A 49,024-nucleotide genomic window follows, 5' to 3' on the forward strand; every position below is an offset into this window, starting at 1 on the left:
GTTCAGCTGGACCGCGTCGTGACGGCCGCCGGCTTCGGCCTGACACGAAGGTCCGCCCCGGCGTGCGAGGCGCCGTGCCGCGGTCGCGCCCACGGTGCTGGCGCTCGGCACGGTCAGTCTGATCACCGACGTCTCGTCGGAGATGGTCACGGCCGTGCTGCCCCTGTACCTGGTGGCGGGCCTCGGCCTGTCCCCGCTGGGCTTCGGCCTCCTCGACGGGATCTACAACGGGTTCTCGGCGCTGGTACGGCTGGTCGGCGGCCACCTCGCCGACCGCGGCGGGGGCCGCCACAAGTGGGTGGCGGGCGCCGGGTACGCCCTCTCGGCGGTCTGCAAACCCCTCCTGCTGGTCGCCCACACCCTCACCCCCATCGGCCTGATCCTGGCCGCCGACCGCACCGGCAAGGGCCTGCGCACCGCCCCGCGCGACGCGCTGATCTCCCTGTCGAGCACGCCCACGTCACGCGGCCGCGCCTTCGGCGTCCACCGCGCGATGGACACAGCGGGCGCCCTCCTCGGCCCCCTCGTGGCCTTCCTCCTCCTGCGAGCCACGGTCGACGGCTACGACGCGGTGTTCATGGTGAGCTTCTGCGTGGCGGCGGTGGGGGTGCTGGTGCTGGTGCTGTTTGTGCCGGGGGGCGGCCGGGGGGCGGGCACGAAGCGCGCGGTCGGGGCGCCCGCGGGCGACGACGCGGAGGCCGCCACGGCCCACGCGGCCGTGGCCCCCGCAGGAGACGCGAAGCCCGCTACGGCCCACGCGGTCGGGGCCTCCGCAGGAGACGCGAAGGCCGCCACGGCCGACGCTGCCGACGCCCCCGCAGGAGACGCGAAGCCCGCCACGGCCCACGCGGCCGGGGCCCCCACAGACGACGCGAAGCCCGCCACGGGCGGAGTCCCATCGTCTTCCGGGGACGCCGGCGCCCGCCCTACCCTCCGCGCCGCCCTCGCTCTCCTGCACCGCCCCGACCTCCGTCGCCTCACCCTCTGCGCCCTGCTCCTCGGCCTCGCCACGGTCAGCGACTCGTTCGTCTACCTCCTGCTCCAGCGGCGCCTCGGCGTACCGGACCGCTGGTTCCCGCTGCTGCCGCTCGGTACGGCCGCCGCGTTCCTGCTCCTGGCCGTCCCCCTCGGGCGGCTCGCGGACCGGATCGGACGCTGGCGCATCTTCCTCGCGGGCCACGGGGCCCTGCTCCTCGCGTACGGGCTGCTGCTGACCTCCTGGCACGGGACGGCACTGCCGTACGCCGTCCTGGTCCTGCACGGCAGTTTCTACGCGGCGACCGACGGCGTGCTGATGGCCGCGGCGTCGGACAGCGTGCCCGAGGAGCTGCGCTCGTCCGGTCTCGCGCTCGTCCAGACGGGTCAGTCGCTCGCCCGGTTCGTCTGCTCGCTCGGTTTCGGCGCGGCCTGGACGGCGTGGGGCGACCGTACGGCGCTCACCGCGTCGGCCGTGGCGCTCGCCGGCTGCGCGCTGTTCTCGCTCAGTCTCCGCCCGACCCCTCGAGAAGGCCTCGCATGACCCTGCGGACCCGCGTCCTGGTACTGATCTGCGCCCTCGTCGTCCTGGCGGGCATCGCAACGGCCGCCGTCCTGCACGCCTCGGCCCGCGCCGACCGCCGTGACCGGGCCCAGCCGGGCGGCCCTTCCGTGACGTCGGGCCGGGTCACCCTGGCCGACGAGGGCCGCATGATCTTCCGCAACATGGCATGGGGCCCGCACCGCGACGAGCTGACCACGGTCCCGGCGTCCGACCCGTCGGGCCCGCGTACGGCGTCCAAGGTCAAGTGCCTGCGCTTCTATGCGGCTTCGGGCACCGGAGTGTGCCTCCAGGCGGTGCACGGGGCGGTCCAGGACACGTACCGGGCGGTCATCCTCGACACGCACCTGCACGAACGGGCCCGCTACGACGTTCCCGGCATCCCGTCCCGCGCCCGCGTCTCCCCCAGCGGCCGCTACGCCGCCTGGACGGCGTTCGTGGGCGGCGACTCGTACGCCGGTACGAACTTCTCGACCCGCGCGGCGATCGTGGACACCCGAACGGGGAGACTGACCCCGTCCCTGGAGGCGTACCGCGTGATGAAGGACGGCAGGACGTACCACGCGGCGGACCTGAACTTCTGGGGCGTCACCTTCGCGAGCGACGACCGCACCTTCTACGCGACGATGGCGACGAAGGGCACGACCTACCTGGTCCGCGGCGATCTGCGCACCCGCACGGTCACCACCCTCCGCACGAACGTCGAATGCCCCTCCCTCTCCCCCGACGGCAGCCGCATCGCCTTCAAGAAGCGCGTCAAGGGCCTCCCCAAGGACGCCCCCTGGCACCTGTACGTCCTCGACCTGCGCACGATGCGCGAAACCCCGCTCGCGGAAGGGCGCAGCGTCGACGACCAGGCGGTCTGGCGCGACGACCACACCCTGGTCTACGCCCTCCCCGGCGACTACGGAGCCGACCTCTACACCCTCCCGTCCGACGGCACGGGAAAGCCGCGGCGCATCAGCACCGCGGCTGTCTCTCCCGCCTACGTCGGTTAGAGCACCGGCAGGTTCTTCCGCAGCTCGAAGGCGGTGACCTCGCTGCGGTACTCCTCCCACTCCGACTTCTTGTTGCGCAGGAAGAAGTCGAAGACGTGCTCGCCCAGGGTCTCGGCGACGAGTTCGCTGCGCTGCATGAGGGCCAGGGCCTCGCCCAGGTTCTGGGGGAGGGGCTCGATGCCCATGGCGCGGCGTTCGGCGTCGGAGAGGGCCCAGACGTCGTCGTCTGCGCCGGGCGGGAGCTCGTAACCCTCTTCGATGCCCTTCAGGCCGGCGGCGAGGAGAAGGGCGTAGGCCAGGTACGGGTTCGCGCCCGAGTCGATGGAGCGGACCTCGACGCGCGCCGAGCCGGTCTTGCCGGGCTTGTACATCGGGACGCGGACCAGGGCGGAGCGGTTGTTGTGGCCCCAGCAGATGTAGGAGGGGGCCTCGCCGCCGGCGCCCGCCGTGCGCTCCGAGCCGCCCCAGATGCGCTTGTAGGAGTTGACCCACTGGTTGGTGACGGCCGAGATCTCCGCCGCGTGCTTCAGCAGGCCCGCGATGAAGGAGCGGCCGACCTTGGAGAGCTGGTACTCCGAGCCGGACTCGTAGAAGGCGTTGCGGTCGCCCTCGAAGAGCGAGAGGTGGGTGTGCATGCCCGAGCCCGGGTGCTCGGAGAACGGCTTCGGCATGAAGGTCGCCTGGACGCCCTGCTCCAGCGCCACCTGCTTCATGACCAGGCGGAACGTCATGATGTTGTCCGCCGTGGAGAGGGCGTCGGCGTAGCGCAGGTCGATCTCCTGCTGGCCGGGGGCGCCCTCGTGGTGGGAGAACTCGACCGAGATGCCCATCGACTCCAGCATGGTGATCGCCTGGCGGCGGAAGTCCATGCCGACGTTCTGCGGGGTGTGGTCGAAGTAGCCGGAGTTGTCGGCGGGGGTGGGACGCGTGCCGTCCAGCGGGCGGTCCTTCAGCAGGAAGAACTCGATCTCGGGGTGGGTGTAGAAGGTGAAGCCCAGGTCGGAGGTCCTCGTGAGGGTGCGCTTGAGGACATAGCGCGGGTCCGCGAAGGACGGGGAGCCGTCCGGCATCAGGATGTCGCAGAACATCCGGGCGGTGCCGGGGGCCTCCGCGCGCCAGGGAAGGACCTGGAACGTCGACGGATCCGGCTTGGCGATCATGTCGGACTCGTACACGCGGGCGAAGCCCTCGATGGCCGAGCCGTCGAAGCCGATGCCCTCGTCGAAGGCCTGTTCCAGTTCGGCCGGGGCCACGGCCACCGACTTGAGGAAGCCGAGCACGTCCGTGAACCACAGGCGTACGAACCGGATGTCCCGCTCCTCCAGTGTCCGGAGCACGAACTCCTGCTGCTTGTCCATCTTCCGCTTCCACCCATCCTTGCTGGTCAGGCCGCCTGCTCCCACGCCTCGGGGACGATCGGGGCACCTGAGCATCCCACCACAACACCATTTCGTGCGCGTTGCGGACCTTGATCCGCCGAGCGACCTCGGCCTGAACGCCTCGCGTACGGCAGGTGTCCTGCTCTGGAGCCCATCTTGCCTGCTCGGCCGCCCATGTGTAATGGCCGGGTTTTCCTGTGCCCCGCCCGTATACCCCGCCCCCGTTCCCACTACCATCAGCGGACCCGACCGTCCCATCCCCATAAGGACACGCCATGGGTTCCGCCAAGAACACCAGCAACGCCTCGCGCAAGGCGCGCATAGAGGAGATGCGCCGCGCCGAGCAGTCCCGCGAGCGTCGCAACCGGATACTCACGATCGCCGCGAGCGTGGTCGTCGTCGCAGGTCTCGTCGTCGGCGGCGTCGTCCTCGTGAAGGCGCAGTCCGACAAGAAGGACACCGCGAGCGACTCGAAGTCGTCGTCGGGGCACTTCGTCACGGGCACGGACGGCGTGAAGACCTGGAAGGGCACGCTGTCGCGCAACCACGTCACCAAGACCGTGACGTACCCGATGGAGCCCCCGGTCGGCGGTGACCACAACCAGGTGTGGATGAACTGCAACGGCGACGTCTACACCAAGGCGCTCAACAACATGAACGCCGTGCACTCCCTGGAGCACGGCGCGGTCTGGGTGACGTACAACAGCAAGGCCTCCGACGCCGATGTGAAGGCTCTCGCGGCGAAGGTCAAGAAGACCCCGTACACGCTGATGAGCCCCGTCGAGGACCAGAAGGACCCGATCATGCTCAGCGCCTGGGGCAAGCAGCGCACGGTGACGAGCGCGACCGACCCGAACGTCGACAAGTTCTTCGCGGCGTACGTCCAGGGCAAGCAGACGCCCGAGCCGGGCGCCGCGTGCACCAACGGTCTGTCCCAGTGAGGCACGTCGGCTGGATCGCGGGGGCCGCGGCGGCCGCGCTCGTCGCGGCCGGGGCGATCACGTACGCGGTCGCGGACGGCGACGGCTCCGGGACGAAGGCGCCGGCCGCCGACTCCGCGGACGCGGGCTTCGCGCGCGACATGGCGGTCCACCACCAGCAGGCCGTCGAGATGTCGTACATCGTGCGCGACCGCACCAAGGACGTGGACGTACGGCGGCTCGCGTACGACATCGCGCAGACGCAGGCCAACCAGCGCGGCATGCTGCTGGGCTGGCTCGACCTCTGGGAGCTGCCGAAGGTCTCCTCGGACGCGCCGATGACCTGGATGGGCATGGGTGACATGGCCTCCGCCGAGGACGGCTCGCTGATGCCCGGCATGGCGACCAACACCGAGATGAAGAAGCTGAACACGCTGAGCGGCAAGCAGGCCGAGGTCTTCTATCTGCAGTTGATGACCGACCACCACAAGGGCGGCATTCACATGGCCGAGGGCTGCGTGGAGAAGTGCGAGGTCGGCGTGGAGAAGAAGCTCGCGCAGGGCATGGTCGACGCCCAGCAGTCGGAGATCAAGCTGATGGCCGACATGCTCGAGGAGCGGGGCGCGAAGGTGCGCCACTAGCTCAGGACGGGGGGACGGGTCCCCCCGCCCGATCGTCAACTCCGCCAGTCCGTCCCGCACTTCAGCGTGGCATCGGTCGGCACCAGGCGTTCCACGGAACCCGGGCGGCCGTCGGTGACGGCGAGTTGGGCCTGGTCCAGGTAGCCGATGAAGAGCTGTGTATGGGCGGGCATGGCGTCGGGGTCGTAGACGAAGACCACGGTGTCGTCGTCCCGCCTCTCCCGCTGCACGACTTGTTCGACCCCGACCCCTGTCCCGTGCTTGTCCACCGAGGTGTGGTCGTCCGGCCCCTTGCAGAAGACTCCGCTCTTCACGAGGACGGGGAACCCGGCGTCGCGCAGGGCCTTCTCCAGCCCCGCGGGATCCTTGAAGTACTGCTCCTTGGTCCAGGTCACCGCGACCGTGCCGTCCGGCCGTTTGGCGACGGTGAACGCGACGGGCTCGGCACTCCCGCCCGCCGGCGGCGCCGTCGACTGGTGGCCGTATCCCGGCACGCCGAGCGCGAGGCCCGCGGCCGCCGCGGCGCCCACGGCCGCCACGGCGACTCGCCTGCGCCGCCGTCGGACCGCGCTGCCCTCGGCCACGATCCGCTCGACGGGCACCGGCATGGTGACGTCGTCGAGGGATCCCCTCAGAGCGTCCAGTACGTCCCTGTCGTCGTCGATTCCGTTCATGATCCTGCCTCCGGTCGGTCGAGGGTGACGAGGTGGCCGCGCAGTGTCCCGACGGCGCGCGCGAGATGAGCGGTGACGGTTCCCGGGGCGATCCCGAGCGTCTTCGCGGTGGAGGCGGTGTCGAGGTCGAGGAAGACCCGCAGGGCGATCACTTCCCGCTGACGCAGGGGCAGTTGACGCAGGACGGCCAACAGCGCGGGGTCGAGATCCGACGCGGCGGCCTCGGCGTCCTGACGGTCGTGGTCGCCGAGCGCGACCTCGTACCGGCGCCGACGCCACCACGAGATACGGGTGTTGAGCGCCGTACGGACGATCCACGCGCGCGGGGCGGGATGCCGCCGCACCCGGGGCCAGGCCGCCCAGGCCCGGGCGAACGCCTCGGCGACGAGATCCTCGGCCAGCTGCCGGTCGGCCACCGCGGCGAGGACCGCCCGCAGGCAGACGTCCCGGCCACCGCGGTAGAACTCTTCGAACTCCAGCTGCTTCACACCCCCAATACGCCACGGGGTCTCGATGCGCTTACAGAAGACGGGGCCCTCTTTACAGAGTCCGATCCGGAGGAGAGGGAAAACCCTCGATTGTAGGCAAGGGTGCCGTCCAAACCACCCCAAATGACCGCCAATCGCGGCCACTTGGCGTTTCCTTGGCCTTTTCATTCCCCTGGCATGAACGAGTCATCGAAAGAGTGGCCCCCATCGTGTGATCCATTCCCCGTGCCCTGGTACGGCGCGGAGACCTACGCGGTTCACCGAACGACCACTACATGCGACGAACCGCATCGCAGGGGGTTCTATGAGATCCAATCGCGCCACAGCGCGCGCCGGGGTGAGCATGGCAGCGACACTGCCGCTGCTTGCCGGCGCGCTGGCGCTCGGCATACCCGCGGCCCATGCCGCGGACGGCCCGAGCCGGGACACCCTCGTGGGCACCAAGCCCGCGTGGGCCACGGCCAAGGCGGACAAGGGAGCGACGTCCGACAGCTCCCAGGTCTCGGCCCGGGTCTACTTCGCCGGCCGGGACGCCACCGGTCTGGCCGCGTACGCCAAGGCCGTGTCCGACCCGGACTCGGCCTCGTACGGCAAGTACCTGAGCGCCAAGCAGACGCAGAATCGCTTCGGCGCCACGAAGGCCCAGGTCGCGGCGGTGACCTCGTGGCTGAAGTCGGCGGGCCTGAAGGTCACCGGCAGCACGCAGCACTACGTCTCCGTCACCGGTGACGTGGCCGCCGCCGAGAAGGCGTTCGGCACCCAGCTGCACAACTACGTCAAGGGCAACAAGACGTACCGGGCGCCGGCGAAGACGGCCTCCGCGCCGGCCGCCCTGAACGGCGCCGTCCTGACCGTCACCGGTCTGGACAACGCCCCGCACAAGGCGACGCACGCCGAGCAACTGCCGCCTCCGGACGCGGTGTTCAAGAACTCCGGGCCGTTCTCCTCGTACTACGGCTCTGACATCGCGAGCACCCTGCCGGACGCGTACGGCTCGAAGATCCCGTACGCGGTCAAGGGGTACACCGGCAAGCAGCTGCGCGCCGCGTACGGCGCGGGCACGCGCACCGGCAAGAACGTACGGGTCGCCATCACCGACGCGTACGCCTCGCCGACCATCGCCTACGACGCCGCCACCTACGCGGCGAAGCACGGTGACGCGGCCTACGGCAGCAGCCAGCTGCGTCAGGTGCTGCCGAAGAACTACACGAAGACCACCGAGTGCGGGGCCGCCGGCTGGTACGGCGAGGAGACCCTCGACGTCGAGGCCGTGCACGCGGTCGCGCCGGACGCGAGCATCACCTACGTGGGTGCCGCCTCCTGCTACGACGACGATCTGCTCGACTCGCTGAACAAGATCGTCGACGGGCACCTGGCCGACATCGTCTCCAACTCGTGGGGCGACATCGAGGCCAACCAGACGCCCGACCTCGCGGCCGCCTACGACCAGGTCTTCCAGTTCGGCGCGGTCGAGGGCATCGGCTTCTACTTCTCCTCCGGCGACAACGGCGACGAGGTCGCCAACACCGGTACGAAGCAGGTCGACACCCCGGCCAACTCGGCGTGGGTGACGGCGGTCGGCGGTACCTCCCTCGCTGTCGGCAAGGGCGACAAGTACCTGTGGGAGACCGGCTGGGGCACCGAGAAGGCGCTGCTGTCGAGCGACGGCAAGAGCTGGACCAACTTCCCCGGAGCGTTCACCTCGGGTGCGGGCGGTGGCACCAGCAAGACCGTGGCGGAGCCCTTCTACCAGAAGGGTGTCGTTCCGGACACGCTGGCCAAGGCGAACAACGCCGCAGGTAACCGGGTCGTCCCGGACATCTCGGCGATCGCCGACCCCAACACCGGTTTCAAGGTCGGGCAGACGCAGACCTTCCCGGACGGGACGGAGCAGTACAGCGAGTACCGGATCGGCGGCACCTCGCTGGCCGCGCCGGTGATCGCGGCCGTCCAGGCGCTCGCGCAGGAGGCGCGCGGCGGTAAGGCGATCGGTTTCGCCAACCCGTCGATCTACGCCAAGTACGGCTCGAAGGCGTACCACGACGTCACGGACAACCCCACGGGGTCCGGGCTCGCCGTGGCCCGTATCGACTTCGCGAACGGCTTCGACGCGGCTGACGGTGTCACCACCTCCGTCCGCAGCCTCGGCAAGGACAGCTCCCTGCAGGCCGTGAAGGGCTACGACGACGTCACCGGCGTGGGCTCGCCCGCGGCGGGTTACGTCGAGTCGTACAGCCGCCACTGACGGATCATCTCGGTGGGTACGCCCGCTCTCCCTGTTGGCTGGGGGGGCGGGCGTACGTGCGTCCGGGCGCTTTCTAGCCCGTCGTGGGGGTCCCCCCGCTCGAGCGAAGCCGAGAGTGGGGGAGGGTAGGGGCGCAGGGGGCGAGAAAACCCCCGGCGTCAGGCGTGTTCGCGCCAGCGGTTGGTGATGGGGAGGCGGCGGTCCTTGCCGAAGCCCTTCGCGGAGATCTTGGTGCCCGGCGGGTACTGGCGCCGCTTGTACTCGGCGGTGTCGACCATGCGGAGCGTCTTCACGACCAGCTCCCGGTCGAACCCGGCCGCGACGATGGAGTCGGCCCCCTCGTCCCGGTCGACGTACCGCTCGAGAATCGCGTCCAGGACGGGATAGTCCGGGAGGGAATCCGTGTCGACCTGGTCCGGCCGCAACTCCGCGCTCGGCGGCTTGCTGATCGAGTTCTCGGGAATCGGCGGCACCTGCCCCCGCTCCGCCGCCGCCCGGTTGCGCCACCGCGCCAGCCGGAAGATGGACGACTTGTACACGTCCTTGATCGGCCCGTACGCGCCCACCGAGTCGCCGTACAGCGTCGAGTACCCCACGGCCAGCTCCGACTTGTTGCCGGGCGCGAGCACGATGTGCCCCTCCTGGTTGGAGATGGCCATCAGCGTCGTACCCCGCAGCCGGGACTGGAGGTTCTCCTCGGCCAGCCCCGTCAGCCCCAGCGACGACATATACGCGTCGAACATCGGCTCGATCGGCACGGTCCGGAAGTTCAGCCCGGTCCGCCGCGCCAACTCCGCCGCGTCGCCCCGGGAATGCTCGGAGGAGTACTTCGACGGCATCGAGACGCCATACACGTTCTGCGCGCCGAGCGCGTCGCACGCGATGGCGGCCACCAGGGCCGAGTCGATCCCGCCCGACAGTCCGATCAGCACGGACCGGAAACCGTTCTTCGCCGCGTACGCCCGCAGTCCGACGACCAGCGCCGAGTACACCTCTTCGTCGTCGTCGAGCCGCTCGGCGTACCCCCCGGCGAGCTCCGCCTCGTACCCGGCGAGGGGCTCCTCGGAGATGACCAGCCGCTCGATGCGCAGCCCGTCGTCGACGACACCTGTCACCGGCTCGGCGGCCCCGGCCGGAAGATCCAGGTCCAGTACGACGCATCCCTCCGCGAACTGCGGCGCCCGCGCGACCACTTCACCGTTGTGGTCCACGACGATCGAGTCCCCGTCGAAGACCAGCTCGTCCTGCCCGCCGATCATGGCGAGGTAGGCGGTGGTGCAGCCCGCCTCCTGAGCTCGCTTGCGGACCAGTTCGAGCCGGGTGTCGTCCTTGTTGCGCTCGTACGGGGAGGCGTTGACGGAGATCAGCAGCCCGGCCCCGGCGGAGCGCGCGGCCGGTACCCGCCCGCCGTCCTGCCAGAGGTCCTCGCAGATGGCGAGGGCGACATCGACGCCGTGCACCCGCAGGACCGGCATGGTGTCGCCGGGCACGAAGTAGCGGAACTCGTCGAACACGCCGTAGTTGGGGAGGTGGTGCTTGGCGAAGCTCAGCGCCACCCGGCCGCCGTGCAGTACGGCGGCGGCGTTCTGCGGGGAGCCGGCCGGCTGACCGTACTTCGGCTGCGCGGTCTCGGACCGGTCGAGATACCCGACGATCACCGGCAGCTCCCCGAAACCCTCGTCGGCGAGCCGGGCGGCCAGCGAGCGGAGCGCCGCGCGGGAGGCCTCGACGAAGGACGGCCGCAGGGCGAGGTCCTCGACGGGATACCCGGTCAGCACCATCTCGGGGAACGCCACCAGATGCGCTCCCTGCTCGGCGGAGTGCCGGGTCCAACGGACGATCGCCTCGGCGTTGCCGGCGAGATCGCCGACGGTCGAGTCGATCTGATTCAGGGCGAGGCGTAGTTGAGGCACGGGCCCAGTGTAATCGTCAGAGCGACACAATGGGCTGTGGCCCAGCCCACGTACGGCCGCCCCGACGCGGCGCTGAGCACCAGCCGAGCTTCGCCCCCGCCACCCATGCCGGTCCCGTACCTGGGGGCTCCGGTATCGCGCTTCGCGCTCGTCCTCAAACTCCCCCACTCTCGGCTTCGCTCGAGCGGGGGGACCCCCACGACGGGCCGAAACCAACCCCCGCCCGGGGGAAGGGGGTAGGGGCGGCGGGGGCGAGAAACCTCGGCGGCCCCCGGCGTCATCAGTGGCGCACGTGCTCCGCGTGCGGAGGAACGTGCGTGGCGACGAGCCGGCCCGACGCCCCCGCGAGGGCGCCCGCACGGCGGCGGTCGACCGCGTATGCGACTGCGGCCACACCGAGGCCGAGGACGGCGAGCGCAGCCCCGGCAACCGCCGGCGACGTCGCCCCGAAGCCGGCCGCCAGGGCGAGCCCCCCGATCCATGCCCCACCCGCGTTCGCGAGGTTGAACGCCGCCTGATTGGCGGACGACGCGAGCGACGGTGCGGCGGAGGCCTTCTCCATGACCATCAGCTGCAGCGGAGACCCGGTGATGAACGCGGCCACGCCGAGGAGCGTGACCGCGACGGCCGCGCCCCACTGGGCGGTCATGAGCACGGGGAAGAGCGCCAGCACCACGACCAGGGACACCAGCCCGCCGAAGAGCGTCCCGCGCAGGGAGTGGTCGGCGAGCCGGCCCCCCACCAGGTTGCCCGCCGTGGCGCCGACCCCGAAGAGGGCCAGCAGCAAGGTCACGCTGCCATCGGCGTACCCGGCGGAGTCCGTGAGCATCGGCGTGATGTAGCTGTACGCGGAGAAGAGTGCCCCGAAGCCCGCCACCGTTGTCCCAAGGGCCAGCCAGACGGGAAGGGAGCGAAGGGCGGCGAGCTCGCCGCGCAGTCCGCCGGCGGGGGCGTGCGCGCCATCACGCGGGATCAGGAGCGCGAGCGAGGCGATGGCGGCCACGCCGATCGCGCTCACGCCGAGGAACGTGGCACGCCAGCCGAGGTGCTGCCCCATGAGCGTGGCGACCGGCACACCCGCGATGTTCGCGACCGTGAGGCCGAGGAACATCAGGGAGACGGAGCGGGCCTTGCGTTCGGGCGTGACCAGGCCGGTGGCGACGACGGCGCCCACGCCGAAGAAGGCGCCGTGCGGCAGGCCGCTGAGGAAGCGGGCGGCCAGCAACCAGTGGTAGTCGGGGGCGAATGCGGACAGCGCGTTGCCCGCCACGAAGAGACCCATCAGGGCGATCAGGACCTTGCGGCGGGACATCCGGGCGGTGGCCGCGGCGAGCAGCGGGGCGCCGATGACGACGCCGAGCGCGTACGCGGAGACCAGGTGTCCGGCGGCGGGGATGGAGATGTGCAGGTCCTTCGCGACATCGGGCAGCAGGCCCATCATCACGAACTCGGTGGTACCGATGCCGAAGGCGCCCACGGCGAGGGCGAGCAGGGCCAGGGGCATGAGGGGCCTTTCAAAGGGAGCGGTGTTCGTACATCTTAAGTTCAAGTACGGAACAAAGCCTCCCAGGCCCAGTATTCCAGCAGGTTAAGAAACAGTTGCGGCGAGCCGGACGCTGGCTGCGATCGGGAGGTGATCACTGCCGGTCTCGGGCAGGGTCCACGAGGTCACCGGCTCGATGCCCTTGACCATGATCTGGTCGATCCGGGCCATCGGGAACGACGCGGGCCAGCTGAACCCGAAGCCGCTGCCCGCCGCGCCCTGCGTGGAGCGCATCTGCGCGGTGACGGCGTTGAGCGCGCGGTCGTTCATCGTGCCGTTGAGGTCGCCGAGCAGCACGACCCTCTTCAGGGACTCGTCGGCGATCGCCTCGCCCAGCGCGTCGGCGCTCTTGTCGCGCTGCCGTGCGGTGAACCCGGCCTCCAGCTTCACCCGCACCGAGGGCAGGTGGGCGACGTACACGGCGACCTGCCCGGCGGGCGCGGTCACCGTCGCCCGCATCGCGCGCGTCCAGCCCAGCTTGATGTCCACGGGCCGGGCGTCGCTCAGCGGATACTTGCTCCACAGTCCGACGGTGCCCTGCACCGAGTGGTACCTGTACGTCGAGGCGAGCGCCTGCTCGTACACCGGAACCGCCGAGGCCGTCAGCTCCTCCAGGGCCAGTACGTCGGCGCCGGAGGCGGCCACGTCGCGGGCGGTGCCGGACGGGTCCGGGTTGTCGGCGTTGACGTTGTGCGTGGCGACGGTGAGGTCGCCGCCGCCGCCGGTCTTGTCGGTGAGCAGCCCGCCGAAGAGGTTCAGCCAGACGATCGTGGGCAGCAGCACGGCGATCAGGGCGGTCGCGGACTTCCGTACGAAGGCCAGGGCCAGCAGGACCGGGACGAACACGCCGAGCCACGGCAGGAAGGTCTCGGTGAGGCTGCCGAGGTTGCCGATCCGGTTGGGGATCCGCGCGTGCAGCAGCATCACCAGGGCGAGCATCACCGCGAACGCGCCGAGGATCAGCCCGCGGCGCCAGATGCCTCGGTCGCCGCGCCAGCTGTCGAGCAGGCGCCGAAGCCGGGACCCTCTGCGGTCGGGCCCCTGGCCGCCGCTGCCCGTCTCCATCATATACGCCTGCGCCATACCGTCGCCTCACAACCTGCCGTGCGCACCGTCTGTCCCTCGGCTACGACCCTAGGGGATGATCGGTGTCGTTCCTGCCGCCCCATGACGGCCGTACGGGCAAGAGGACGCACAACTTCCTGTTCGGAGTTCCGAATAGCGGTGTCCCATGCGGCCTCTGTGACGAAACGCGCACATTCGCGCCGCCCGGACGGTATGTGAACTACGGCTTGGGCGGCTGCAATCCCTGCAGCAGCGTGTCGACTATCCGCGTCGCGAGGTCCTCGTCGAGTTCGGCGTCGGGGCGCATGACGGAGCGTACGAGCATGGGGCCGACGAAGATGTCGTTGAGCAACTCGATGTCGACATCCTCGCGGAGCTCACCGTTCAGCTGCCCACGGCGCAGGACTTCGTGCCCCATCCGGCGCCGGGGGTCTATCACGGTCGCGTGGTACGCGGCCCAGATCTTGGGGCTGCTCTTCATCTGGGCGTAGACGTTGTGCAGGATGGCCGACGAGCGGGTGACCAGGCCGCGTTGGCGCAGCGACTCCAGGAGGACGACGAGGTCGTCGCGCATCGAGGTGCCGGGGAGTTCCGGGTCGGCGGGCTCGGCGGCGCGCAGGACGTCGACGAAGAGTTCCTCCTTGCCGCTCCAGCGGCGGTAGATGGTCGCCTTGCCGACGCCGGCGGTGCGGGCGACCCGCTCGATGGAGACCTCCGTGAGGGGTACGCCGTCTTCCAGGAGTTTCATCACGCCCTCGATGATCGAGCGCTCCACGGCCTCGCTTCGGGGGCGTCCCCTGACGGGGCCCTCGTGCCTGACCCGGCGGTGCGCGAGGCTCACGTGTCCACTCCGTTCCTTGGTTGCGCTGGGTGATTCTCCCTGGTGTACGGCGATGGCGGGCACCCGATGCCGGGTGCCCACGGTCCCGTAACGCCCCGTCAGTGGTCCGCCGACACCAACTCCGCTTCCTCCTTGCCCCGGTGCTCCTCGGGCGTCCGGCCCGGCAGGAACAGGGCCACGATCACCGCGCCGATGACCGCGACGCCCGCGCCGCACAGGGCGGTGACGTGCATGGCGTGCAGGAAGGCGTCATTGGCGGGGGCGACGAGGGCCTTGCCCTGGGGGCCGAGCTTGGCGGCGACGCCGAGGGTGGCCTCGATGGACTCGCCGGCGGTGTGCCGCAGGCCGGCCGGGACGAGGTCGAGCTTGCCCTCGATGCCGTTGCGGTAGGCCGTGGAGAGGACGGAGCCGAGGACGGCGATGCCGAGGGCGCCGCCGACCTGGCGGAAGGTGTTGCTGAGCGCGGACGCGGAGCCGGCCTTCTCGCGCGGCAGGGCCTGCATTATCACGACACTGGTCGGGGTCATGATGTGCGCCATGCCGGTGCCCATGAGGAAGAAGATGACCTCGAGGAGCCAGATCGGTGTGTCCGACCCCAGCGTGGCGAACGCGGCCAGCATCGCGGCGATGATCAGCAGCCCCGCCGTGCAGGTGGCCCTGTTGCCGAAGCGGTCGACGACGAGCCGGGCGCGCGGCGCGAAGATGATCTGCGCGGCGGCGAGCGGCAGCATCAACAGGCCGGTCTGCAGCGGCGAGTAACCCCGCACGCTCTGGGTGTAGAAGACGGAGAAGAAGGTCACGCCCATCAGCGCGAAGAAGACCAGCGCGATGGCGGAGATCGCGGCCGAGAAGACCTTGTTCTTGAAGTACGTGACGTCGATGGACGGGTGGTCGCTGCGCTTCTCGAACACGACGAAGCCGACGAGTACGGCGAGTCCGGCGCCGATGGTCGCCAGTACCTGCGGGTCGGTGAAGTCGGCGAGCTGGCCGCCCTTGATGATGCCGTAGACGAGCAGGACGAGCCCGATGACGGAAAGGACGACGCCGACCGGGTCGAGGCGGCCGGGGTTCGGGTCGCGGGAGTCGGGGACCAGCCAGAACATCAGGACGAGCGCGAGCAGCACGATCGGCACGTTGATCAGGAAGACCGAGCCCCACCAGAAGTGGTCGAGCAGGACACCGCCGGTGATCGGGCCGATCGCGATGGCGAGGCCGACGCCGCCGGCCCAGATGCCGATGGCCTTGGGCTGCTCGTCGCGCTCGAAGACGTTCATCAGGACGGCGAGCGTGGCGGGCATCACGAAGGCGGCGCCGAAGCCCATCAGCGCGCGGAAGACGATGAGCTGGACCGGCGAGCCGGACTCGGCGGCCAGCGCGGACCCGATGCCGAACACGGCGAGACCGGCGAGCAGCACCTTCTTGCGGCCGAGCCGGTCGCCGAGGAGGCCCGCGGTGAAGAGCAGTCCGGCGAAGACGAGCGTGTAGGCGTTGATGGCCCACTCCAGCTCGCCCTGGGTGGCGCCGAGTCCGGTCGGCGCGGGGGTCGAGATCGTCTTGATCGCGACGTTCAGGATGGAGTTGTCGAGCACCACGATCAGCAGGCTGAGCATGAGCACGCCGAGGATCGCCCAGCGGCGCCGGTGCACCGCCTCGGGCACGCCTCGGTCGACAGGAGGAGCGGAAGTCGTCATGACGGCCACCCTAGCGAAATTCGATACGGTACCGTCTCGTATCGGAAAGGCTTTACGCAGAACTTACGAAGAGACCTGGGCGCGGGGGCGAGAACGCCGGTCACACGGCGGGGAGACGCACGTTGCCCGCGGCCCGGTCTAGCCGAGCGTGGCACGAGGTGCCACCATGGAGGGGATCCGGGGACGCCGTCAGGGCGCCTCGAGATGACAGAAGGAGCCGTTGCGATGACGCAGCTTTCGGCTGCCCAGAAGAAGCCCGCGGAGGGTGGGCTCAAGACCACCGACAGCAGCAAGGCGCTGTACGGAGGCAAGAGCACCCGCCGTATCACGGTGCGCGACATCTCCGCCGCCAAGGAGCGCGGCGAGAAGTGGCCCATGCTCACCGCGTACGACGCGATGACCGCGTCCGTCTTCGACGAGGCCGGCATCCCGGTCATGCTCGTCGGCGACTCGGCGGGCAACTGCCACCTGGGCTACGAGACGACCGTGCCCGTCACCATGGACGAGATGACCATGCTGTCCGCCGCGGTCGTACGGGGCACCTCGCGCGCCCTGATCGTCGGCGACCTGCCCTTCGGCTCCTACCAGGAGGGCCCCGTCCAGGCGCTGCGCTCGGCGACCCGCCTCGTCAAGGAGGCCGGGGTCGGCGCGGTGAAACTGGAGGGCGGCGAGCGCTCGCACCGCCAGATCGAACTGCTCGTGGAGTCCGGTATCCCGGTCATGGCGCACATCGGCCTGACCCCGCAGTCCGTGAACTCCATGGGATACCGCGTCCAGGGCCGTGGCGAGGAAGCCGCGCAGCAGCTGCTGCGGGACGCCAAGGCGGTCCAGGACGCCGGCGCGTTCGCCGTGGTCCTCGAGCTGGTCCCGTCGGAACTCGCGGCCGAGGTCACGCGTTCCCTGCACATCCCGACGGTCGGCATCGGCGCGGGTCCCGAGACGGACGCGCAGGTCCTGGTGTGGACCGACATGCTCGGCCTGACCGGCGGCAAGATGCCGAAGTTCGTCAAGAAGTACGCCGACCTGCGCCAGGTCATGGGCAACGCGGCGAAGGCGTTCGCCGAGGACGTGGTCAGCGGAACGTTCCCGCTGGAGGAGCACTCGGTCCACTGAGGGGCTGACGCCCACTGAGCCACTGCGGCACCAAGGCAACCCGCCGATCTTCCCCCGTCGGCGGGTTGCCGTTTTTCTCAACGCGCTCACCGACGAGGCCGGGCGGTTCCTGCCGCGCGAGGAACTGGCGGCCCGCGTGGGCGCCGTGCTCGACGAGAGCGCCTCGCCCGTCGTCCTGTACTGCGGCGCGGCATCGCCGCGGCGGGCGCCGCCCTGGCGCTCACGCCGCTGGGCCGCGAGGACGTCACGCTGTACGACGGCTCCCTGGAGGAGTGGTCGGCCGACCCGGCGCTGCCCCTCGTACGGCACGGTTGACCTGCGAGGACACCGCGCTGTCGGGGGCGTACGGGAGGCTGTCGGTGAGGTGTCGGCGGCTGTAGGCGACCTGTAGGCGGTTTGTCGGTGGCGGCTGGCACCTTGATGGCCATGACGCGAATCGACAAGAACCCCCGACAAGCCGCTGCCGGCCGCAGCGCCGTCACCGTACGGGGGCTGGTCAAGCACTACGGCGAGACCAAGGCGCTGGACGGCGTGGACCTGGACGTGCACGAGGGCACCGTCCTCGGTGTGCTGGGTCCCAACGGCGCCGGCAAGACCACCCTCGTCCGCTGCCTGTCCACCCTCGTCACCCCCGACGCCGGCCACGCCACGGTCGCCGGTTACGACGTGCTGACGCAGCCCCGTCAGCTGCGCCGCGTGATAGGCCTGACGGGCCAGTACGCCTCGGTCGACGAGAAGCTCCCCGGCTGGGAGAACCTGTACATGATCGGGCGGCTGCTCGATCTGCCCCGCAAGGACGCCCGCCGGCGTGCCGACGAACTCCTCGAGCGTTTCTCGCTCACCGAGGCGGCCAAGCGCCCGGCGTCCACGTACTCCGGCGGTATGCGCCGCCGTCTCGACCTCGCCGCCTCCATGATCGGGCAGCCGGCCGTCCTGTACCTGGACGAGCCGACGACGGGCCTCGACCCGCGCACCCGCAACGAGGTGTGGCACGAGGTCAAGCGCATGGTCGCCGACGGCGCGACCGTGCTGCTCACCACCCAGTACATGGAGGAGGCCGAGCAGCTGGCCTCCGAGCTGACGGTCATCGACCGCGGCAAGGTCATCGCGAGCGGCCGGATCGACGAGCTGAAGGCGAAGGTCGGCGGCCGTACGCTGCGGATCCGCCCGGTGGACCCGCTGGAACTGCGCCCGCTGGCCGCCATGTTCGACGAACTGGGCCTCACCGGCCTCGCCACGACGACCGTGGACACCGAGACCGGCAGTGTGCTGGTCCCGGTCCTCAGCGACGAGCAGCTCACCGCCGTGGTCGGCGCGGTCACCGCGCGCGGCATCACGATCGGCTCCATCTCCACCGAACTGCCCAGTCTGGACGAGGTGTTCCTCTCCCTCACCGGCCACAAGGCCAGTGCCCCGCAGGACGAAACCCCCGCCCGCGCCTACGAGGAGGTCTCCGCATGAGTTCCGCCGTTGTCGATGCCCCGCTCGCCGCCCACGGCGACTCCCGTATCTCGCCCCGCGCGCACGCCCGCCACATCGGCGCCCTCGTCCGCCGCAACCTGCTGTGGATCCGCCAGGACCCGGAGTCGATGTTCGACGCCGTCCTGATGCCCGTGGTCTTCACCCTGCTGTTCGTGTACGTCTTCGGCGGTTCCATCGGGCAGTCGCTGGGCGGCGGTCAGCACCAGTATGTGCAGTACGTGGTGCCCGGTCTGATGGCGATGATGGGCATGAACATCGCCACGGCGGTCGGCACCGGCTTCAACCAGGACTTCCAGACCGGTGTGATGGACCGCTTCCGCACCCTTCCGATCGGCCAGGGCTCCGTGCTCTTCGCCAAGATCGTGGTGGAGCTGATGCGGATGCTCGTCGCGACGACGATCCTCATGGTCGTCGGCGTGCTGGTCGGCTTCGACATCGAGAACTGGCCGGGCCTGTTCGCGGCCGTGGGACTCGCCACCCTCTTCGGCTCGGCCCTGATGTGGATCTTCCTGGTCCTCGGTGTGACGATGAAGAACGCCCAGTCGGTGCAGGCGATGGGCTTCCTGGTGCTGATGCCCCTGCAGTTCGGTTCGTCGATCTTCTCGCCGCCCCGGACCATGCCCGGCTGGTTGCAGAACTTCACCGACTACAACCCGCTGTCCTCGCTGGCCGACACCGCGCGCGGTCTGATGGTGGGCGGTCCGGTCGCGCACGATCTGTGGGTGACCCTGGCCTGGACGGCGCTGCTCACGGTGGTGATGGCGCCGATCGCGATCCACAAGTTCCGCACCAAGAACTGACGTTCGCTACGGGAACTGCCCCCGGTCCGCGTCACATGAGGGCGGCGGCCTCCTCCATGGAGAGCCCGCCGCCCTCGGCGTACGCCGCCTCGTAGGCGGCGTCGTCGAGTACGGCTCGTACCCCCGCCTCGGCCCGGGAGCGCACCTCGTCCTCCATCGGGCCCATGAAGTGGCCCGGCGGCTGCAAGTGGTCGGCGGCGCCCAGGAGTCGGGCGGCGTCACGGATCCGCCCCCCGCCGTCCAGGCCGGTGAGCGCGATGGCGGCGGTGGTCAGATGCGCGGAGATCATATGCGGCGCGATCATCTGGGCCAGCGGGTCCAGGGATCGCGCCATCGCCTGCCGTGCCTTGTCCAGGGCGCTCGCATGCCGCCCCTCGACCGCGTCCAGCCAGGCCTCCACGCCGAGCATGAACCCGTCGAAGACCACGAAGGTGCTGGCCGCGAACTCCTCACGCAGCAGGCGCATCTGCTCGCGCGCCTCCGTGAGCCGGTCGGTGCGGCCGTACCACATCGCGAGGAAGAGCCGGGCCGCGGGCAGCGCCTCGGTCTGGGCGCCGTGGCCCTCCTCCAGGACCTCGCGCAACATCCGCTCACCCCGCTCCGGCTGCCCCATCTCGAGGTAGATGCCGCCGAGCCGGATCCTGAGCACCGCCGTCTGGGCGCGGGCACCCAGCCGCTCGGCATACGTGGCCGCCTCCAAGTAGTCCGCGGCCGCCGCCTCGTACTCGCCCTTGCGCTCATGGGCCTCGCCGCGCGCCGAGAGCGCCTCGGCGGCGCCCCAGCCGTCTCCGATCCGGCCGAAGATCTCCAACGCCTCGTCGGCGTCGCAGGTCGCGTCGCCCGCCATGTCGGCCCGGTTGGCGCGGATGTTGGCGCGCATCTGGAGGGCGACGGCGAGTTCCCACTCGAGGCCGAGTTCGCGGCAGGTCCTGACCGTCACGTCGACGACCGTGCGCATCCGGTCGATGTCACCGGTGAGCAGGACTGCGTAGAACCAGAGGTAGCCGGGGCAGCGGCAGGTCTGCGGGAGGCCGGGCCGGTAGGCCTCGCTGATGGCGCGCAGCTTCTCCTGGGCGTCGGGGGTCTGCCACAAGTTCAAGTCCATGTCCATACAGGAGAGATGGACGAGGTGCACACCGCGACGGGCCTCTTCGAGGACGTCCGGGCGCATCGGCGGCGGCGCGGCCGTGCAGCTCTCGTAGAGCGGGGCGACCGGGCTCGCGGCCGGCGCGAAGGGGTCGGGGCCGAGGGCCATGACCTCCCGGGACCAGGTGCGGGCGTCGACGCGCTGGTCGCGGATCTGCCAGTACCAGCACAGCGAGAGCACCAGGCAGATCGCCTCCTGCTCGTCGCGCGCGGCGACGGCGCGCCGCAGTGCGGTGCGCAGATTCTCGTACTCGGTTTCGAGGAGCGCGATCGCGGCGACCTGACCGGGGCCGCGCAGTGCCGGGTCGGTGGTGCGGGCGAGTTCGCGGTAGTACGTGAGATGGGCGCGCTCGGCGATCGTCCGGTCGCCGGACTCGTCGAGACGCTCACCGGCGTACTCGGCGACGGTCTCCAGCAGCCGGTAGCGCATGCCCCCTTCGCCGGAAGGGGCGGCGACGACCAGGGATTTGTCGACGAGCGAGCCGAGGGCTTCCAGCGCGGCGGCCCCGCAGACGGCCTCCGCCGCGGCGAGGTCGCAGCCGCCCGCGAAGACGGACAGCCGCCGCAGTACGTCCCGTTCGTCCTCGTCGAGCAGGTCCCAGGACCAGTCGACGACGGCGCGCAGGGTCTGCTGCCGGGGCAGGACGGTACGGCTGCCCGAGGTGAGCAGCCGGAAACGGTCGTCCAGCCGGTCGGCGATCTGCCGGGGAGTGAGCAACCGCAGTCGGGCGGCGGCGAGTTCGATGGCGAGCGGCAGCCCGTCGAGGCGCCTGCAGATCTCCGCGGCCGCCGCAGCAGTCTCGCCGTCGGCGTCGATCCGGAAACCCGGCCGGGCGGCGGCCCCACGGTCGGCGAGCAGCCGCAGCGCGACGGGCTCGGGCAGCGGCTCCACCGGGCGCAGCAACTCCCCCGGTACGCCCAGGGGTTCGCGGCTGGTGGCGAGGACCGTCAGCCCCGGGCAGCGCTCCAGCAGTTCCTCGACCAGGTGCGCGGCGGCGGCCACGACGTGCTCGCAGTTGTCGAGGACGAGCAGCATGCGACGCTTGGCGCAGTGCTCGGCGAGCCGGGTGACGGGGTCGTCGTGCCGGTCGGCCACGGCCCGCATCTCCTCGGCGCCGGCGCCGCGCAGTACGGTCTCGCGGGCGCCGACCGCGGTCAGCACGGCCTCCGGCACCGCCTCCGGATCGTCCACCGGCGCGAGCTCGGCCAGCCACACCCCGTCCCGTGCCGCGGCCCCCACGGCCTCCGCCGCCTCCTGCGACAGCCGCGTCTTCCCGGCCCCACCGGGCCCGAGCAACGTCACGAGCCGCGCCCCCGCCAGATCCCCCCGGATGGCCTCGATGTCGGCCTCCCGGCCCACGAAGGAGGTGAGGCGGGCGCGCAGGTTGCCGGGGGGTGCGGGGCGGGCCGGGGCAAGGAGCGCGGAGCCGAGGGCGTGGGAGGAGTCACCTCGGGAGGAGGTTCGGGCGTCAGGCTCCGCGACAGCGGCAACCTCCGGGGCGGCGCGATGCGCGGCGGTGTTCCCGACGCGCGCCGCGTACGGTCCTGGGCGATGCCCGGTGTGTCCCGCGGCGGTGGCCGGGTCGCCGGACTGGGCACCGTCCAGTCCCCCGCCCCGCCTCCCGGGCCCCACACCGTGCGCCGTCCCGGCAGCGGCCGACGTGCCCGCTCCCGTGGGGGCGAGCAACTCGGCGTACAGCGACCGGAGTTCGGGGCCGGGGTCCGAGCCCAGGCGGTGGGCGAGGAGTTCGCGTACGGACTCGTAGGCGGCGAGCGCCTCGGCGGGGCGGCCCGCGGCGCGCAGGGCGCGCAGGCGGAGGGCGTGGAGGGGCTCGTCCAGCGGGTGGAGGTCGCACAGGGCGGTGAGTTCGGGCAGGGTCTGTTCGGCGTGGCCGAGGGCGACAGTCGCGGTGAGGCGGGCCCGGCGCACGTCGAGGCGCCGGGTCTCCCAGCGGGCCGACTCGGCGGTGCGGTCGGGGAGGTCGGCGAGGGCCGGCCCGTGCCACAGGGCGAGCGCGTCGTCCAGGACGGCGGCCGCCTTCGCCAGGTCGCCGTCGGCGAGCGCCCGCGTGCCCTCCCCCGCGAGCCGCTCGAAACGGTGCAGGTCGACGTCGTCGGCCACCGCCGCCAGCCGGTAACCACCGGCCGGCGACTCCACCGCGTCCGGTCCGAGCGCCCTGCGCAGCCGCCCGACCAGCGCCTGCAGCGCGCCGGGCGCGTCGGCGGGCGGGTCGCCGTCCCACACCTCGTCGACCAGGACGGCCGCGGGCACGGTCCGTCCGGGCCGCAGCGCGAGCACGGTCAGCAGGGCACGCAGCCGCGCCCCGCCGACCGGGACGGGCGTGCCGTCGGGGCTAAGTGCCTGGGTGGTGCCGAGAATGCGGTAGCGCACGGGGTCCATTGTCTCTGGTGGTGTCAGGGGCGGGGGTCCGGTACATCCAGTTCGGCCAGGACCCCGGACCGCCCCCGGTCGAACCACTTCGGGCTGCTCTCCACGGGCTCCAGCGACCGCGCCGCGGGCACCGGTAGGAGACTGCGCGAGCCCGGGGCGGTCTCGGCGAACTCCTGGCGCACCAGGCGGATCGCACGGACCCTGCCCGTGGTCTCGGGCCACCCGCCGCTGTGCCGTTCGACGGCGAGCACTCCGACCATCCGGATTCCCCGTCCGTCTTCCACGCCGGACCGGTCGGCGGGAGCACCGCCCAGCGCGGCCGTCAGCCCGTCCTCCGCCCGCAGGGTCCTGACCGCGCCGCCGTTCTCGTCACGCACCGATGCGACGGGCCCCGAAAGCCTGCTCAGCTCGTCGTGCCGGCCGCCGCCGAGCACATCGTCCGAGTCCATGAGCAGCAGCGGCCAGCTCACCTCGTCGCCGACCGAGAACGGCGTACCGCAGCACTCCATCTGCCAGTCCGCGTAGAACACCCACCATCGCCCCATACCCCCACCCTTCCCGGAACCAATGCCCGATCGCGAGACGTTTTCCGCATGAGCCCGGTACGGTCGGGCAGGCCCGCGCACGTACGTACCAGTCCAGCCAGTCCAGGGAGCCCCATGACCACCGCCGCGTCCCGCCGCAGCGACCGGAGGATCAGTCCCGTCTTCGTCGGGATCGTGGCCGTCATGGCGGTGACCGGCTGGGCGACCTGGACCGGCTTCGCCGAGCAGCCCGGCGTCGCCGTGTTCGTCTTCGTGACGGCCGCGTGGATCGTCTCCCTCTGTCTGCACGAGTACGCGCACGCCCGTACCGCTCTGCACAGCGGCGACATCTCGATCGGCGCGAAGGGCTATCTGACGCTGAACCCGCTGAAGTACACGCACGCGCTGCTGAGCATCGTGCTGCCGGTGATCTTCGTGATCATGGGTGGAATCGGTCTGCCGGGTGGCGCGGTGTTCATCGAGCGGGGCCGTATTCAGGGGCGCTGGAAGCACAGTCTGATCTCGGCGGCGGGGCCACTGACGAACGTGCTGTTCGCGGTGGTCTGCACGGCTCCGTTCTGGCTGCACGCCCTGGACGGCGTGCCCCGCGTCTTCCGGTTCGCCCTCGCCTTCCTCGCCCTGCTCCAGGTCACGGCGGCGATCCTGAACTTCCTGCCGGTCCCTGGGCTTGACGGGTACGGCGTGATCGAGCCCTGGCTGTCGTACAGCGTCAAGCGCCAGGTGGAGCCGTTCGCGCCGTTCGGCCTGCTCTTCGTGTTCGCGCTGCTGTGGGTCCCGTCGGTCAACACCGCGTTCTTCGACATGATCGACGCGATCCTGCGCGGCCTGGGCATCAGCGACGTCGACTCGTACTGCGGCCAGGCGGTCTACCGCTTCTGGCAGGGCACCAACGCGTTCTGCTCGGTCAGCCCGTGACGGACTTGCCCCGGGCCGCCCGGCCACGGCGCAGGTAGTACCACGTCATGTTGGACGACAGCCCCGCCAGCAGTACCCACACGATCCCCAGCCAGCTGCCCTGCGCGAAGGAGACGACGGCGGCGGCGACGGAGAGGACACACACGGCGAGGGCATAGGCGGCGAGGCGGGGCATGGGGGTCGGCTCCTGTCGGGGGGACACTGCTTGCCACCAGTGTCCCCCACGCGACTCAGACGTCGGTCACCCGCAGGCCCGCGTGCGCCTTGTAGCGCCGGTTCACCGAGATCAGGTTCGCCACCAGGGACTCGACCTGGTGGGCGTTGCGCAGCCGGCCGGAGAAGACGCCGCGCATGCCGGGGATGCGGCCGGCGAGGGCCTGGACGATCTCGACGTCGGCGCGCTCCTCGCCGAGGACCATCACGTCGGTGTCGATCTCCTCGATCTCCGGGTCCTGGAGGAGGACGGCGGAGAGATGGTGGAAGGCGGCGGCGACCCGCGAGTCCGGCAGCAGGGCGGCGGCCTGTTCGGCGGCGCTGCCCTCCTCCGGCTTCAGCGCGTACGCGCCCTTCTTGTCGAACCCGAGCGGGTTGACGCAGTCGACGACGAGCTTGCCGGCCAGCTCCTCGCGCAGCGATGCGAGGGTCTTGCCATGGCCCTCCCACGGTACGGCGACGATCACGATGTCGCTGCGGCGCGCGGTCTCGGCGTTGTCGGCGCCCTCGACGCCGTGCCCGAGCTCCTCGGCGGCGGCCTGCGCACGCTCGGCGGCCCGCGAGCCGATGATCACCTTCTGGCCGGCCCGGGCGAGCCGGTAGGCGAGGCCCTTGCCCTGGGGGCCGGTGCCGCCGAGCACGCCGACGACGAGCCCGGACACGTCGGGCAGATCCCAGGGGTCCTTGGCGGGGGCCTTCTGCGGGCGGTCGGCGGAGGCACTGTCAGTAGAGGTCATGGGCCGACTTTACGTGCGCGGGCGCGGCGGGTGGGGGTCAGGTGAGGGCGGTCACGGGGATGCGCCGGAAGGTGATCGTCTCGTACGCGCCGAAGTCGCCCGTCTCGTAGAGGAGGCCGACGGTCGTGGCGTCGACGCGTACGAGATCGCAGTACGCGGCGGGCAGTCCGTCCACCGTGTACGCGGGCCGCCAGGTGGTGCCGCCGTCGGTGGAGGCGCGGACGGTCATCAGGGCGCGGAAGGCGGGATCTGCGGGGCCCGAGTACAGGAGCAGGTCGGGATCGCGGAGCTGGAGGAGGCTGCCCTGGACGACGGGGGTGACGAGTCCGGCCTGCGGACGGAAGGGCTTCTCCAGGCTTCTGCCGCCGTCGCGGGAGTGGGCGTCGGCGCGGTTGCCGGGGGACGGGGAGTCGTTGCGGGTGTTGAAGTAGACGCGGCCGTCGGGGAGTTCGGCGGCGGTCGTCTCGTTGACGTTGATGTAGCCGTTGGTGTTCTCGTCGAGGTAACCGAGGTACCAGCTCTCGCCGCGGTCGTCGCTGAGCAGGCAGTGGCCGCTGTTGTACTTCGCCTCGGTGCCGTTGTCCGTGCCGGTGGGCGGCAGGGTGTGGTTGCCGGGGACGACGACCCGGCCGGTGGTCAGCTGGATCGCGTGCCCGGGCGTGGTGGCGTACCACCGCCAACTCGCCTTCTTCACCTGCCCGGTGATCTCCTTCGGGCCCGACCAGGTGACCCCGTCGTCGTCGCTGCGCTGCACCCAGACACGCCGCCCGTCGGCCGCCTTCACCTTGCCGCGCAGGAGGGCGTCCTCGCTCGCGGTGGCCGCGCTGCGGACGTGTACGAGGAGGACGCGGCCGGTGTCGAGGACGACGGGTGCCGGGTTGCCCGCGACGTTGTCGCCGTTCTTGGCGACGGCCTGGAGGGGGCCCCAGGTGCGGCCGCCGTCCGTGGACCGCTTCAGGACGATGTCGATGTCGCCGTGGTCGTGCGCGGAGGCGACCCGACCCTCGCAGAAGGCGAGGAGCGTGCCCGCAGCGGTGGCGACGATGGCGGGTATCCGGTAGCTGGCGTAGCCTTCGCGGCCGCCGCGGAAGGGGACGCTGGTCTCTGTCATCGCGGGCTCCTCGGTGCAGCGCCTTGTGGGGTCGGTGGTGCGGGCCTCTGCCCAACTTGGGCGAATTCGTGGTGAACTCCGGGTCACGAGTGGCCGGTTGCGGCAAGATGCGCGTCCATGGATGCCGTACGGGTCGCGTTGCTGCGCGAAGTGCTCGCCGGGACCGAGTGGCTGGGCGCCACGCGACGGTTCGCCGGGGCGCTTCGGGGGTCCGTGGTGTCGCACGGGGGCGGGTTGCTGCTGGTCGGTACGGAGGAGTACGAGCCCTGGCATCTCGCGGCGCATCTGGTGGACGAGGCGGCGTGGTCGGGGATGCCGGAGCTGTCGCCGACGTTGGTCCGGCACGGGGCGCGGGAGTCGGATCCGGCCCATCTGGCGGTGGGGCTGGGGCGTATCGAGGCGGCTCGGCGGGGGGAGACGTTGCTCGTGGTGTCGCCGTCCGCGCCGGGGGCGCCGCTGCTGGAGCGGATTCATGACGCCCGGCAGGCCGGGGCGACGGTGCTCGCGCTGGCCTCGGAGGATCGGGAGCTGTCGGCTCTGGCCCACGAGGCGCTGGTCGTGCCGGCGGATCCTGAGCTCGATCTCGATACCGTGCAGCATCTGGTGAGTGCGGCGGCTGGGGAGCAGGTGGTGCCCTCGCCTCGGGGGCGACGGCGCCTGCGTGACCGGTTGTCCCGCTTCGCGGATCAGTTGACGGCTCCGCCGTCATATCGGTGGTAGGGGTTCCGCTCGCCCTCGACGGGCCGTTGTCGTCGCCGCTTCGCGGAGCCTTTCCCACCCACCCGCCCCTCTCGGTCCTGCTTCCCGCCTGCGGCGGACAGCCTCGCCTTCTCACCCACCCGCCCGTCTCAGTCCTGCTACCCGCCTGCGGCGGACAGCCTCGCCTTCTCACCCACCCGCCCGTCTCAGTCCTGCTACCCGCCTGCGGCGGACAGCCTCGCCTTCTCACCCACTCACCCGTCTCAGTCCTGCTACCCGCCTGCGGCGGACAGCCTCGCTTTCCCACCCACTCGCCCGTCTCGGTCCTCCTTCCCGCCTGCGGCGGCCAGCTCGAAAAAAGCAGTTGCCCTTCCTTCGCGGCGGCGCTGAGCATGGCCCGTCGTGACCTCCTCCTCCCGGCTTCGTGCCCTGCTGCCCGATCTCGCCCCCTGGCGGGCCTCCGCCGATTTTCGGCGGCTGTGGGTGGCGGGACTGGTCACGAACTTCGGGAGCTTTCTGACGTTCGTCGCGCTGCCGGTGCAGATGAAGGTGCTGACCGGGTCGGCGGTGGCCGTCGGGGCGATCGGGGCCGTGGAACTGGTGCCGCTGGTGGTGTTCGGACTGTACGGCGGCGAACTCGCCGACGCCCTGGACAAGCGGAAGCTGATCGTCTACACCGAGGCGGGGCAGGGCGTGCTGTGCGCCGGGCTGCTCGTGAACGCCGTGACGCCGAACCCCGCCGTCTGGCCGTTGTACGTGGTCGCCGCGCTCTCCGCCGCGCTCGGCGCGGTCCAGCGGCCCGCGATGGACTCGCTCACGCCGCGGATCGTGGCGCACGAGCACCTGCCGGCCGCCGGCGCGCTCAACTCCCTGCAGTGGACGGTGAGCGGCGTCGCGGGCCCGGCGTTCGCGGGCGTCGTCGTGGCGTACGCCGGGCTGGGCTGGGCGTACGCCGCCGACCTCGCGACCTTCGTCGTGTCGGTGGCGCTGATCGTGGGGATCGCCGCGTCGCCCGCGTCGCACGGGGCCACGAAGCCGTCCCTGCGGTCCGTCGCGGAGGGGGCGCGGTACGCGTGGAGCCGCAAGGAACTCCTCGGTACGTACGTGATCGACCTCGCGGCGATGTTCTTCGCGATGCCGCTCGCGGTGTTGCCGTTCCTCGCGGACGAGCTGGACGCCGAGTGGTCGTTGGGGTTGATGTATGCGACGGTGCCGGCCGGGTCCCTGCTGGTGAGCCTCACCGGCGGGTGGACCTCCCGCATCCATCGGCACGGGCGGATGGTCGCCCTCGCGGCGGTGTGCTGGGGGCTGGCCATGGCCGGCGCGGGTGTGGCGCACAACCTGTGGCTGGTGCTGCTCTTTCTCATGCTCGGGGGCTGCTGCGACATGGTCAGCGGGATTTTTCGTGCCGCCATCTGGAATCAGACGATTCCGGACGAGCTGCGGGGGCGTCTCGCCGGGATCGAGTTGCTGTCGTACTCCGTGGGCCCGCAGCTCGGCCAGGTCCGGGCCGGCGGGATGGCCGCGTGGACGAGCGTGCGGACGTCGGTCTGGGCGGGCGGGGTGATCTGTGTCGGGGCGGTGGGGGCGCTCGCCCTGTGCCTTCCGAAGCTGATGGCGTATGACGTCCGCACGAACGAGCACGCGGTGCGGTCGCGCTCCGCGCGTGAGGGTGGGGCCCCGGCTTCGGTCTGACGGGCGGCGCGGGCCGGCCGGCGGCCCGCAGCCGCCGACGGCGGTCGGCCCCCACAGGGGAGCTGTGCTTGTCAGATAACGGTTACGGGCCGTGCGGGTGGGAAACAGCCCGGCCGCAGGCCGGGCGCACTCTCACCGGCCCGCACCCAGGCTCAACGCTCGCCCCGCCACCGGCCCCGTCTCAGTCGTCCTCAGTCCCCTCTGTCGGGCCCGGCGCGTCGTGCCACTTGGGGTCCGTTTCCCACTCGAGGTTGCGTTCGCGGGCGGTCTCCATCGCGTGTTCCGCCTCCGCGCGAGTGGCGTACGGACCGAAGCGGTCCTTGGCGGGGCACTCGGGGCCCTCCTCGACCTTCTTGTGCTCCAGGCAGTAGTACCACTCGCCGGGCTTGCCGACGGTCCGCTTCTTGAAGAGGGCCATGACCGGCTCCTTTCGCCACGGACATGGTGCCCCACGCCCGCTGGTTAGACTCGCTGGCATGTCTGGCCAGTCGCTGCTCGTACCAGGGGAGCTCTCTCCCACCCGTCCCGTCCCGGGAAACATCCGGCGTCCCGAGTACGTGGGCAAGCCCGCCCCCACGCCGTACACCGGACCGGAGGTGCAGACGCCCGAGACGATCGAGGCGATGCGGATCGCCGGGCGCATCGCCGCGCAGGCGATGGCAGAGGCCGCGAAGCTCATCGCGCCGGGTGTGACGACGGACGAGCTGGACCGGGTGGCACACGACTACATGTGTGACCACGGCGCCTACCCCTCGACCCTCGGCTACCGCGGTTTCCCCAAGTCGCTGTGCACCTCCGTCAACGAGGTCATCTGCCACGGCATCCCGGACTCCACCGTCCTGCGGGACGGCGACATCATCAACCTCGACGTGACGGCGTACATCGGCGGGGTGCACGGCGACAACAACGCGACGTACCTCGTCGGCGACGTCGACGAGGAGAGCAGGCTCCTCGTGGAGCGGACCCGCGAGTCGCTCGACCGCGCCATCAAGGCCGTCAAGCCCGGCCGCCAGATCAACATCATCGGCCGGGTCATCGAGTCGTACGCGAAGAGGTTCGGGTACGGGGTGGTGCGGGACTTCACCGGGCACGGGATCAACTCCTCCTTCCACTCCGGACTGATCGTTCCGCACTACGACAGCCCGCACGCGACCTCCGTCATCCAGCCCGGGATGACCTTCACCATCGAGCCCATGCTCACGCTGGGTACGCACGAGTACGACATGTGGGACGACGGGTGGACCGTCGTGACGAAGGACCGCAAGCGCACGGCGCAGTTCGAGCACACGCTCGTCGTCACCGACAGTGGCGCCGAGATCCTGACGCTGCCGTAGTCGCGGTCGCCCGCTCGCCTGCGCGCCTCCTGAAGCCCGCCCTGTCCACAGGGCGGGCTTTGCCATGTGAGCGTGATCGGGAATCGGGGTACCGTTTTACCGACAGGGCGTCGGTAACTGGCACCGGAGGTCTTCATGCAGGCGTTCTCCACCCTCATCCGCACCGCCTCGCACGAGCAGCACACGGAGGCGGAGACCTCGACGTTCATGAGCGACCTGCTCGGCGGCCGGCTCGGCGTCAAGGCGTACGCGCGCTACACCGAACAACTGTGGTTCGTGTACGAGGCGTTGGAGGCGGACACCGAGCGGCTGGCCGTCGATCCGGTGGCCGCCCCCTTCATCCGGCCCGAACTGCTGCGCCGCACCGCCCTCGAGCGGGACCTGGCCCATCTGCGGGGCCCCGGCTGGCGCGCGACGCTCACCGCACTGCCCGCGACCCGGGCCTACGCCGCCCGCGTCACGCAGTGCGCCCGCGACTGGCCGGGCGGCTACGTCGCCCACCACTACACCCGTTACCTCGGCGACCTCTCCGGAGGCCAGATCATCCGCGGCAAGGCAGAGCGGACCTGGGGCTTCGCCCGCAAGGGTGACGGCGTCCGCTTCTACGTCTTCGAGGACATCGCCAACCCGGCGGCGTTCAAGCGGAGTTACCGCGAACTCCTGGACGGGATCCAGGCGGACGACCTGGAGAAGCAGCGCATCGTCACGGAATGCAAGCGGGCGTTCGCCCTGAACACGGCGGTCTTTCGGGCGCTGGGAGAAGAGTTCCCCCTGACGGCGTGATGCCCCATTTCAGCCCGTCCGGCGTTTGAGGACGAGCGCGAAGCGCGACACGGGGGGCCTGGGGGGCAGAGCCCCCCCAGTTACGGGACGGGTAGGGGCGGAGGGGGCGAAAACCCCGTAGGGCCCCCACCCGCTCACCGCTCCAGCCGCACCCGACCCCCCACCTCGACCCATCCCCCCGGCTGCGGCGCGGTAAGGATCTGGGACCCGACACCCTGAACGATATTGAGCGCACGCCCCAGCTGATGGGTCAGCAGCAGCGCCGCCGCCCCCGTGGCCTCGTCCTCCTCGATCCCATCACCCCGCCCGGGAAACGCCCGAGCCCGCACCCGCCCCCCGGCCTCGTCCTCAAAGGCCCACGCGTACACCCACTCCCCCGGCGCCGGAACGGCGAGCGCGTCGACCTCGGCGGCGGACCCGTACCGCCGCAGCGTCCGCCCCGGCGCCCACTCGGCCCGCGCCTCGATCCAGCTGAACTCCCCGTCCAGCCGCACCCCCACCACCCCGGCGGGCGTGACCAGTTCGGGCACATCGAGCAGCCAGCCCACCCCGACACACGGATGTCCGGCGAACGGCAACCGCAGCGTCGGCGTGTAGATGTCGATGACTCCCCGCTCGGGGTCGTCGACGAACACGGTCTCGCTGAACCCGAGCTTCGCGGCCAGCGCCTGCCGTTCCTCACGGTCCGGGATCACCGAGCCCTCGCGCACCACACCGAGCTCATTGCCGTACCCACCGCCGGGTCCACAGAAGACCCGCAGCACGTCGTAGTCAGTCACTCCGGCATTCAAACACCACGCGCGCGGCGAGCGCGTCGAGAGCTCCCGCCGGAAGACGAGACCCTTGACCATCGCTTGACCATTTCATGGGGTTTGCTTTGATCCGCCGTGATCAAGCCGTGCCCGTACGTCGTCCGTGAGAGCTGAATCACCGGGCAGGTGGGTATCAGTGAGGCAAGCCTCAGATAAGTTAGGCCAGCCTCACCAACCCCGCGCGGGGCTCACCGTGCGGTTTGTCCGACTTCTCTTGGAGCCTGAATGCGAGCCGTCCGACTCTCAGTTGTCACCGCTGCCGCCACCGCGGCCGCTCTGACCGCCGTCACGGGCTGCACCGAGAAGAGCGACGCCAAGGGCGCGGGCGCGATCCAGGTGACCGCCGCCGACTCCAAGTGCGACACCTCGGCGAAGTCGGTTCCGGCCGGCCAAGTCACCCTGAAAGTCGAGAACACCGGCTCGAAGGCCACCGAGGTCGAGATCGTCTTCCCGGACGACCGGATCGTCTCCGAGAAGGAGAACATCGGCCCGGGCACCAAGTACACGCTGACCGCCGAGGTGAAGGCGGGCACGTACGAGATCGCCTGCCGCCCGGGCATGAAGGGCCACGGCGTCCGTCAGAAGCTCACGGTCACCGGCGGCAAGGTCGCCCAGCGCGACCCGCGCCTCGACAAGGCCGTCGCCGCCTACCGCGAGTACGCGCAGACGCAGGCCGACGAGACGCTGCCCAAGGCCGAGGCGTTCGCCAAGGCGATCAAGGCCGGTGACATCGAGGCCGCGAAGAAGGAGTTCGCCACCTCGCGCCTGGGCTGGGAGCGCACCGAGCCCGTCGCGGAGTCCTTCGGTGACATCGACCCGAAGGTCGACGTCCGCGCGGACGGCCTGGAGGACGGCCAGAAGTGGACGGGCTGGCACCGTCTGGAGAAGGCCCTCTGGCAGGACAAGAAGACCGGCGCCGAGGAGAAGACCCTGGCCGACAAGCTGGTGAGCGATCTGACCGACTGGCAGAAGCGGGTCGGCAAGGCCGAGATCACCCCGACCTCCATGGCCAACGGCGCCAAGGAGCTGCTCGACGAGGTCGCCACCGGCAAGGTCACCGGCGAGGAGGACCGCTACTCGCACACCGACCTCAGCGACTTCAAGGGCAATGTCGAGGGCGCGCAGAAGGCGTACAAGCTGCTGAAGCCGGTCGCCAAGGAGAACGACGCCGCGCTGACCACGGAGCTCGACCAGCAGTTCGCGGCGCTCAACACGCTGCTCGACAAGTACCGCGCGGACAAGGCCTCGTACGACTTCACCTCGTACGACAAGGTCGGCAAGGCCGACCGCAAGGAGCTCTCGGACGCGGTCAACGCGCTCGCCGAGCCCCTGTCCAAGCTCGCCGCCGCCGTCGTGAAGTAGGAGCCGCACCGATGACGGAGACCACGGAAGCCACCGTGGAGGCAGCAGACGCCTCCGCCCCCTCCCGGCGTTCGCTGATCGGCTGGGGCGGTGCCGGGCTCGCGCTCGGTGCCGCCGCGGCCGGCGGAGCCGTGGCGATGACCCGTACCGGCCACGACGTGGACCCGACCGCCGCCGAGACGGGCGCCGCGGTCGCCTTCCACGGCGCGCACCAGGCGGGCATCGCGACGCCGGTGCAGGACCGGCTGCACTTCGCCGCGTTCGACGTGAAGACGGACGACCGCGCCGAGTTCGTCCAGCTGCTCAAGGACTGGACCGAGGCCGCGCGGCGGATCACCGCCGGGCACGCGGTGGGCGAGGGCGCCTACGGCGGTCTGGCCGAGGCACCGCCGGACGACACCGGTGAGGCGCTGGGCCTCAAACCGTCGCGGCTGACGCTGACGATCGGCTTCGGCCCTTCTCTCTTCGAGAAGTTCGGGCTGAACGACCAGCGGCCCGAGGCCTTGGTGGACCTGCCGAAGTTCCCGGGCGACAACCTGGAGAAGGCGCGCAGCAACGGCGACCTGTGCATCCAGGCCTGCGCGGACGATCCGCAGGTCGCTGTGCACGCCATCCGCAACCTCGCCCGCATCGGCTTCGGCAAGGTCGCCATCCGCTGGTCCCAGCTGGGCTTCGGCAAGACGTCGTCCACGACCCCGGACGCGCAGACCCCGCGCAACCTGATGGGCTTCAAGGACGGCACCCGCAACATCGCGGGCACCGAGACGGACCGGCTGAAGAAGTTCGTGTGGGTGGGCGACGGCGACGGTCCCGGCTGGATGGCCGGCGGCTCGTATCTCGTCGCCCGGCGCATCCGCATGAACATCGAGACCTGGGACCGCACTTCGCTCCAGGAGCAGGAGGACGTCTTCGGCCGCGACAAGGGCGAGGGCGCGCCCGTCGGCAAGGCGAAGGAGCGCGACGAGCCGTTCCTGAAGGCGATGAAGCCGGACGCGCATGTGCGGCTCGCGCACCCCGCCTCCAACGACGGCATCACGATCCTGCGCCGCGGCTACTCCTTCACGGACGGCACGGACGGCCTCGGCCGGCTGGAGGCGGGCCTGTTCTTCCTCGCCTATCAGCGTGACGTCCGCAAGGGTTTCATCCCGCTGCAGCGCAGCCTTTCGCGCTCCGACGCGCTCAACGAGTACATCCAGCACGTGAGTTCGGCGCTCTTCGCCGTCCCGCCCGGCGTCCGGGACAAGGACGACTGGTGGGGCCGCACGCTGTTCTCCAAGGAGGCGTAGCCCGTGTTCAGCAACTACCTGATCGGCCTGCGCGAGGGCCTCGAAGCCAGCCTCGTCGTCTGCATCCTCATCGCCTACCTGGTGAAGACGGACCGCAAGGACGCCCTGAAGCCGATCTGGATCGGCATCGGCGTGGCGGTCGCCCTGGCGTTCGGCTTCGGCTGCGCGCTCGAGTTCGGCTCTCAGGAGATGACGTTCCAGGCCCAGGAGGCGCTCGGCGGCTCGCTGTCGATCCTCGCCGTCGGCCTGGTGACGTGGATGGTCTTCTGGATGCGGCGCACGGCCCGGCATCTGAAGTCCGAGCTGCACGGCAAGCTGGACGCGGCCCTCGCGATGGGCACGGGCGCGCTGGTGGCGACCGCGTTCCTGGCGGTCGGCCGGGAGGGTCTGGAGACGGCCCTGTTCGTGTGGGCGTCGGTGCACGCGGCCAGCGACGGCACACCCCGCCCGCTGATCGGTGTCGCCCTGGGTCTGGCCACCGCGGTCTTCCTCGGCTGGCTCTTCTACCGCGGCGCCCTGAAGATCAACCTCGCCAAGTTCTTCACCTGGACCGGCGGCATGCTGGTCGTCGTGGCGGCCGGTGTCCTCGCGTACGGGGTCCACGACCTCCAGGAGGCCGACTTCATCCCGGGCCTGACGAGCCTGGCCTTCGACATCAGCAACACCATCGATCCGACGAGCTGGTACGGCACCCTCCTGAAGGGCGTCTTCAACTTCCAGCCCGACCCGACCGTCCTCCAGGTCACGGTGTGGGCGCTGTACCTGGTCCCGACGCTCGCGATCTTCCTCGCCCCGGTAGGGTTCGCCTCCGGGAAGGGGAAGGTGAAGGCACCTGATGAGCAGGGATCGCGCGGGTCGCAGCCCACGAAGGCTTCGTAGTCTCAACCAATTCGCCCTGGCGACGGGGGCGGTGACCGTTCTGTCCTTGACGGCGAGCGGCTGCGTGGTGGTGCACGGCGAGCGGGAGATCGTGCCCGCCGCGACCCGCACCGAGGCCGCCCGCGCGCTGAAGGACTTCACCACCGCGTACAACAAGGCCGACAAGGCGTACGACCGTTCGCTGGACGCCGACCGGGTCACCGGGCCGCTCGCCGACATCGACGGCGCCAAGCTCGAGGCCGGGCACAAGAACAACCCGGGCGGCAATCCGACGCATTCGCCGCTGAAGTTCTCCGACGCCAAGTTCGTGGTACCGGAGAAGGCCGCCTGGCCGCGCTGGTTCGTGGCGGACGCCGCGGCCAACAAGGGCCTGGCGGACAGCCGTTGGCTGCTCGTCTTCACCCGCGCGGGCGCGAACGACGTGTGGCAGGTCTCGTATCTCACCGTCCTCGCCGCCACCGACGTACCGAAGTTCAAGACGGACGAGAACGGCTGGGCGCAGCCGGTCACGGCCGACGACGCGGCCCTGGCGATCGAGCCGGAGAAGCTGAGCCAGACGTACGCGACGTATCTGAAGGCCGGCGGTGACACCTTCGCCGCGGGTACGCACACCTCGCAGTGGCGGGCCCAGCGCAAGAAGTTCGCCAGCAAGCCCGGCCTCGCCCGGCAGTACATCGACGAACCGCTGGCCTCGGGCGACTACGCTCCCGTGGGCCTGCGCACCGCGGACGGCGGCGCCCTGGTCTTCTTCACCACGCACCGCTACGAGAAGCAGACCGCCGCGGCGGGCACCGAGATCCCCGCCCCCACGGCCGACGTCAAGGCCCTCACCACCGGCGAGATCAAACAGTCCCTCACCCTGGAGTTCATCTCCAACCAGGCGGCCCTGGACCCGGCGAAGGGATCGGGGGATCAGAAGGTGGCGGTACTTGGGCGGATTGAGGGGCTTACGGGGGCGGAGGGCGAGTAACGGCCGCTACCGCTACCGCTGTGGGCAGGCGTTTTCGCGGGGCGATGGGGGTCCCCGCTCGAGCGAAGCCGAGAGGGGGGAGGGTGGGCACAGCGTGCAGCGCCGGGTGCCGTCTCGAGGGGATTCAGCCCCGATGGGGCCAGGCGGCCAGCTGGTCCGACCCATTCTCCCCCGCATAGCGGGCACACGCGTCGGTCAGGATCTCAAGGAGAGTCAGCGGATCAGGCAGGGCATGCTCCGGCCCCCGTACCCAATCGACCGTCAGGTCACCCGGCAGCTGCGCGGGCGGCACGAGGACATACGACCCCCGGCAGTGCCAGCGAAACCCCGGATGCTCGTCCATCGTCTCGGGATGGCAGTCCAGCTGGCAGGGCCACCACTCGTCCTCGTCCTCCGGCGTACCGCGCGTGAGGGTGAAGAAGAGCATGCGTCCGTCGCCGCTCTCGGCGACGGGCCCGACCTCGATCCCGGCGGCCAGCAGCCGCTCCAACGCCTCGCGCCCGGCGTCCAGCGGCACGTCGAGGACGTCGTGCACCATGCCGGTCGCGGTGATGAAGTTGGCCTTCGGCTGGTGCCGGGCCCACCGCTCGATCTGCGCGCGGTCGGTGGTGGACTGCGTCTGCCAGGCGAAGGAGATGGGGTGGCGGGCGGGGGTGGGACACCCGACGCGGTCACAGGAGCACCGGTAGCCGGAGGGGTACGCGGCCTGCGCGAGCGGCAGCCCCGCGGCGGCAGCGGCGAGCAGCAGGGCCTCACGCCCGCTGCCTGCGTTCTCCACAGGATCCTTCGGCCGGCGTCCACGCAGCCACTGGGAGATCCTGCCCTGCGCGCCGGAGCTGCGGCCGGACTCTGCGCTCATCTATCCCCTCGCCTCGCCGTAGTGCCCACGTCTTGCCCTCATGGTCCCACCATCCTGCGCCCCGGGTGGCCAGAGCCCACATCCGGGGTAGGTGGGACGTTGTGCCCTCCCGGCCCGAATAGAGGGTCATTGCCTTTCTTTATGTGATTATTCCCCTCGCTATGGTCGCCATGGTCACAACGACCGTGCGCCGGCGGGCGGGGACGCGAAACAACCCATTCGCCTCCCGCACGGACCGCACTCCCCGGCGCACCATGGGCATCAACTGCCCCTGCGGTTGCGTAAGGAGCCCTCCTTGCACCCTCCCCGCCGCGCCACACCCCGGCGCTACCTCATGTGCGCACCGGCCCACTTCGAGGTGACCTACGCCATCAACCCCTGGATGGACCCCGCCAAACCGGTCGACGTACCGCTCGCCGTCACGCAGTGGGAGGACCTCCGCGACCGCTACCGCTCCCTCGGTCACACGGTCGTGGAACTCGCCCCCCGTCCGGGCCTGCCGGACATGGTGTTCGCCGCGAACGGCGCGACCGTCGTGGACGGGCAGGTACTGGGCGCCCGGTTCGCACACCGTGAGCGCGAACCGGAGGCGGCGGAGCACCTGGAGTGGTTCCGCGCCCATGGGTTCGCGCGGGTCCGCGAGCCCGTTCACATCAACGAGGGAGAGGGTGACTTCGCGGTCACCGCGTCGTATCTGCTCGCGGGCCGCGGCTTTCGCGCGAGTCCCCTCTCGCACGGCGAGGCCCAGGAGTTCTTCGGCCGCCCGGTGATCGGGCTGGATCTCGTCGACCCCCGCTATTACCACCTGGACACCGCCCTCGCCGTCCTGGACGACTCGGCGGACGACGTCATGTACTACCCTCCGGCCTTCTCCCCGGGCAGCCGCGAGGTTCTGCGCCGGCTGTTTCCCGACGCGCTGACCGCCACCGACGAGGATGCCGCCGTGCTCGGCCTGAACGCGGTCTCGGACGGCCTGCACGTCCTGCTCCCTCAGGCGGCGACGGGCCTGCTCGATCCCCTGCGGGAACGCGGCTACGAGCCCGTCGGCGTCGATCTGAGCGAACTCCTCAAGGGCGGCGGCAGCGTGAAGTGCTGCACGCAGGAGCTGCGCTGTTAGGGCCTGTCGGCGGATCAGGTCGCAGAGAAGCAAGGGTCCCTGATCGGCGCAGCTGAGCGGGGGATGGTGCGTCCAGATGCAGGGCGGAGGAGGGCGGCGACGCGGCGCGTCGACAACCGACGACAACGCGGATGGGGGTCCCCTCGCGCGAGCGAAGCCGAGCGTGGGGGGAGGGCGTGCCATCCCCCCGTCTGCGACCTGATCCGCCGGGCAGGCCCTAACCCTCCGCGTCCGGCGCGGCCGGCGGCGGCCAGGCGTCGCCCCAGTCCGTGTCACGGGCCGCCCGGTACAGCGGCCCGTGACGCTTGCTCACCGTCTCGCGGCGCAGGGCCTCGTCCGGCTCGCACAGGTCCAGGAGCACCTGGCCCTTGCGGATCTGCGGCTTGCGGACGACGCGGGAGTGGGCCGGGGTGGGCGCGAAGCGGGTGGCGGCCACGTAGCTGAACTTCTCGTCCTCGTACGGCAGGGAGCCGCCCTTGACCTGACGGTGCAGGGAGGAACGGGCGACCCGGGCGGAGAAGTGGCACCAGTCCTCGCCGGGGACGATGGGGCAGGCCGCGCTGTGCGGGCAGGGGGCGGCGACGTGGAATCCGGCGCGGATCAGTCGGTCGCGGGCCTCGATGACGCGGGCGTAGCCGTCCGGGGTGCCCGGCTCGATGATCACGACGGCCTGCGCGGCGGACGCGGCGGCGTCCACGACGAAGGCCCGGTCGGCGTCGGTCAGTTCACCGAGGACGTACGACACCGTGACGAGATCAGTGCTCTCGATGGTGAGCGCTGCTCCGATACGAGAGCGCTGCCACTGCGCGGCCTTCAACTCCGGGTTCGCGGCGGCGATTTCCCTGCCCAGCGCGAGCGCCGGCTCCGCCCAGTCGAGCACCGTCACCGAGCGGGCGCCCTCCCAGGTCGCGTTCACCGCCCAAGTGGCGGCCCCCGTGCCGCCGCCCACATCCACATGGCCGGCCGGCGCCCAGCCGGGCACCGCGTCCGCGAACGCCTCCAGCGCCGCGTGCACCGCCTCGAACGTCGCGGGCATCCGGTACGCGGCGTACGCCACCACGTCCGAGCGGTCGCGGAGGATCGGCGCGTGCGTCGGGGTGGCGCCCCGGTAATTGGCGATCAGCCGCTCGACCGCCTGCGCGGCTGCCTTCGGCGGCAGACCGTCGAGCAGTCCGGCGAGGGCGGCGCGCAGGGTGTCGGCGGGGGGTACGGGGGCGTTCACCCCGCGATTCTACGGTCAGGCCATCGCCGGCCCGTCCGGCGTTTGAGGACGAGCGCGAGCGCGACACGGGAGTCTGGGGGCCGAGCCCGCAGGAACGGGAAGGGAAGGGGCGGAGGGGGCGAGCGCGAAGCGCGACACGGGGGTCTGGGGGCCGAGCCCCCAGGTACGGGAAGGGAAGGGGCGGAGGGGGCGAAAACCGCCGCGGCTCAAGTGCCCCGTACCGCCCGAGCCAGCCGCGTCGCCGCCGCCGCCCGCGGGGCGTGCGACGCCGGGCGCCGCCGCGGATGCACCGTGTTCGCCAGCAGCACGAGGAACGTGTCCGTCGCCGGGTCGAGGACCAGGGACGTACCCGTGAAGCCCGTGTGCCCCGCCGCACCCCGCCCCGCGAGGGCGCCCATGAACGAGGGCCGGTCGAGGGCGAAGCCGAGGCCGGGCGGGGTGAGAAGGAGTTCGACGAAGTCGGGGCCGAGGATACGGGCGGGGCCGTAGGAGCCGCCCGCGAGGAGGGTGCGGCAGAAGACGGCGAGGTCCCGTCCCGTGGAGAAGAGGCCCGCATGGCCCGCCACCCCACCCAGCGCCCACGCGTTCTCGTCGTGCACCACCCCCCGCAGCATCCCCCGGTCCGCCTTGCCCCACGGCCGCCGCTGATCCTCCGTCGCCGCCGCGCCCGGACAGGGACCGAAGCAGGTGGCCGTCATACCGAGCGGCCGTGTGATGCCGTCCCGGACGAGGACGTCCAGCGTGCGCCCGGTGACACGCTCCAGGACGTACTGGAGGAGGAGCGGGTTGAGGTCGGAGTACAGGAACTCGCCCGGTGCGGACGACGGGGCCTCCGCCCGGAGCAGGGCCAGCCGCGCCGCGCCGTCCGGGCAGTCGTGCAGCGGGAGTTCGGGTCGCAGCCCGGAGGTGTGCGTAAGCAGCTGTCGTACGGTGATGCCGTGCTCGGCGGCGGCGCGGAACTCCGGCAGATACGCGCCCACCCGCGCGTCGATGCCCAGCGTGCCGCGCTCCAGCTGCTGCATGGCGGCGACCGCCGTGAACAGTTTGGTGAGGGAGGCCAGGTCGAACGGCGTGTGCACGCCGGCCGGCACCCGTGCCCCCCGCGGCAACTCGACCCCCGTGTCGGTCTTCTCGTCGTACGCCGCGTAGCGCACCGCCCAGCCCGCCGCCTGCTCGACGGCGATGACCGGGCCCCGCCCCGCCACCAGTACCACGCCCGCCGCCCAGGGGTCCGCCCCGCGGGTGAGGGCGCGGACCTCCCGTACGAGGTGACGCAGTTCCTCGGGGTCGAGCCCGGCCCGTTCCGGTGTGTCGATGCGCAGTCTGGGTGCGCTCAGCTGTCCGCCGCCTTTCCTTCCGGTGTGCGTCCCGTCTGCCAGGGACGGCACAGTCCCACGAAGCAGGCGACGGCCACCAGTGCCGCGGCCAGTTGGACGACGGCCATCGGGACGGCGGTGTGCTCCCCCGCGATGCCGACGAGGGGTGAGGCGATCGCGCCGATGAGGAAGGAGGAGGTGCCAAGCAGCGCGGATGCCGAACCGGCGGCGTGCCGCACGCGCATCAGGGCGAGCGCCTGGATGTTGGGCGTGCCGAGGCCCATCGCGGACATCAGCACGAACAGCGCCGCGGCGACCGGCACGAGCCCGACCTCGCCGAAGACGCCGGTGGACATCAGGAGCAGCGCGGTCGCCGCGAGGGTGACGAGCGCGAGGCCGGCGGCGAGGGACTTTTCGAGGCGGACCCGGCCGACCAGGACCTTCCCGTTGACCTGGCCCATGATCACCAGGCCGACGGAGTTGAGCCCGAAGAGCAGACTGAAGGTCTGTGGGGAGGCGCCGTAGATCTCCTGGATCACGAACGGCGACGCGGAGATGTACGCGAACAGCGCGGCGAACACGAATCCGCCCGCGAGCATGTACCCGGTGAAGACCCGGTCGGCCAGCAGTCCGCGCATGGCGCGCAGCGCCTCGCCGACGCCGCCGCCGTGCCGCTGACCGGGCGCGAGGGTCTCGGGGAGCTTCGTCCAGACGACCACCGCCAGCGCGATGCCGACCGCCGTGAGGACCACGAACACGCCCCGCCAGTCGGTGACGCGCAGGATCTGCCCGCCGATGAGCGGGGCGACGACCGGGGCGACTCCGGAGATCAGCATCAGGGTGGAGAAGAAGCGGGCCATCGCCACGCCGTCGTACAGATCCCGTACGACGGCCCGGGCGATCACGATTCCGGCGGCGCCCGCGAGGCCCTGGGCGAGCCGGAGCGCGACGAGGAGTTCGACGTTCGGGGCGAGGGCGCACAGCGCGGTGGCCACGATGTAGACGACGAGGCCGGCCAGCAGCGGGCGCTTGCGGCCCCACCTGTCGCTCATCGGCCCGACCACGAGCTGTCCGAGCGCCATCCCCGCGAGGCACGCGGTGAGCGTGAGCTGCACGGTCGCGGCGGGCGCGTGCAGCGACTTGGTGACCGCCGGCAACGACGGGAGGTACATGTCCATCGCCAGCGGGGGCGTGGCGGTGAGACCGCCGAGGATCAGGGTGACGAGAAGTCCGGTACGGCGGAGGGCGCCGGCCTCCGCCGCCGCCTCCGGTGCGTCGGCGAGCACCGTGTTCGATGCGTCGGCGACCACCGTGTTCGGTACGTCGGCGACCACCATGTTCGATGCGTCGACCACCGCCTTCGGTATGTGCCCGTCCGGGCCCTTCTGGTCCCGCGTGGTGCGGCCACGCTCGGGCATGCGCCCCTCCCTCTCCGAGTACTCCGCCACCTATGCTCTCAGTTCGAACGGAGTGTTCGGGGTCACAGAGCAACCCGGGCCACAGAGCAAGGGGCGGGGATGACGGGCGAGCGCGCACGCGTGCGGTGGGGGATTCTGGCGACCGGCGGGATCGCCGCGGCGTTCGCGGCGGATCTCGTCGACATGCCGGACGCCGAGGTGGTGGCGGTGGCCTCGCGGACCGAGGCCTCGGCGAAGGCGTTCGCGGAGCGGTTCGGGATACCGAGGGCGTACGGGGACTGGGCGTCGCTCGCCGCGGACGAGGACGTCGACGTCGTGTACGTCGCCACCCCGCACTCGGCGCACCGGGTGGCCGCCGGGATGTGCCTGGAGGCGGGGCGCCATGTGCTGTGCGAGAAGGCGTTCACGCTGAACGCTCGGGAGGCGCAGGAGCTGGTCGCGCTCGCGAAGGAGCACGACAGGTTCCTGATGGAGGCCATGTGGATGTACTGCAATCCGCTGGTCCGGCGTCTGAAGGAGCTCGTCGACGAGGGGGCGATCGGCGAGGTCCGCACGGTGCAGGCCGATTTCGGCCTTGCCGGGCCCTTCCCGCCCTCGCACCGGTTGCGCGACCCCGCGCAGGGCGGCGGCGCGCTCCTGGATCTCGGCGTCTACCCGGTGTCGTTCGCGCAGCTGCTGCTCGGGGAGCCTTCGGACATCGCCGCGAGAGCAGTGCTCTCCGAAGAGGGCGTTGATCTCCAAACGGGTGCACTGCTCTCCTGGGAGAGCGGTGCTCTCGCTTCGGTGCACTGCTCCATCAGCGGCGGCACGGCCACCTCCGCCTCCGTCACCGGCTCCGAGGGCCGCATCGACATCCCGTACGGCTTCTTCTTCCCGGACCACTTCGTGCTGCACCGCGACGGCCGCGATCCCGAGACCTTCAAGGCCGATCCGGCGTCCGGCCCCCGCAACAGCCTCAAGCACGAGGCCGCCGAGGTGATGCGCGTCCTGCGCGCCGCCGAGACCGAGTCCCCGCTCGTCCCCCTCGACGGCACCCTCGCCGTCATGCGCACGCTCGACACGATCCGGGAGCAGATCGGCGTCCGCTATCCGGGCGAGACCGGCTGACCGGCCACGGCGGAACCCTCCCGTACGCTGCGGGTTCATGACTGACAGGCAGACGAAGACCGCGGTGGTGACCGGAGCGGGCTCTGGCATCGGCCGCGCGGTGGCCGTGGAACTTCTGCGCGCCGGCTGGTCGGTGGCGCTGGCCGGACGCCGGATCGAGACTCTGGAAGGGACGGCGGCCCTGGTGCCCGAGGGGACCTCGGTGGCCGTCCGGACCGACGTCGCGCGGCCCGACGACGTGGCCGCCCTCTTCGCCGCCGTGCGCGACCGCTTCGGGCGGCTCGACCTGCTGTTCAACAACGCCGGAACGTTCGGTCCGGGCGGTGTACCGCTCGAGGAGCTGCCGTACGAGGCCTGGCGGCACGTCGTGGACACCAACCTCAATGGCGCGTTCCTGTGCGCGCAGGCGGCGTACCGGCAGATGAAGGAGCAGGACCCGCAGGGCGGCCGGATCATCAACAACGGCTCGATCTCCGCGCACACGCCCCGGCCGCAGTCGATCGCGTACACCGCGACCAAGCACGCGCTGACGGGCCTGACCAAGTCGCTGTCGCTGGACGGGCGGCCGTACCGGATCGCCTGCGGTCAGATCGACATCGGCAACGCGGCCACCGACATGACCGAGCGGATGCAGACCGGAACGCTGCAGGCGAACGGCGAACTGGCGGTCGAGCCGGTGATGGACGTGGCCGATGTGGCGTGCACCGTCCGGCACATGGCGGAGCTGCCGCTGGAGGCGAATGTGCAGTTCGCGACGGTGCTGGCGACGGCGATGCCGTACGTGGGACGCGGCTGAGGCGACCGCGCCCGGGTCGTCAATGGCTCAACTTACACAAGCGGAAGCTGAACCTCCGGACCATATAGGCCGGTAGTGGGCTTATGCTCAACATCTCCTCCACCAGAGCTTCACACTTGGAGCAAGAGACTTCGGTACGACCACGGTCCACACCGAGGGGGAGGCGGCAGTTGTTCCGCGGCCCGGGTGGGGGCGGACCTCGCGCGGGACGGCGAGGTGTGCACCGGACCGCGGAACGGCTGCCCCGCAATCAGCGCCGGTGCCGTCCCTCCGCCGCATCGTCGGCGTCCCCGCAATCAACGCCGGTGCCCGTCCCTGCGCCGCATCGTCGGTCAGCGCCGGTGCCGTCCCTCCGCCGCATCGTCGGCGTCCCGGCGTCGGCGATTGCGCAGTGCCAGCGCCCCGCCCGCGAGCAGCGCGGCCACTCCCCCGGCGCCGCCGACCATCCCCCACGACGAGCCGTCCGCCGCCGCGCCGACCGGGGCGCCCGCCGCCGCCTTCGCCGCCTTCCGGGTGGGCGTCGCGCTCGCGCCGCCCTCGCTGAGCGGATCGACCAGCGTGCCGACCGGCTCAGCGTTCGCCGCCTTCCCGAAGCCCCAGTCGAGCAGCTGGGCCGTCTCCTCGTAGACGCCGCTGCCGCCGCTCTTGGGGTGCATCACCGTGACGAGGAGGGTCCGCCCGTCACGGGTCGCGGCGCCGGTGAAGGTGTTGCCGGCGTTGCTGGTGTAGCCGTTCTTCACCCCGATCAGTCCGTCGTACGTCCGCACCCCCCACGCGCCGGTGAGCAGGCGGTCGGTGTTCTGGATCTGGAAGGTCTTCTTGCCGCCAGCCGGGAACGCGACGGTCTTCGTCGCGCAGTAGCCGCGGAAGTCGGCGTCGGCGAGCCCGTGCCGGGCGAAGAGCGTCAGGTCGTACGCGGACGACAGCTGACCCTTGTGGTCGAAGCCGTCAGGACTGACCACCTGCGTGTCCAGCGCCTGCAGATCCCTCGCCTTGGCCTGCATCTGTGCGACCGTCTTGTCGATGCCGCCGTTCATATGGCTGAGCACGTGCACCGCGTCGTTGCCTGAGCGCAGGAACACGCCCTGCCACAACTGCTCGACGGTGTACGTGATGCCGGGCTTGATGCCGACGAGGCTGGAGCCCGCCGGGATCCCGGCGAGGTCGGCGGCGGTCACCTCGTGCTTCTCGGTCCGCTCGAACTTCTTCAGCACGGTGTCCGCGAACAGCATCTTCAGGGTGGAGGCGGGCGCGAGCCGCCGGTGCGCGTTGTACGCGGCGAGCACCTCGCCGCTGTCCTGGTCCGCGACGAGCCAGGCGCGGGCGGTGAGTCTCTTGGGCAGCCCTGAGGCACCCAGCATCTGAACTCCGGTGCGGCCGAGGCGCTCACCGCCGATCGTGGTCGCGGCGGACGCGGGGGCGGCGGCCCACGGGACGGCGGTGGCCGCGGCGAGACCGAGAGCGGCACGGCGGGACAGCCGAGAAGAATCACGCATCCCGGGACCGTACAAAGTGAGTCCGTGAGGCCGCACGGCGGGGTCACAAAGAAAAGTGAAGGCGCTCTCAAAGAGGCGGCAAAGGGGCGCGGGCCCACCCCCGTGCGCCCATCCACCGTCCCACCGGGAGACGCACACCGGGCGGGCCCGCTGTTCTTCACCGAAGGGCCACTCAACAGGCGTTTCCTGGCAGCAGACCCTTGAGACGTTAGGAATCAGCTGTCTGACGGAATATTGATTTCGGGCCTTGCTTTCTCAGCTCTCACACATCTCTTACTCAGCCCCGCTCAAAGGTTCCTCCATAGCTTGTGGCCGCGCCCACAGCGGGCGCCATGAACCTTTGAGGAACGGGATGTTTGGCATCTATCTCAAGCGTGAGCTGAGCCGGCGCAAGAAGGCGGCCCTGGTCATCGCCATGGGTCTGGCGCTCGGTATCGCGCTGGTCATCACCGTCAACTCGGTGTCGGCCGGCATGCAGCAGGCTCAGGACAAGGTCCTGAAGTCGCTGTACGGGCTCGGCACCGACATGACGGTCACCAAGGCCCAGGCCGCGCCGACGAGCAACTCCTCGGGCCGACCGAAGTTCAACTTCGACGCCAAGTCCAACGACAGCAAGGCGTCGCAGAGCTCGGACCGCGTGATGACGCAGGGCGGTCAGTCCCTGAAGTCCTCGCTGGTCACGAAGGTCGCCGCGCAGAAGGGCGTGTCGGAAGCGGTGGGCTCGCTGAGCCTGAACGTCACCAAGGTCAACGGCTCCTTCACGCAGGGCAAGGCGAAGTCGTCCACCACCACCCAGCAGCAGGGCGGCCCCGGCGGCGGCCAGGGCGGCAGCAGCACCGGCCAGCCGCAGGTGCAGGGCGGCGGCGCCTCCTTCGACGTGAACTCGTACTCCGTCGCGGGCGTCGACGTCACCAACCAGGGCCTCGGCCCGCTGGCCACCTCGAAGATCAGCACGGGCAAGACCTTCACGGCGGCGCAGACCAACGCGAAGGTCGCGGTGCTCAGCAAGTCGTACGCCAAGGAGAACAAGAAGACGGTCGGCAAGACCGTCACGATCTCCGGCACCAAGTACACGATCATCGGTATCGCCACGCCGGACAGCAGCGAGTCCACGACCGACGTGTACCTGCCGCTGAAGCAGGCGCAGACGCTGGGTGACTCCAAGGACAAGGTCACCACGATCTACGTCAAGGCGACCGACTCGAAGCAGATCAACACGGTCAAGGCGACCATCCAGAAGAACATCTCGGGTACGACGGTCACCACCTCCGCCGACCTCGCGGACACCGTCTCCGGCTCGCTGTCGACCGCCTCGAACCTGGCGACCAGCGTCGGCAAGTGGCTGTCCATCGCGGTGCTCGTGGCCGCGTTCCTGGTGGCGGCGCTGCTCACCTCCTCCGCCGTCTCCCGCCGGGTGCGTGAGTTCGGCACCCTGAAGGCGCTCGGCTGGCCCTCCCGCAAGGTCACCCGTCAGGTCGTCGGCGAGTCCATCGTGAACGGTCTGCTCGGCGGCGCGCTCGGCATCGCCCTCGGCCTCGGCGCGGCGTACGCGGTGACGGCGATCAGTCCGAAGCTGACGGCGGATCTCGGCTCCACCGGCGGCGGCATGGGCGGCGGACCGGGTGGCGGCGGACCCGGTCGGCAGGCGGCTTCGGCGGCCAAGAACACCATGGAGATCGCGCTGTCGGCGCCGGTCTCGCTGACCACCATCGCGCTCGCGGCGGGTCTGGCCATCGCGGGCGGTCTGATCGCCGGTGCGATGGGCGGCTGGCGCGCCTCCCGGATGCGCCCCGCTGACGCGCTGCGCAGCGTCTCGTAACTCGCCCTCGGGCTACCCCCCTTGAGCTGGGGCGCCGCGTCCGTTCCCCCCGGGTCGCGGCGCCCCACCCCCTTTCTTCCTCACCTTCTTCATCCTCGGAGAACCTCATGTACAAGCTCACCGGCGTCACCAAGCGCTACACGCGGGGCAAGGAGACCGCGGAGGCGCTGCGCGGCGTCGACCTCGCCATCGAGGACGGCGACCAGCTCGTCATCCAGGGCCCCACGGGTGGCGGCAAGTCCACCCTGCTGCAGATGATCGGCGGCCTGGACCGCCCGACCTCCGGCAGCGTCGAGCTGGACGGCGTGGACCTCGCCTCGATCAGCGAGGCGAAGCTGACCCGGCTGCGCGCCGAGAAGATCGGCATCATCTTCCAGGCGTTCAACCTCATCCCGACGCTGACCGCGCAGGAGAACGTCGAGACCGCCCTCGTACCGCTGGGTGTGAAGCCCGCGGAGCGGCGCGAGCGGGCGGCTCAGGCCCTGAGTTCGGTCGGCCTCGGCGACCGCCTGAGCCATGCGCCGAGCGAGCTGTCCGGCGGTCAGCAGCAGCGCGTCGCCATCGCCCGCGCGCTGGTCAAGAAGCCGAAGGTACTGCTGGCCGACGAGCCGACCGGCAACCTCGACGAGGGCACCCGCGACGACATCATGGGCCTGCTCGAAGGCCTGTGGCACGAGTACGGGCTGACGTTCATCATGGTCACCCACGACTCGTCCATCGCCCGTCGCGCGCCGCGCCTGGCGACCATCAAGGCCGGACGGATCACTCTGACCGAGCAGGGCGGCGCGCGCCGTGCGGCGCCTCAGCAGTACGCCCAGCAGCGGGGCTTCTGATCCGTCGGCGGCTGCGGGGCCGCTCGCCGTACGACAACGCGGTCGGCCTCGGTCAACCGCGCGGCGGCGAGCGGCCCTTCGGCGATCGCGCCCGCGTTCTTCGGCGTGTGCGGGGCGGTTACGCCTGGCCGGTCTCGAAGCGGGTGATCCTGCCGCCGTCGTCGACGGTGAAGCTCCACCGCGTCTTCATCTCGCCCCAAGTGTCGTTGTTGTAGCGGGCGATCAGGGAGTGGCCGCCGTTGGACTCGTTGTCGACGTCCATGTGGCCGTGGGAGGAGAAGATCTCCCGGTCGGTCCATTCGTCCAGGTCCCGGTCGGAGCCGTCGTCGGACATGGTGGCGCCGGGCGCGAGGAGCGCCTGGAAGGCCACGCGGTCGTGGGCGTTCACGGCGGTGACGAAGGCCCGGACGGCCGGATCGCTGAGTTTCGCTACCTGAATCGTCATGGCAGTCAGACTCACACCGGTCCCCGGCGCCCGCCACCCGAACGGCGGCCCGGGCACGCCCGACGGGTGTGATCGGTGCGACGGTGGACACGCGGGAGGGGCTGTTGCCGCCGTCTGCTGTCCGCCGTCTGCTCTGGGAGTCACCGTGACCTGTTTCGACCGACGTGATCTGGGACTGCTGCTGCTCCGCCTGGGCGCGGGCGGGGTGTTGGCCGCGCATGGGACGCAGAAGTTGTTCGGCTGGTTCGGCGGAGGCGGTCTCGAGGGGACCGGCGCGGCCATGGAGGCCATGGGCTACGCGCCGGGGAAGGCGAGCGCGACGGCGGCGGGCCTCGCGGAGGCGGGGGCGGCACGCTGCTGGCGCTGGGCCTCGCGACCCCGGCGGCC

43 protein-coding genes and 1 pseudogene are annotated in these 49,024 nt (G+C 70.9%); 23 read left to right on the forward strand and 21 right to left on the reverse strand.

The annotated features are described in order from the left end of the window. The first annotated feature begins 94 nt into the window (after positions 1 to 94). Together AB0D27_RS31560 and AB0D27_RS31565 are read left to right on the forward strand one after the other, a co-directional pair. Positions 95 to 1,519, forward strand: coding sequence for an MFS transporter (locus AB0D27_RS31560; protein WP_362515607.1), 1,425 nt, complete (start codon positions 95 to 97; stop codon positions 1,517 to 1,519). Then, positions 1,516 to 2,535, forward strand: coding sequence for a TolB-like translocation protein (locus tag AB0D27_RS31565; RefSeq protein ID WP_362515608.1), 1,020 nt, complete (start codon positions 1,516 to 1,518; stop codon positions 2,533 to 2,535). Before AB0D27_RS31560 ends, AB0D27_RS31565 begins: the two co-directional genes overlap by 4 nt. Here the strand turns inward: AB0D27_RS31565 and AB0D27_RS31570 are convergent. After that, complete coding sequence (locus tag AB0D27_RS31570) at positions 2,532 to 3,893, reverse strand: glutamine synthetase family protein (protein ID WP_362515610.1); 1,362 nt, start codon at positions 3,891 to 3,893, stop codon at positions 2,532 to 2,534. The genes AB0D27_RS31565 and AB0D27_RS31570 overlap by 4 nt on opposite strands. A 296-nt stretch (positions 3,894 to 4,189) precedes the next feature. On the opposite strand from AB0D27_RS31570, the gene AB0D27_RS31575 reads away from it, so the two are divergent. Next, positions 4,190 to 4,855, forward strand: a complete 666-nt coding sequence (locus AB0D27_RS31575; RefSeq protein ID WP_362515611.1) for a DUF3105 domain-containing protein — start codon at positions 4,190 to 4,192, stop codon at positions 4,853 to 4,855. Beyond that, the gene (locus AB0D27_RS31580; protein ID WP_362515613.1) at positions 4,852 to 5,475 is read left to right on the forward strand and encodes a DUF305 domain-containing protein; all 624 of its coding nucleotides are present in this window, start codon (positions 4,852 to 4,854) and stop codon (positions 5,473 to 5,475) included. Before AB0D27_RS31575 ends, AB0D27_RS31580 begins: the two co-directional genes overlap by 4 nt. Positions 5,476 to 5,510: 35 nt before the next feature. On the opposite strand, the gene AB0D27_RS31585 is transcribed toward AB0D27_RS31580, so the two are convergent. Together AB0D27_RS31585 and AB0D27_RS31590 are read right to left on the reverse strand one after the other, a co-directional pair. Continuing rightward, entirely contained in the window at positions 5,511 to 6,149 is a 639-nt protein-coding gene (locus AB0D27_RS31585; RefSeq protein ID WP_362515615.1) for a hypothetical protein, read from the reverse strand. Beyond that, positions 6,146 to 6,637 carry a sigma-70 family RNA polymerase sigma factor gene (locus AB0D27_RS31590; RefSeq protein WP_362515617.1) on the reverse strand — a complete coding sequence of 164 codons (492 nt, stop codon included), beginning with the start codon at positions 6,635 to 6,637 and terminating at the stop codon, positions 6,146 to 6,148. The genes AB0D27_RS31585 and AB0D27_RS31590 overlap by 4 nt, the downstream gene beginning before the upstream one ends. Positions 6,638 to 6,980: 343 nt before the next feature. Here AB0D27_RS31590 and AB0D27_RS31595 point away from each other — a divergent pair, with 343 nt between their 5' ends. Continuing rightward, entirely contained in the window at positions 6,981 to 8,882 is a 1,902-nt protein-coding gene (locus AB0D27_RS31595) for a S53 family peptidase (RefSeq protein WP_362515619.1), read from the forward strand. A 158-nt stretch (positions 8,883 to 9,040) separates the two neighbouring features. Here AB0D27_RS31595 and AB0D27_RS31600 read toward each other — a convergent pair whose 3' ends face one another. The 5 genes from AB0D27_RS31600 to AB0D27_RS31620 all read right to left on the reverse strand — a co-directional run bounded on the left by AB0D27_RS31600 (position 9,041) and on the right by AB0D27_RS31620 (position 15,935). Next, positions 9,041 to 10,795: an NAD+ synthase gene (locus AB0D27_RS31600; RefSeq protein ID WP_362515620.1), complete on the reverse strand. Its 1,755-nt coding sequence runs from the start codon at positions 10,793 to 10,795 to the stop codon at positions 9,041 to 9,043. Between the two features lie 280 nt (positions 10,796 to 11,075). Next, entirely contained in the window at positions 11,076 to 12,299 is a 1,224-nt protein-coding gene (locus AB0D27_RS31605) for an MFS transporter (protein WP_362515622.1), read from the reverse strand. Between the two features lie 84 nt (positions 12,300 to 12,383). Beyond that, entirely contained in the window at positions 12,384 to 13,421 is a 1,038-nt protein-coding gene (locus AB0D27_RS31610; protein WP_362515624.1) for an endonuclease/exonuclease/phosphatase family protein, read from the reverse strand. A 202-nt stretch (positions 13,422 to 13,623) separates the two neighbouring features. Further along, positions 13,624 to 14,244 carry a TetR/AcrR family transcriptional regulator gene (locus tag AB0D27_RS31615; RefSeq protein ID WP_362515626.1) on the reverse strand — a complete coding sequence of 207 codons (621 nt, stop codon included), beginning with the start codon at positions 14,242 to 14,244 and terminating at the stop codon, positions 13,624 to 13,626. Positions 14,245 to 14,342: 98 nt separating this feature from the next. Beyond that, the gene (locus AB0D27_RS31620) at positions 14,343 to 15,935 is read right to left on the reverse strand and encodes an MFS transporter (protein WP_362515628.1); all 1,593 of its coding nucleotides are present in this window, start codon (positions 15,933 to 15,935) and stop codon (positions 14,343 to 14,345) included. A 225-nt stretch (positions 15,936 to 16,160) separates the two neighbouring features. Here AB0D27_RS31620 and panB point away from each other — a divergent pair, with 225 nt between their 5' ends. The 3 genes from panB (at position 16,161) to AB0D27_RS31635 (ending at position 19,330) form a co-directional block, all read left to right on the forward strand. After that, the gene (gene panB, locus AB0D27_RS31625; protein ID WP_362515629.1) at positions 16,161 to 17,048 is read left to right on the forward strand and encodes a 3-methyl-2-oxobutanoate hydroxymethyltransferase; all 888 of its coding nucleotides are present in this window, start codon (positions 16,161 to 16,163) and stop codon (positions 17,046 to 17,048) included. Positions 17,049 to 17,474: 426 nt separating this feature from the next. After that, entirely contained in the window at positions 17,475 to 18,509 is a 1,035-nt protein-coding gene (locus AB0D27_RS31630) for an ATP-binding cassette domain-containing protein (RefSeq protein WP_362515631.1), read from the forward strand. Beyond that, on the forward strand, positions 18,506 to 19,330 hold the full coding sequence (locus tag AB0D27_RS31635; RefSeq protein WP_362515633.1) for an ABC transporter permease: 825 nt from the start codon (positions 18,506 to 18,508) through the stop codon (positions 19,328 to 19,330). Before AB0D27_RS31630 ends, AB0D27_RS31635 begins: the two co-directional genes overlap by 4 nt. A 31-nt stretch (positions 19,331 to 19,361) precedes the next feature. Here the strand turns inward: AB0D27_RS31635 and AB0D27_RS31640 are convergent, their stop codons facing one another. Further along, a complete protein-coding gene (locus tag AB0D27_RS31640; protein WP_362515634.1) occupies positions 19,362 to 22,877 on the reverse strand; it encodes a BTAD domain-containing putative transcriptional regulator in 3,516 nt (1,171 codons plus the stop codon). Positions 22,878 to 22,891: 14 nt separating this feature from the next. Beyond that, positions 22,892 to 23,413, reverse strand: a complete 522-nt coding sequence (locus tag AB0D27_RS31645) for a DUF6578 domain-containing protein (RefSeq protein ID WP_362515635.1) — start codon at positions 23,411 to 23,413, stop codon at positions 22,892 to 22,894. A gap of 114 nt (positions 23,414 to 23,527) precedes the next feature. Here AB0D27_RS31645 and AB0D27_RS31650 point away from each other — a divergent pair, with 114 nt between their 5' ends. Beyond that, the gene (locus AB0D27_RS31650; RefSeq protein ID WP_362515637.1) at positions 23,528 to 24,328 is read left to right on the forward strand and encodes a site-2 protease family protein; all 801 of its coding nucleotides are present in this window, start codon (positions 23,528 to 23,530) and stop codon (positions 24,326 to 24,328) included. Here the strand turns inward: AB0D27_RS31650 and AB0D27_RS31655 are convergent. Genes AB0D27_RS31655 through AB0D27_RS31665 form a run of 3 tightly spaced genes read right to left on the reverse strand, consistent with a single transcriptional unit; the run spans position 24,318 to position 26,389 of the window. Beyond that, positions 24,318 to 24,503, reverse strand: a complete 186-nt coding sequence (locus tag AB0D27_RS31655; RefSeq protein ID WP_362515638.1) for a hypothetical protein — start codon at positions 24,501 to 24,503, stop codon at positions 24,318 to 24,320. The genes AB0D27_RS31650 and AB0D27_RS31655 overlap by 11 nt on opposite strands. 55 nt (positions 24,504 to 24,558) lie before the next feature. Then, positions 24,559 to 25,278, reverse strand: a complete 720-nt coding sequence (gene npdG, locus AB0D27_RS31660; protein ID WP_362515640.1) for an NADPH-dependent F420 reductase — start codon at positions 25,276 to 25,278, stop codon at positions 24,559 to 24,561. 37 nt (positions 25,279 to 25,315) lie between these two features. After that, a complete protein-coding gene (locus AB0D27_RS31665; protein ID WP_362515641.1) occupies positions 25,316 to 26,389 on the reverse strand; it encodes a sialidase family protein in 1,074 nt (357 codons plus the stop codon). Positions 26,390 to 26,506: 117 nt separating this feature from the next. On the opposite strand from AB0D27_RS31665, the gene AB0D27_RS31670 reads away from it, so the two are divergent. Both AB0D27_RS31670 and AB0D27_RS31675 read left to right on the forward strand, forming a co-directional pair. Next, positions 26,507 to 27,109, forward strand: coding sequence for a hypothetical protein (locus AB0D27_RS31670; protein ID WP_362515643.1), 603 nt, complete (start codon positions 26,507 to 26,509; stop codon positions 27,107 to 27,109). Positions 27,110 to 27,490: 381 nt separating this feature from the next. Then, positions 27,491 to 28,783, forward strand: a complete 1,293-nt coding sequence (locus AB0D27_RS31675) for an MFS transporter (RefSeq protein WP_362515644.1) — start codon at positions 27,491 to 27,493, stop codon at positions 28,781 to 28,783. Between the two features lie 181 nt (positions 28,784 to 28,964). On the opposite strand, the gene AB0D27_RS31680 is transcribed toward AB0D27_RS31675, so the two are convergent. Next, a complete protein-coding gene (locus tag AB0D27_RS31680; protein WP_362515645.1) occupies positions 28,965 to 29,201 on the reverse strand; it encodes a hypothetical protein in 237 nt (78 codons plus the stop codon). 58 nt (positions 29,202 to 29,259) lie between these two features. Between AB0D27_RS31680 and map the strand changes: the two genes are divergently transcribed. Then, a complete protein-coding gene (map, locus tag AB0D27_RS31685; RefSeq protein WP_362515647.1) occupies positions 29,260 to 30,117 on the forward strand; it encodes a type I methionyl aminopeptidase in 858 nt (285 codons plus the stop codon). A 135-nt stretch (positions 30,118 to 30,252) separates the two neighbouring features. Next, positions 30,253 to 30,900, forward strand: a complete 648-nt coding sequence (locus AB0D27_RS31690; RefSeq protein ID WP_362515648.1) for a biliverdin-producing heme oxygenase — start codon at positions 30,253 to 30,255, stop codon at positions 30,898 to 30,900. Between the two features lie 134 nt (positions 30,901 to 31,034). Here AB0D27_RS31690 and AB0D27_RS31695 read toward each other — a convergent pair whose 3' ends face one another. Beyond that, positions 31,035 to 31,679, reverse strand: a complete 645-nt coding sequence (locus AB0D27_RS31695) for a PhzF family phenazine biosynthesis protein (RefSeq protein ID WP_362515649.1) — start codon at positions 31,677 to 31,679, stop codon at positions 31,035 to 31,037. 258 nt (positions 31,680 to 31,937) lie between these two features. On the opposite strand from AB0D27_RS31695, the gene efeO reads away from it, so the two are divergent. The 4 genes from efeO to AB0D27_RS31715 are packed head-to-tail and all read left to right on the forward strand — an operon-like array spanning position 31,938 to position 36,209. Further along, positions 31,938 to 33,074: an iron uptake system protein EfeO gene (gene efeO, locus AB0D27_RS31700; RefSeq protein WP_362515651.1), complete on the forward strand. Its 1,137-nt coding sequence runs from the start codon at positions 31,938 to 31,940 to the stop codon at positions 33,072 to 33,074. A gap of 11 nt (positions 33,075 to 33,085) precedes the next feature. After that, on the forward strand, positions 33,086 to 34,360 hold the full coding sequence (efeB, locus tag AB0D27_RS31705; RefSeq protein ID WP_362515652.1) for an iron uptake transporter deferrochelatase/peroxidase subunit: 1,275 nt from the start codon (positions 33,086 to 33,088) through the stop codon (positions 34,358 to 34,360). A 3-nt stretch (positions 34,361 to 34,363) separates the two neighbouring features. Further along, positions 34,364 to 35,239 carry an iron uptake transporter permease EfeU gene (gene efeU / locus AB0D27_RS31710; RefSeq protein WP_362515654.1) on the forward strand — a complete coding sequence of 292 codons (876 nt, stop codon included), beginning with the start codon at positions 34,364 to 34,366 and terminating at the stop codon, positions 35,237 to 35,239. Next, entirely contained in the window at positions 35,196 to 36,209 is a 1,014-nt protein-coding gene (locus tag AB0D27_RS31715; protein WP_362515655.1) for a hypothetical protein, read from the forward strand. The genes efeU and AB0D27_RS31715 overlap by 44 nt, the downstream gene beginning before the upstream one ends. 124 nt (positions 36,210 to 36,333) lie before the next feature. Here the strand turns inward: AB0D27_RS31715 and AB0D27_RS31720 are convergent, their stop codons facing one another. Beyond that, a complete protein-coding gene (locus AB0D27_RS31720) occupies positions 36,334 to 37,068 on the reverse strand; it encodes a bifunctional DNA primase/polymerase (protein ID WP_362515657.1) in 735 nt (244 codons plus the stop codon). A 295-nt stretch (positions 37,069 to 37,363) separates the two neighbouring features. Between AB0D27_RS31720 and ddaH the strand changes: the two genes are divergently transcribed. Beyond that, on the forward strand, positions 37,364 to 38,185 hold the full coding sequence (ddaH, locus tag AB0D27_RS31725) for a dimethylargininase (RefSeq protein WP_362515658.1): 822 nt from the start codon (positions 37,364 to 37,366) through the stop codon (positions 38,183 to 38,185). Between the two features lie 217 nt (positions 38,186 to 38,402). Here the strand turns inward: ddaH and AB0D27_RS31730 are convergent, their stop codons facing one another. From AB0D27_RS31730 to AB0D27_RS31740, 3 genes are all read right to left on the reverse strand, one after another. Next, a complete protein-coding gene (locus AB0D27_RS31730) occupies positions 38,403 to 39,407 on the reverse strand; it encodes a small ribosomal subunit Rsm22 family protein (protein ID WP_362515660.1) in 1,005 nt (334 codons plus the stop codon). 206 nt (positions 39,408 to 39,613) lie between these two features. After that, entirely contained in the window at positions 39,614 to 40,786 is a 1,173-nt protein-coding gene (locus AB0D27_RS31735) for a serine hydrolase domain-containing protein (RefSeq protein ID WP_362515675.1), read from the reverse strand. After that, on the reverse strand, positions 40,741 to 42,141 hold the full coding sequence (locus AB0D27_RS31740; protein ID WP_362515661.1) for a multidrug effflux MFS transporter: 1,401 nt from the start codon (positions 42,139 to 42,141) through the stop codon (positions 40,741 to 40,743). Before AB0D27_RS31740 ends, AB0D27_RS31735 begins: the two co-directional genes overlap by 46 nt. 99 nt (positions 42,142 to 42,240) lie before the next feature. Between AB0D27_RS31740 and AB0D27_RS31745 the strand changes: the two genes are divergently transcribed. Both AB0D27_RS31745 and AB0D27_RS31750 read left to right on the forward strand, forming a co-directional pair. Then, positions 42,241 to 43,248, forward strand: a complete 1,008-nt coding sequence (locus AB0D27_RS31745) for a Gfo/Idh/MocA family oxidoreductase (RefSeq protein WP_362515663.1) — start codon at positions 42,241 to 42,243, stop codon at positions 43,246 to 43,248. 37 nt (positions 43,249 to 43,285) lie between these two features. Continuing rightward, positions 43,286 to 44,044, forward strand: coding sequence for an SDR family oxidoreductase (locus tag AB0D27_RS31750; RefSeq protein WP_362515665.1), 759 nt, complete (start codon positions 43,286 to 43,288; stop codon positions 44,042 to 44,044). 332 nt (positions 44,045 to 44,376) lie between these two features. Here AB0D27_RS31750 and AB0D27_RS31755 read toward each other — a convergent pair whose 3' ends face one another. Next, positions 44,377 to 45,540 carry a serine hydrolase gene (locus AB0D27_RS31755; protein WP_362515667.1) on the reverse strand — a complete coding sequence of 388 codons (1,164 nt, stop codon included), beginning with the start codon at positions 45,538 to 45,540 and terminating at the stop codon, positions 44,377 to 44,379. Between the two features lie 352 nt (positions 45,541 to 45,892). Between AB0D27_RS31755 and AB0D27_RS31760 the strand changes: the two genes are divergently transcribed. Then, the gene (locus AB0D27_RS31760) at positions 45,893 to 47,359 is read left to right on the forward strand and encodes an ABC transporter permease (RefSeq protein ID WP_362515669.1); all 1,467 of its coding nucleotides are present in this window, start codon (positions 45,893 to 45,895) and stop codon (positions 47,357 to 47,359) included. 107 nt (positions 47,360 to 47,466) lie between these two features. Next, positions 47,467 to 48,192, forward strand: coding sequence for an ABC transporter ATP-binding protein (locus AB0D27_RS31765; protein WP_362515671.1), 726 nt, complete (start codon positions 47,467 to 47,469; stop codon positions 48,190 to 48,192). A gap of 118 nt (positions 48,193 to 48,310) precedes the next feature. On the opposite strand, the gene AB0D27_RS31770 is transcribed toward AB0D27_RS31765, so the two are convergent. Beyond that, a complete protein-coding gene (locus AB0D27_RS31770; protein ID WP_362515673.1) occupies positions 48,311 to 48,637 on the reverse strand; it encodes a nuclear transport factor 2 family protein in 327 nt (108 codons plus the stop codon). Between the two features lie 145 nt (positions 48,638 to 48,782). Here AB0D27_RS31770 and AB0D27_RS31775 point away from each other — a divergent pair. Then, a pseudogene (locus tag AB0D27_RS31775) lies at positions 48,783 to 49,024 on the forward strand (DoxX family membrane protein); the annotation flags it as partial.

The sequence above is a fragment of the Streptomyces sp. NPDC048415 genome (assembly GCF_040651675.1).
Lineage (GTDB): Bacteria > Actinomycetota > Actinomycetes > Streptomycetales > Streptomycetaceae > Streptomyces.

Excerpts from the sequence above, each read along its gene's own strand:
- AB0D27_RS31565 (WP_362515608.1), top strand. The coding sequence starts at position 1,516 with ATGACCCTGCGGACCCGCGTCCTGGTACTGATCTGCGCCCTCGTCGTC.
- AB0D27_RS31570 (WP_362515610.1), bottom strand. The coding sequence starts at position 3,893 with ATGGACAAGCAGCAGGAGTTCGTGCTCCGGACACTGGAGGAGCGGGAC.
- AB0D27_RS31575 (WP_362515611.1), top strand. The coding sequence starts at position 4,190 with ATGGGTTCCGCCAAGAACACCAGCAACGCCTCGCGCAAGGCGCGCATA.
- AB0D27_RS31585 (WP_362515615.1), bottom strand. The coding sequence starts at position 6,149 with ATGAACGGAATCGACGACGACAGGGACGTACTGGACGCTCTGAGGGGA.
- AB0D27_RS31595 (WP_362515619.1), top strand. The coding sequence starts at position 6,981 with ATGGCAGCGACACTGCCGCTGCTTGCCGGCGCGCTGGCGCTCGGCATA.
- AB0D27_RS31605 (WP_362515622.1), bottom strand. The coding sequence starts at position 12,299 with ATGCCCCTGGCCCTGCTCGCCCTCGCCGTGGGCGCCTTCGGCATCGGT.
- AB0D27_RS31610 (WP_362515624.1), bottom strand. The coding sequence starts at position 13,421 with ATGGCGCAGGCGTATATGATGGAGACGGGCAGCGGCGGCCAGGGGCCC.
- AB0D27_RS31620 (WP_362515628.1), bottom strand. The coding sequence starts at position 15,935 with ATGACGACTTCCGCTCCTCCTGTCGACCGAGGCGTGCCCGAGGCGGTG.
- panB (WP_362515629.1), top strand. The coding sequence starts at position 16,161 with ATGACGCAGCTTTCGGCTGCCCAGAAGAAGCCCGCGGAGGGTGGGCTC.
- AB0D27_RS31630 (WP_362515631.1), top strand. The coding sequence starts at position 17,475 with ATGACGCGAATCGACAAGAACCCCCGACAAGCCGCTGCCGGCCGCAGC.
- AB0D27_RS31635 (WP_362515633.1), top strand. The coding sequence starts at position 18,506 with ATGAGTTCCGCCGTTGTCGATGCCCCGCTCGCCGCCCACGGCGACTCC.
- AB0D27_RS31640 (WP_362515634.1), bottom strand. The coding sequence starts at position 22,877 with ATGGACCCCGTGCGCTACCGCATTCTCGGCACCACCCAGGCACTTAGC.
- AB0D27_RS31645 (WP_362515635.1), bottom strand. The coding sequence starts at position 23,413 with ATGGGGCGATGGTGGGTGTTCTACGCGGACTGGCAGATGGAGTGCTGC.
- AB0D27_RS31650 (WP_362515637.1), top strand. The coding sequence starts at position 23,528 with ATGACCACCGCCGCGTCCCGCCGCAGCGACCGGAGGATCAGTCCCGTC.
- AB0D27_RS31655 (WP_362515638.1), bottom strand. The coding sequence starts at position 24,503 with ATGCCCCGCCTCGCCGCCTATGCCCTCGCCGTGTGTGTCCTCTCCGTC.
- npdG (WP_362515640.1), bottom strand. The coding sequence starts at position 25,278 with ATGACCTCTACTGACAGTGCCTCCGCCGACCGCCCGCAGAAGGCCCCC.
- AB0D27_RS31665 (WP_362515641.1), bottom strand. The coding sequence starts at position 26,389 with ATGACAGAGACCAGCGTCCCCTTCCGCGGCGGCCGCGAAGGCTACGCC.
- AB0D27_RS31670 (WP_362515643.1), top strand. The coding sequence starts at position 26,507 with ATGGATGCCGTACGGGTCGCGTTGCTGCGCGAAGTGCTCGCCGGGACC.
- AB0D27_RS31680 (WP_362515645.1), bottom strand. The coding sequence starts at position 29,201 with ATGGCCCTCTTCAAGAAGCGGACCGTCGGCAAGCCCGGCGAGTGGTAC.
- map (WP_362515647.1), top strand. The coding sequence starts at position 29,260 with ATGTCTGGCCAGTCGCTGCTCGTACCAGGGGAGCTCTCTCCCACCCGT.
- AB0D27_RS31690 (WP_362515648.1), top strand. The coding sequence starts at position 30,253 with ATGCAGGCGTTCTCCACCCTCATCCGCACCGCCTCGCACGAGCAGCAC.
- efeO (WP_362515651.1), top strand. The coding sequence starts at position 31,938 with ATGCGAGCCGTCCGACTCTCAGTTGTCACCGCTGCCGCCACCGCGGCC.
- efeB (WP_362515652.1), top strand. The coding sequence starts at position 33,086 with ATGACGGAGACCACGGAAGCCACCGTGGAGGCAGCAGACGCCTCCGCC.
- AB0D27_RS31715 (WP_362515655.1), top strand. The coding sequence starts at position 35,196 with ATGAGCAGGGATCGCGCGGGTCGCAGCCCACGAAGGCTTCGTAGTCTC.
- AB0D27_RS31720 (WP_362515657.1), bottom strand. The coding sequence starts at position 37,068 with ATGAGCGCAGAGTCCGGCCGCAGCTCCGGCGCGCAGGGCAGGATCTCC.
- AB0D27_RS31740 (WP_362515661.1), bottom strand. The coding sequence starts at position 42,141 with ATGCCCGAGCGTGGCCGCACCACGCGGGACCAGAAGGGCCCGGACGGG.
- AB0D27_RS31745 (WP_362515663.1), top strand. The coding sequence starts at position 42,241 with ATGACGGGCGAGCGCGCACGCGTGCGGTGGGGGATTCTGGCGACCGGC.
- AB0D27_RS31750 (WP_362515665.1), top strand. The coding sequence starts at position 43,286 with ATGACTGACAGGCAGACGAAGACCGCGGTGGTGACCGGAGCGGGCTCT.
- AB0D27_RS31755 (WP_362515667.1), bottom strand. The coding sequence starts at position 45,540 with ATGCGTGATTCTTCTCGGCTGTCCCGCCGTGCCGCTCTCGGTCTCGCC.
- AB0D27_RS31760 (WP_362515669.1), top strand. The coding sequence starts at position 45,893 with ATGTTTGGCATCTATCTCAAGCGTGAGCTGAGCCGGCGCAAGAAGGCG.
- AB0D27_RS31765 (WP_362515671.1), top strand. The coding sequence starts at position 47,467 with ATGTACAAGCTCACCGGCGTCACCAAGCGCTACACGCGGGGCAAGGAG.
- AB0D27_RS31770 (WP_362515673.1), bottom strand. The coding sequence starts at position 48,637 with ATGACGATTCAGGTAGCGAAACTCAGCGATCCGGCCGTCCGGGCCTTC.